Origin of the sequence: Microcoleus sp. Pol12B5, assembly GCF_036701335.1 — a bacterium.
Taxonomy (GTDB): Bacteria; Cyanobacteriota; Cyanobacteriia; order Cyanobacteriales; family Microcoleaceae; genus Microcoleus.
Genome location: NZ_JAUBQQ010000028.1, coordinates 1 through 57671, shown reverse-complemented (window position 1 = coordinate 57671; position 57671 = coordinate 1). Strand labels below are relative to the sequence as shown.

Annotated in this window: 49 protein-coding genes (1 of these 49 running past the window's edge); 32 read left to right on the top strand and 17 right to left on the bottom strand. The window is 46.8% G+C overall.

The window, feature by feature from the left end; genetic code table 11:
* The 3 genes from sufC to QUA24_RS14570 all read left to right on the top strand — a co-directional run.
* A protein-coding gene (gene sufC / locus QUA24_RS14580; RefSeq protein ID WP_333230506.1) for a Fe-S cluster assembly ATPase SufC crosses the window boundary here: on the top strand, window positions 1–16 show its final stretch. The gene continues 776 nt to the left of window position 1, outside the view; the window shows 16 of its 792 coding nt (coding positions 777–792); the start codon falls outside the window, past its left edge; the stop codon is at window positions 14–16.
* The gene (sufD, locus tag QUA24_RS14575; RefSeq protein ID WP_333230505.1) at window positions 13–1356 is read left to right on the top strand and encodes a Fe-S cluster assembly protein SufD; all 1344 of its coding nucleotides are present in this window, start codon (window positions 13–15) and stop codon (window positions 1354–1356) included. The genes sufC and sufD overlap by 4 nt, the downstream gene beginning before the upstream one ends.
* Before the next feature lie 233 nt (window positions 1357–1589).
* Window positions 1590–2852, top strand: coding sequence for a SufS family cysteine desulfurase (locus tag QUA24_RS14570; RefSeq protein WP_333230504.1), 1263 nt, complete (start codon window positions 1590–1592; stop codon window positions 2850–2852).
* A 675-nt stretch (window positions 2853–3527) separates the two neighbouring features.
* On the opposite strand, the gene QUA24_RS14565 is transcribed toward QUA24_RS14570, so the two are convergent.
* Window positions 3528–4352 carry an NAD-dependent epimerase/dehydratase family protein gene (locus QUA24_RS14565; protein ID WP_333230503.1) on the bottom strand — a complete coding sequence of 275 codons (825 nt, stop codon included), beginning with the start codon at window positions 4350–4352 and terminating at the stop codon, window positions 3528–3530.
* A 79-nt stretch (window positions 4353–4431) separates the two neighbouring features.
* Here QUA24_RS14565 and QUA24_RS14560 point away from each other — a divergent pair, with 79 nt between their 5' ends.
* Window positions 4432–5319 carry a YkvA family protein gene (locus QUA24_RS14560; protein ID WP_333230502.1) on the top strand — a complete coding sequence of 296 codons (888 nt, stop codon included), beginning with the start codon at window positions 4432–4434 and terminating at the stop codon, window positions 5317–5319.
* Window positions 5320–5477: 158 nt separating this feature from the next.
* Here QUA24_RS14560 and QUA24_RS14555 read toward each other — a convergent pair whose 3' ends face one another.
* A complete protein-coding gene (locus tag QUA24_RS14555; RefSeq protein WP_333215450.1) occupies window positions 5478–5792 on the bottom strand; it encodes a zinc ribbon domain-containing protein in 315 nt (104 codons plus the stop codon).
* A 361-nt stretch (window positions 5793–6153) separates the two neighbouring features.
* On the opposite strand from QUA24_RS14555, the gene QUA24_RS14550 reads away from it, so the two are divergent.
* Entirely contained in the window at window positions 6154–6735 is a 582-nt protein-coding gene (locus QUA24_RS14550) for a hypothetical protein (RefSeq protein ID WP_333084571.1), read from the top strand.
* A gap of 301 nt (window positions 6736–7036) precedes the next feature.
* The gene (locus tag QUA24_RS14545; protein WP_333230501.1) at window positions 7037–7510 is read left to right on the top strand and encodes a TspO/MBR family protein; all 474 of its coding nucleotides are present in this window, start codon (window positions 7037–7039) and stop codon (window positions 7508–7510) included.
* A gap of 352 nt (window positions 7511–7862) precedes the next feature.
* Here the strand turns inward: QUA24_RS14545 and QUA24_RS14540 are convergent, their stop codons facing one another.
* Together QUA24_RS14540 and hslO are read right to left on the bottom strand one after the other, a co-directional pair.
* Complete coding sequence (locus tag QUA24_RS14540; RefSeq protein WP_333230500.1) at window positions 7863–9926, bottom strand: hypothetical protein; 2064 nt, start codon at window positions 9924–9926, stop codon at window positions 7863–7865.
* Between the two features lie 246 nt (window positions 9927–10172).
* Window positions 10173–11072 carry an Hsp33 family molecular chaperone HslO gene (hslO, locus tag QUA24_RS14535; protein WP_333230499.1) on the bottom strand — a complete coding sequence of 300 codons (900 nt, stop codon included), beginning with the start codon at window positions 11070–11072 and terminating at the stop codon, window positions 10173–10175.
* A 581-nt stretch (window positions 11073–11653) separates the two neighbouring features.
* On the opposite strand from hslO, the gene QUA24_RS14530 reads away from it, so the two are divergent.
* Window positions 11654–12307, top strand: coding sequence for a Crp/Fnr family transcriptional regulator (locus tag QUA24_RS14530; RefSeq protein ID WP_333230498.1), 654 nt, complete (start codon window positions 11654–11656; stop codon window positions 12305–12307).
* An 18-nt stretch (window positions 12308–12325) separates the two neighbouring features.
* Here QUA24_RS14530 and QUA24_RS14525 read toward each other — a convergent pair whose 3' ends face one another.
* The gene (locus tag QUA24_RS14525; protein WP_333230497.1) at window positions 12326–14932 is read right to left on the bottom strand and encodes a CHAT domain-containing protein; all 2607 of its coding nucleotides are present in this window, start codon (window positions 14930–14932) and stop codon (window positions 12326–12328) included.
* A 155-nt stretch (window positions 14933–15087) separates the two neighbouring features.
* On the opposite strand from QUA24_RS14525, the gene QUA24_RS14520 reads away from it, so the two are divergent.
* Complete coding sequence (locus QUA24_RS14520) at window positions 15088–15222, top strand: hypothetical protein (protein ID WP_333230496.1); 135 nt, start codon at window positions 15088–15090, stop codon at window positions 15220–15222.
* Between the two features lie 532 nt (window positions 15223–15754).
* On the opposite strand, the gene QUA24_RS14515 is transcribed toward QUA24_RS14520, so the two are convergent.
* Window positions 15755–16975, bottom strand: coding sequence for an FtsW/RodA/SpoVE family cell cycle protein (locus QUA24_RS14515; RefSeq protein WP_333230495.1), 1221 nt, complete (start codon window positions 16973–16975; stop codon window positions 15755–15757).
* 36 nt (window positions 16976–17011) lie between these two features.
* Here QUA24_RS14515 and QUA24_RS14510 point away from each other — a divergent pair, with 36 nt between their 5' ends.
* Entirely contained in the window at window positions 17012–17434 is a 423-nt protein-coding gene (locus tag QUA24_RS14510) for an EamA family transporter (RefSeq protein ID WP_333230494.1), read from the top strand.
* A gap of 118 nt (window positions 17435–17552) precedes the next feature.
* On the opposite strand, the gene QUA24_RS14505 is transcribed toward QUA24_RS14510, so the two are convergent.
* The 3 genes from QUA24_RS14505 to apcA all read right to left on the bottom strand — a co-directional run bounded on the left by QUA24_RS14505 (window position 17553) and on the right by apcA (window position 19251).
* Complete coding sequence (locus tag QUA24_RS14505) at window positions 17553–17756, bottom strand: phycobilisome linker polypeptide (RefSeq protein WP_006634929.1); 204 nt, start codon at window positions 17754–17756, stop codon at window positions 17553–17555.
* A 347-nt stretch (window positions 17757–18103) separates the two neighbouring features.
* On the bottom strand, window positions 18104–18589 hold the full coding sequence (gene apcB, locus QUA24_RS14500; RefSeq protein ID WP_006634930.1) for an allophycocyanin subunit beta: 486 nt from the start codon (window positions 18587–18589) through the stop codon (window positions 18104–18106).
* Window positions 18590–18765: 176 nt separating this feature from the next.
* Window positions 18766–19251: an allophycocyanin subunit alpha gene (gene apcA / locus QUA24_RS14495; protein ID WP_333036136.1), complete on the bottom strand. Its 486-nt coding sequence runs from the start codon at window positions 19249–19251 to the stop codon at window positions 18766–18768.
* A gap of 965 nt (window positions 19252–20216) precedes the next feature.
* Here apcA and QUA24_RS14490 point away from each other — a divergent pair.
* A complete protein-coding gene (locus QUA24_RS14490; RefSeq protein ID WP_333230493.1) occupies window positions 20217–21419 on the top strand; it encodes a hypothetical protein in 1203 nt (400 codons plus the stop codon).
* Window positions 21420–21545: 126 nt separating this feature from the next.
* Here the strand turns inward: QUA24_RS14490 and QUA24_RS14485 are convergent, their stop codons facing one another.
* On the bottom strand, window positions 21546–22130 hold the full coding sequence (locus tag QUA24_RS14485) for an endonuclease dU (protein ID WP_333230492.1): 585 nt from the start codon (window positions 22128–22130) through the stop codon (window positions 21546–21548).
* 98 nt (window positions 22131–22228) lie between these two features.
* On the opposite strand from QUA24_RS14485, the gene glpK reads away from it, so the two are divergent.
* The 4 genes from glpK (at window position 22229) to QUA24_RS14465 (ending at window position 25434) form a co-directional block, all read left to right on the top strand.
* Complete coding sequence (glpK, locus tag QUA24_RS14480) at window positions 22229–23716, top strand: glycerol kinase GlpK (protein ID WP_333230491.1); 1488 nt, start codon at window positions 22229–22231, stop codon at window positions 23714–23716.
* 74 nt (window positions 23717–23790) lie between these two features.
* A complete protein-coding gene (locus QUA24_RS14475; protein ID WP_333230490.1) occupies window positions 23791–24162 on the top strand; it encodes a c-type cytochrome in 372 nt (123 codons plus the stop codon).
* 231 nt (window positions 24163–24393) lie between these two features.
* Window positions 24394–24894 (top strand): DUF3122 domain-containing protein, encoded by a 501-nt coding sequence (locus QUA24_RS14470; RefSeq protein WP_333230489.1) that lies wholly within the window; start codon window positions 24394–24396, stop codon window positions 24892–24894.
* Window positions 24895–25218: 324 nt separating this feature from the next.
* On the top strand, window positions 25219–25434 hold the full coding sequence (locus tag QUA24_RS14465; protein WP_333230488.1) for a hypothetical protein: 216 nt from the start codon (window positions 25219–25221) through the stop codon (window positions 25432–25434).
* A 169-nt stretch (window positions 25435–25603) separates the two neighbouring features.
* Here the strand turns inward: QUA24_RS14465 and QUA24_RS14460 are convergent, their stop codons facing one another.
* The gene (locus QUA24_RS14460; protein ID WP_333230487.1) at window positions 25604–28546 is read right to left on the bottom strand and encodes a pentapeptide repeat-containing protein; all 2943 of its coding nucleotides are present in this window, start codon (window positions 28544–28546) and stop codon (window positions 25604–25606) included.
* A gap of 297 nt (window positions 28547–28843) precedes the next feature.
* On the opposite strand from QUA24_RS14460, the gene rplU reads away from it, so the two are divergent.
* Together rplU and rpmA are read left to right on the top strand one after the other, a co-directional pair.
* Window positions 28844–29236, top strand: coding sequence for a 50S ribosomal protein L21 (rplU, locus tag QUA24_RS14455; RefSeq protein WP_172190164.1), 393 nt, complete (start codon window positions 28844–28846; stop codon window positions 29234–29236).
* A 27-nt stretch (window positions 29237–29263) separates the two neighbouring features.
* On the top strand, window positions 29264–29551 hold the full coding sequence (gene rpmA, locus QUA24_RS14450) for a 50S ribosomal protein L27 (RefSeq protein ID WP_333230486.1): 288 nt from the start codon (window positions 29264–29266) through the stop codon (window positions 29549–29551).
* A 302-nt stretch (window positions 29552–29853) separates the two neighbouring features.
* On the opposite strand, the gene thiS is transcribed toward rpmA, so the two are convergent.
* Both thiS and QUA24_RS14440 read right to left on the bottom strand, forming a co-directional pair.
* On the bottom strand, window positions 29854–30066 hold the full coding sequence (gene thiS / locus QUA24_RS14445) for a sulfur carrier protein ThiS (RefSeq protein ID WP_190738130.1): 213 nt from the start codon (window positions 30064–30066) through the stop codon (window positions 29854–29856).
* Window positions 30067–30163: 97 nt separating this feature from the next.
* The gene (locus QUA24_RS14440) at window positions 30164–31246 is read right to left on the bottom strand and encodes a thiamine phosphate synthase (protein ID WP_333230485.1); all 1083 of its coding nucleotides are present in this window, start codon (window positions 31244–31246) and stop codon (window positions 30164–30166) included.
* Window positions 31247–31468: 222 nt separating this feature from the next.
* On the opposite strand from QUA24_RS14440, the gene QUA24_RS14435 reads away from it, so the two are divergent.
* Complete coding sequence (locus tag QUA24_RS14435; RefSeq protein WP_333230484.1) at window positions 31469–33346, top strand: DUF1565 domain-containing protein; 1878 nt, start codon at window positions 31469–31471, stop codon at window positions 33344–33346.
* Window positions 33347–34045: 699 nt separating this feature from the next.
* Here the strand turns inward: QUA24_RS14435 and QUA24_RS14430 are convergent.
* Window positions 34046–34723 carry a peptidoglycan-binding protein gene (locus QUA24_RS14430; protein WP_333230483.1) on the bottom strand — a complete coding sequence of 226 codons (678 nt, stop codon included), beginning with the start codon at window positions 34721–34723 and terminating at the stop codon, window positions 34046–34048.
* Between the two features lie 239 nt (window positions 34724–34962).
* Between QUA24_RS14430 and QUA24_RS14425 the strand changes: the two genes are divergently transcribed.
* The 3 genes from QUA24_RS14425 to QUA24_RS14415 all read left to right on the top strand — a co-directional run bounded on the left by QUA24_RS14425 (window position 34963) and on the right by QUA24_RS14415 (window position 41116).
* On the top strand, window positions 34963–36882 hold the full coding sequence (locus QUA24_RS14425) for an SdrD B-like domain-containing protein (protein WP_333230482.1): 1920 nt from the start codon (window positions 34963–34965) through the stop codon (window positions 36880–36882).
* A 542-nt stretch (window positions 36883–37424) separates the two neighbouring features.
* Window positions 37425–39857, top strand: a complete 2433-nt coding sequence (locus QUA24_RS14420; RefSeq protein ID WP_333230481.1) for an SdrD B-like domain-containing protein — start codon at window positions 37425–37427, stop codon at window positions 39855–39857.
* A 398-nt stretch (window positions 39858–40255) separates the two neighbouring features.
* Window positions 40256–41116 (top strand): SDR family oxidoreductase, encoded by an 861-nt coding sequence (locus QUA24_RS14415; RefSeq protein WP_333230480.1) that lies wholly within the window; start codon window positions 40256–40258, stop codon window positions 41114–41116.
* A 240-nt stretch (window positions 41117–41356) separates the two neighbouring features.
* Here the strand turns inward: QUA24_RS14415 and QUA24_RS14410 are convergent, their stop codons facing one another.
* Window positions 41357–42385 carry a hemerythrin domain-containing protein gene (locus QUA24_RS14410; RefSeq protein ID WP_333230479.1) on the bottom strand — a complete coding sequence of 343 codons (1029 nt, stop codon included), beginning with the start codon at window positions 42383–42385 and terminating at the stop codon, window positions 41357–41359.
* A 378-nt stretch (window positions 42386–42763) separates the two neighbouring features.
* Here QUA24_RS14410 and QUA24_RS14405 point away from each other — a divergent pair, with 378 nt between their 5' ends.
* From QUA24_RS14405 to QUA24_RS14395, 3 genes are all read left to right on the top strand, one after another.
* Window positions 42764–44029: a pitrilysin family protein gene (locus QUA24_RS14405; RefSeq protein ID WP_333230478.1), complete on the top strand. Its 1266-nt coding sequence runs from the start codon at window positions 42764–42766 to the stop codon at window positions 44027–44029.
* A gap of 256 nt (window positions 44030–44285) precedes the next feature.
* Window positions 44286–45554 (top strand): pitrilysin family protein, encoded by a 1269-nt coding sequence (locus QUA24_RS14400; RefSeq protein ID WP_333230477.1) that lies wholly within the window; start codon window positions 44286–44288, stop codon window positions 45552–45554.
* Between the two features lie 7 nt (window positions 45555–45561).
* A complete protein-coding gene (locus tag QUA24_RS14395) occupies window positions 45562–45750 on the top strand; it encodes a hypothetical protein (protein WP_333230476.1) in 189 nt (62 codons plus the stop codon).
* Between the two features lie 244 nt (window positions 45751–45994).
* On the opposite strand, the gene QUA24_RS14390 is transcribed toward QUA24_RS14395, so the two are convergent.
* A complete protein-coding gene (locus tag QUA24_RS14390; protein WP_333230475.1) occupies window positions 45995–48298 on the bottom strand; it encodes a patatin-like phospholipase family protein in 2304 nt (767 codons plus the stop codon).
* 625 nt (window positions 48299–48923) lie between these two features.
* Here QUA24_RS14390 and QUA24_RS14385 point away from each other — a divergent pair.
* From QUA24_RS14385 to QUA24_RS14345, 9 genes are all read left to right on the top strand, one after another.
* Window positions 48924–50744 carry an efflux RND transporter periplasmic adaptor subunit gene (locus QUA24_RS14385; RefSeq protein ID WP_333230474.1) on the top strand — a complete coding sequence of 607 codons (1821 nt, stop codon included), beginning with the start codon at window positions 48924–48926 and terminating at the stop codon, window positions 50742–50744.
* 362 nt (window positions 50745–51106) lie between these two features.
* A complete protein-coding gene (locus tag QUA24_RS14380) occupies window positions 51107–52372 on the top strand; it encodes an ABC transporter permease (protein ID WP_333230473.1) in 1266 nt (421 codons plus the stop codon).
* Window positions 52373–52725: 353 nt separating this feature from the next.
* Window positions 52726–53061, top strand: coding sequence for a cation:proton antiporter subunit C (locus tag QUA24_RS14375; protein ID WP_015176833.1), 336 nt, complete (start codon window positions 52726–52728; stop codon window positions 53059–53061).
* On the top strand, window positions 53058–54488 hold the full coding sequence (locus QUA24_RS14370; RefSeq protein ID WP_333230472.1) for a cation:proton antiporter: 1431 nt from the start codon (window positions 53058–53060) through the stop codon (window positions 54486–54488). Before QUA24_RS14375 ends, QUA24_RS14370 begins: the two co-directional genes overlap by 4 nt.
* Window positions 54485–54868: a Na+/H+ antiporter subunit E gene (locus tag QUA24_RS14365; RefSeq protein ID WP_333230471.1), complete on the top strand. Its 384-nt coding sequence runs from the start codon at window positions 54485–54487 to the stop codon at window positions 54866–54868. The genes QUA24_RS14370 and QUA24_RS14365 overlap by 4 nt, the downstream gene beginning before the upstream one ends.
* A gap of 145 nt (window positions 54869–55013) precedes the next feature.
* On the top strand, window positions 55014–55244 hold the full coding sequence (locus tag QUA24_RS14360; protein ID WP_041622563.1) for a hypothetical protein: 231 nt from the start codon (window positions 55014–55016) through the stop codon (window positions 55242–55244).
* A complete protein-coding gene (locus QUA24_RS14355; protein ID WP_333230470.1) occupies window positions 55241–55528 on the top strand; it encodes a monovalent cation/H(+) antiporter subunit G in 288 nt (95 codons plus the stop codon). Before QUA24_RS14360 ends, QUA24_RS14355 begins: the two co-directional genes overlap by 4 nt.
* On the top strand, window positions 55518–56105 hold the full coding sequence (locus QUA24_RS14350) for a DUF4040 domain-containing protein (RefSeq protein ID WP_333230469.1): 588 nt from the start codon (window positions 55518–55520) through the stop codon (window positions 56103–56105). Before QUA24_RS14355 ends, QUA24_RS14350 begins: the two co-directional genes overlap by 11 nt.
* Window positions 56105–56770: a Na(+)/H(+) antiporter subunit B gene (locus QUA24_RS14345; RefSeq protein WP_333230468.1), complete on the top strand. Its 666-nt coding sequence runs from the start codon at window positions 56105–56107 to the stop codon at window positions 56768–56770. The genes QUA24_RS14350 and QUA24_RS14345 overlap by 1 nt, the downstream gene beginning before the upstream one ends.
* A gap of 313 nt (window positions 56771–57083) precedes the next feature.
* Here the strand turns inward: QUA24_RS14345 and QUA24_RS14340 are convergent, their stop codons facing one another.
* Entirely contained in the window at window positions 57084–57644 is a 561-nt protein-coding gene (locus tag QUA24_RS14340) for an IS630 family transposase (protein ID WP_333230467.1), read from the bottom strand.
* Window positions 57645–57671 lie beyond the last annotated feature (27 nt).

Sequence of the window (57671 nt, the reverse complement as noted above, 5' to 3'; positions counted from 1 at the left end):
AGTAGGCGCGCGATGATGAATACGCAAGTTGCTAGTAGGGAAATGTTTTTGACTGATTTGGTGAATCAGTGCGGCAAGTTGGGCGCAACTAATAACGAAAGTTCTGCTTACGGGTTGCAGGATTTGCGGGATGCGGCGACGGAATACGTGCTTTCTTCGAGTTTTCCGACGGTGAGGGATGAAGAATGGCGCTTTACTGATTTGTCGTCGGTGTTGGAAATTCCTTTTCATATACCCCAGAGCAATCAGTCAAAAGTTAAGCTGGCTGATATCATTATGCCAGTGAAAAATCGGGATGATTTACCATTAAGATTGGTATTTGTCAACGGTTTTTATGCGCCGGATTTGTCAACGGTAGAGTCGTTGGTTTTGCCGAATTTGCCGCTCGACTTTTACGCAGGTAATCTATCCAATGTACCCGAAAAATATCAAGGCCGCATCAGCGATGTTTTGAGCAAGCACAGACAGCAAACCGAGGTATTTACCGCGCTGAATACTGCGGGTTTGGCGGATTCTGCGGTGGTGTTCGTACCGGCCAATATGTCGATCGACCTTCCGATTCACTTGCTGTTCCTGACAGCGCCAGGTGCATCTCCCACGATGTCCCAGCCGCACTGCTTGGTCATAGCTGAGCCTGGAAGCAATGTGACGCTGGTTGAGGATTACGCAACTATCGGTAATGTCGCTGCATTTACGAATGCTGTAACGGATGTTGTAGTCGGCGAAAACGCCACTGTGAATCACGTTCGGCTGCAGCGGGAAGGTGGAGAGGTTGTTCATATCGGCAAAAGTGCGATCGAGCAATCTCGTAATAGCCGTTACACTTGCCATGCTATCAGCTTGGGAGGCAAAATATCGCGGCACAATTTAGAAGTTTTTCAGCGCGGCGAAGCCACTGAAACAACTTTAAACGGCTTAAGCGTAGCCTTTGGGGAACAGTTGGCGGACACTCACAGTTTAATCGATTTTAATCACCCTCACGGTACAAGCCGCCAACTTCACAAGTGCATTATCGGCAACAAAGCTCGCGCTGTATTTAACGGCAAAGTTTTCGTTCGCAAAGCCGCACAATTGACAGATGCTGGACAATTGAGCCGAAACTTGTTGCTGTCGCCGAGAGCTCGCGTAGACACTAAACCGCAGTTGGAAATTGTCGCCGACAACGTTAAATGTTCCCACGGTGCAACTGTCAGTCAATTAGAAGATGATGAACTTTTTTACTTGCAAAGTCGCGGTTTGGATTTAGAAAGAAGCCGCTATTTGCTAATCGATGCTTTTGCAGCAGAAATTCTCAATTTGTTGCCAATTGTAGGTGTGGCGAAAATGCTTTCTACCTGTGTGGCTATTCAAGAATAAAAGAATTAGCAACAGACTGGAGGGTGTTTTATTACCTTTGCAATCAAAGCCGGAGATCCCCCTAAATCCCCCTTAAGAAGGGGGACTTTGAGAATACTCTTTTCCCTCCCTGGATAAGAGGGACTTTGAGAATACTTTTTTCCCCGCCTTATTAAGGGGGGTTAGGGGGGGATCTCCGGGTTTCAGAATACGCCTTATAAGCGAGTTCCACAACAATACTAACTTCCAAAAATATGACACTTATTCAAGAAAAAACACTTGCATCAAAAGTTCGCGGCGACTTCCCAATTTTGAATGAAAAAGTAAATGGCAAACCGCTAGTTTATTTAGACAATGCAGCTACTTCTCAAAAACCCCTAGCTGTGCTCAACGCTTGGCGTGATTACTACGGACAATACAATGCAAACGTGCACCGTGGCGCTCACACTCTCAGCGCCAAAGCTACTGATGCTTACGAAGGTGCGAGAGACAAAGTTGCGGCGTTTGTAAATGCCGCGTCGCGGCAAGAAATTGTTTACACTCGCAACGCCACCGAAGCGATTAATTTGGTTGCTTATTCTTGGGGTTTGAGCAATCTGCAAGCCGGAGATGAAATAATCCTGTCGGTAATGGAACACCACAGCAATCTCGTTCCCTGGCAAATGATGGCTCAAAGAACCGGTGCGGTGCTGAAGTTTGTCGAGTTAACGGAAACTAACGAGTTTGATGTGGAACAGTTTAAAACGCTGATTTCCCATAAAACTAAATTGGTGTCAACCGTTCACGTTTCTAATACTTTAGGCTGCATTAGTCCTGTCAAAGAAATCTGCGAAATTGCCCACAGTTTCGGCGCGAAAGTTTTAATTGATGCTTGCCAAAGCGTGCCGCACATGATAGTAGATGTGCAAGCAATAGATTGCGATTGGCTGGTTGCTTCCGGTCACAAAATGTGCGCTCCGACTGGCATCGGTTTTCTGTACGGTAAACTCGACTTGCTGAGAGAAATGCCTCCGTTCTTCGGCGGCGGCGAGATGATTGCTGACGTGTTTCTCGATTATTCCACCTATGCCGATTTGCCGCACAAATTTGAGGCCGGCACGCCTGCAATCGGCGAGGCGATCGCCCTTGGTGCAGCAATCGATTATCTTAGTAACATTGGCATGGATAAGATTCACGCTTACGAAGCAGAATTGACTGCTTATATGTTCCAACAATTGCGGCAAATTCCCGAGATAAAAATTTACGGGCCGCAGCCAGACAGCAACGGCGAAGGTAGGGCAGCTTTGGCAGCATTTACTGCGGGAGAAATTCACTCTCAAGACTTGTCTACCATGTTAGATCAGGAGGGAGTCGCCATTCGTTCCGGGCATCACTGCACGCAAGCTTTGCACCGCTATTTGAACGTTTCATCTACGGCGCGGGCGAGTTTGTATTTTTACAATACTCGCGAGGAGATTGATGTGTTTGTGAAAGCGTTGAAAGAGACGATAGACTTTTTTGCTGGGATTATGGGATAAGTTAATTAGTGATTGAAATGGCTTTTTTTTGAACCGCAGATGTCGGCAGATGAACAGGGATGAACGCAGATGAAGAACAAATCTAAATCGGTCAATATCGCTCTTTCTTCATCCGCGTTCATCAGCGTCTATCCGCCTACATCTGCGGTTCAAAAAAGATTAGCCTAATTAAAATTCCCTAATCTCAGGATGAACAAATTGATAACCAGCCGCCTTAATCTTTGGATTCGACACCCTCGCATTATTGGGGTAAGTTAATTATTGATTGAAATGGCTTTTTTTTGAACCGCAGATGTCGGCAGATGAACAGGGATGGACGCAGATGAAGAACAAATCTAAATCGGTCAATATCGCTCTTTCTTCATCCGCGTTCATCAGCGTCTATCCGCCTACATCTGCGGTTCAAAAAAGATTAGCCTAATTAAAATTCCCTAATCTCAGGATGAACAAATTGATAACCAGCCGCCTTAATCTTTGGATTCGACACCCTCGCATTATTGGGATAAGTTAATTATTGATTGAAAGGGCTTTTTTTTGAACCGCAGATGTCGGCAGATGAACACGAATCAACGCAGATGAATAAAAAATCTAAATCTGTCAATATTGCTCTTTCTTCATCCGCGTTCATCAGCGTCTATCCGCCTACATCTGCGGTTCAAAAAAAGATTAGCCCAATTAAAATTCCCTAATCTCAGGATGAACAAATTGATAACCAGCCGCCTTAATCTTTTGATTCGACACCCTAGCATTATAAGGCCGCACGCTAGGACTTCCATCCCAAGAAACTTGAGGCAGATTGTGAGTTTCAAAAATGCGATCGAGCAATTCGCGACTGGATAGCGACACATCCCCGACTAAATTGTAAATTCCCTGCAATCGATTTTCCAAAGCAAAGGTTAACCCCCCAACAACATCGTCCCGATGCACCCAATTAGTAACATCTTCCCCCCTACCGGGACGAGTGCTACCAGCCCAGCCTCTAAAGATTTTAACTAATTCTCGCCCTGACCCATAAATCCCTCCCAAACGGAGAATGCAGACGTGAAGATTGGGACTAGATGCTGCTAATAAAACCCGTTCTGTTTCGGCGAGAATTTCACCATTTGGATTAGCGGGTGCGACGGGTGATTCTTCATTTACCAATTCACCTTGGCGATCGCCATACACAGAATAAGTACCCGTATAAATAACCTGCTTTACTGTCGATATCTGCTGTAAAACCGATACTAAAGTTGTCGCAGTATCTAAATAACTTTCCCGATAAGTATGAGGATTTGGAGCACCGACGCACAGCATAACAGCATCTTGTTCTTGCAGTACAGAGGCGATCGCATCTTTGTCATTTCCTTTGAGCACGGCTACCCGCTGCGCGACACCCTCCAACTCAACTACTCGCGTCGCCGTGGTAGTTGTCGCCGTCACGGTACAATCAGATTTGCCGCGTAAATGTTTGGCTGTCGCACTACCCACATAGCCGCAGCCGACGATCGCAACTTTCATAAAACATTCTCCATTGTGTCATGTTCTCTCAAATTATTGCCGGTTTCTGAAATTATGGCGCGCTGAGTTTTGTGGTAAAATGCAAAGCGTCGTTATCAATCGGAGTCGCATCGTGTCCGAGAGAGATATTTTTGCCACATCCTCAGAAAGCGAACTTTTAGCTTTTTATGGTTCTTTGTTTGCGATCGCAGCCGCCGATAATTCCGTTGATATTGACGAACTAGATTTGTTGTTTAAAACCATAAATTTAGATAAATTTTCTGACTCTGCAAAGACTCAAATCCAATCCTACACAGCCACTCCCCCATCACTCAGCGACTGTTTGCAAACACTCAGCAAGTCAGAAGAACCGCTGCGTTTGGGAGTCATGTATTTTTTAATTAACATTGCTGGCGCAAATAAGACGCTGCATCCCGCAGAAAGCGAAGCGATCCAATCAGCAAAAAAACTGCTGGCGGTTTCTGACTTGCAAATCCAAGCCATGCAGGAATTCATCGCAGACTTAAAACAAATACGGGAAGCCGCCCCTAATAAAAATCAGGCATCAGCATCCTTCAATTCGGCTGTTTCCCAGCTTAAAACTAAGGGCATTCCTCTCGATTTGATCGACAGAAAAGGAACCACAACAAACCTCAGCAACCTCAAAATTAACTATTCAGATGAAAGTTTTTGGACTCAACTTAAAAACTTTGCTTTAACCGCAGGAAGAGAAGTAGTTGAAAAAGCTTTGATTCTTTACTATACGGCTCAGAACCCAAACGTGCCTGCTTGGGCAAAAGGAGTTGTAGTTGGAGCTTTGACCTATTTTATATCTCCGGTCGATACCATTCCCGATATATTAGTCGGTGTTGGATTTACAGATGATTTGGGAGTGTTACTGGCGGCGATCGCTACTGTTTCAGTATACATTAATGCTGATACTAAAGAACAAGCCAAACAAAAAATGAAAGATTGGTTTGGTCAATAATATTATGTCCAATTGAGCGTTTTTTGGTGTCGGCATCGGACTAATATAATCTGAATAATATAGCTGTTTTTAATAGATCAAATAAAGGACACTGCACTGCCGTGTCCCTACATAATATCTGTAATTAACTCAACTGAAAACTTGATAATTATGGATTCTCAGTCTTTAATCGGCTTACCATCTCGATTGACAATACGGCTTTCACCATCCTTAGCCGTGACATTTTCATAAACCCCTTCATCCCGCTTCACGTACTTGCTAAAACCCGAATTTTTATAATCCGTGTCGGATGTCGGCTTCATCAACCTCGGAGCGCTCAGCAGTCGGCGTACCGGAGCATCTGCGGGAGTCTCCCCGGGTTCGCGCTTAGCCAACTCGCACAGTTGGCCCCAAGTCGAAACTTCCAGGTTCATGCTGTGCCAAACTTCTAACTGCTGGTTATTTTCGGGACACAAATAATCGTATACAGGCATACTAAGAATCTCGTTTGCAACTACTAAAATTACTAATTGCACGGTTATTCAGAATATTATAGCTCAACATTACTAATAATTCAAGCCCAACAATCAAACTTTACTATTTTTAACGGTTGTTGAAACCATAAATCAGCTATATTATTAACCCTGTGTGCTTGCTCCCGGATGCGATCGAGACAAAGCCCAAAAGTACGCTACCCTGAAATCCTTTGACTAGATCGCACGATCGACGGTTAGCAAATGCCCGCAAGACTTACCTCAATGCCGTCACAGGATTGATCATCATTTTCAGACTGTACGCCAATCACAGATTCTAAGTTTCAATTTTATTTATTTACTCACCAGCGAGGATTTACCGATGAGCGATTTCAAAGTTACGCCAGAAGTAGAGCTGAACACAGCTCAAATGTTGGAGCGATATCAACTGCAAGATGAGACAACTCTGCGGCGTTGGGCAAAACTGCACGGCATCAACAGCACTCGTGGTTTCTTCTATCCCAGTGAAGTAGATTTGATGGATCACGCTCACCACCATCTCTACAATTTGGGAATGAGCATTGCGGACTACCAAAGTCTTTTAGACCGACGCCGCAGCCATTCCCAGACACCGGGCGACCAAAATAAAACAGTAGCAAGTCAAGTTGCTGACGAAGCATACGATGCCATAGAAACGCTAACCGATCAGTATGCTGAAGCTATTGATTTAATGGGAGAACGTATAGCAGACCATTTCATCGATGAACTCGATTTATCTGTGATGAGGCACCTTTCTAAAAAAGTGCAAGACCGGCGCACTCTCAACGGTCAAACCAAAAAGCCTAACCGTTTTCTCCAAGTGATTAAAGCCGTGTTGCAACCGAGCAGCGAAAATACGCTTCTGGTTCCGAAAAAAGAGGATGACTCTAGTTTAGAATTAGAACAACATCACCGCCTCGGCTAGTAGCCGATTTTTTTGAAAGACTAAGAGACTTTTTGTTCAATTTACTGGTAAATTTTACTAAAAAGCAGACTCGCTCCCTTCCCTTGTCAAGGGGAGGAAGCAAGAGTCACATTTTTTATATTATGAAACCGAATAGAAAAAAATAAATTGAGGTTTCCCAGAAGTCTAAATTAGTTGTCAACTGATGTTAGGTTTCGCAACTGGGTCCAATCTAATATAACTAGGCACAGATTGCGCGATCGCCAAAATCCGAGATAATATCTGCTGAATCGAACCCGTCAACCTCGCCCAAGGTAACAAAATGATTAAATCCTGGATGGTAATTGGAGGAGTCGCCTTTGTAGTAGCTTTAGCTGCTAACATAATCGCGCCCAGCGACATCCAATGGTTCAACCGCTTACAGCGTCCGAGATGGCTAGTAATTGAAAAAGCAATTCCCCTAATTTGGACAGTAATTTTTATTTGTGCAGCTTGGTCAGCAGTGATTGTTTGGGAAAAAAGACCAGGAACTCAGGAGACTTGGCTGAGAATGGGTTTGTACCTGCTTTTAGAAATAGTAACTATGTCTTACACCTCGGTTATGTGCAAAGTTAGGAGCCTAAAAGTCGGCACAATAATCGGCGGAACTGGCGCTATTTTAAGCGTAATGCTAGCTTTAAGTGTCTTGCAAGTTTCGGAGCCGGCCGCCCTGTTATTGCTACCTTACATACTTTGGAGTCCGATCGGCACTTACACCACTTGGGCAATGATGCACCTGAATCCGGCGGATGTTTAATTGATCTAAAATTACAGGTAATTGGTAATTGATCATTGGGAAAAAGGTAATTGCTAAGATGTACCTCACCCAATAGAAAACTGCTATAGCAAGCCTCGTATCAATTGTGAACTCTTTGTCTTCCTCTTCTTCCTTCGCGCTCTTCGCGTCTTCGGGGTTCGTTAAATAGAGATTCTCTGAGTTTTATCGCGTGGTGGGGGTGGCTTTATTTAATTTCTTGGCAATGTGAGTATGATTTGTAAACCCACCCCTAGAAGTTGATTGAGAATGATGGTTGATTTGAGTTAAAACTCAAATCAACCATCATTCTCAGACTTTAAACCTCCGCCCAATGTCGGGCAAACCAGTTAACCTAACGATTGCCAGAGCTGGTCGGAGGCTCAATTTCCGGCGGTTCAGGAGGGGGAGATTCAGACTCAGGAGGATTCAGCGACTCCTCCCAAACTTTGATTTGCGATCGAGCTTGCTCAAAAGCCCGAGTCCCCGACGGAATTTTCTTCAAAGTCGCGATCGCCCCAGCCAGATCCGACGACGACTGTTCCACACCAAGCGCCAAAATCCGCTGGCTCCACTCATCAATCGCCTCACTCGCCTGCCACCGCAGCGAACTCGACTCCGGAACCTGACTTGCCAGCGCAATAGCCGTTTGCAAAGCGTCAGCAGTCCCGGCTCGGGCCGTCTGACGGGCGTTCTGCAAACCTTGCTCGCCCTGAAATTGAGCCTCCCAAGTCCGAATGTTCGATCGAGCTTCCTCATAAAGCACCCGTCCCGATCGAATCCGGCGCGCCATATCAATTGCCCCCGCCAAATTGCCGCTCGCCGCTAGCTGCTGAGCTCTATCCAAAAACGGCTGGTCAACAAGCCGCTGTCTCCTCTCGATCCAAGCTTGAATTTTGGCTTGAGCTTCCACGTAAAGCGCCCTACCTCTACCGATCCGAGAAGCTTGAGCAACGGCGGCTTCCAGAGCATTCGGATCGCCCGTACTCGCTAAATCGTTCGCTTTTTGCAAATACGGACTGTCTTCCAGCAGCTCGATTTGACGGCTCAAGCGGCTAATTTGACTGCGAGCTTCCGAAGCGCGGGGATTTGATTCCGGGACTGTTTGCAATTGCGCGATCGCAGCCCTCAAATCATTTACCCCACCAGGCGCCGCCAGCCTGCTTGCCAAATCCAAAACTTTCACATCAGCCATTTCTTGTTGCCACCGGCCGACTAAATCTTGAGCTTGTTTGTATAAAGGGCGGCCGGACTTCAACTTTTGAGCAATCTCGATCGCCTTGGAGAAACCCTCAACAGAGCCAGTCAAAGCCTGAGAAGTAGCATTCGCCAACTCATTAAAATCCTGTACTTGTTCCCTTAAATTTGCCGACTCTGGAATCTTGTTAGCGATCGCCATCGCCTCCTGCCAATCCCCTGCTTGCAAGCGTTTTTGGGCGATATCCAGAATTTTCTTGCTAAATTCCGCGATCGCCTTATTGGCAGCTTGATACAAATAACTGTTTTGATCAATTCCCTGAGCCAGCTTAATCCCCGTTACCAGATTGTCGAGACCTCCCTCGGAGGCTGTATTCCGGGCTTTTAGCAACTTATTGCCCTCAGCCCGAGTCGTCTGAATTAGCTTAGTCAATTCCTCGTACTTAGTCGATTCCCAGAAAGTATTTCCCAAATCCAAAAGCAGAGTAGCTTGGCTGAAAGCCAGCGGCCACTCTTCCTGACGCAAGTGGTCTTCAGCCGTGCGGTAAATTTTCTCTGCATCGCCCCATATCGACTGCCACTTTTCAATCTGCTTTTCCATCTTCGGGTAAGCCGGAACGTTTTTAGGAACCTTACGAGCGAGGGCAATCGCCTCATCCAGCTTTCCTTCTTGGAAACTAGCATTTCCCAGCTTGAGAATATCCTCCGACCACCGATCGATTTGAGTGTTAATTCTCGGCCGCAGCGGATGGTTTTGTGGCAAAGCATTCACTAATTCGATCGCCCTGAGCAAATCATCCGCCGTCCGCTTGCTTGCTGCTTCTTGAGCACAAAAAAAGCGATCGTTAGCAGAAGCCGTTGGCCAAAAAATCTTTGAGCAATTGGACTGCGAGGTCAGGTTGAGTAAAGACGCAATTGCCACAAACCCCATACCCACCGATACCATCAAACTCAGCGCCAGCCAAAACTGCCACTTGTTCGACCAGTTCCGCCAAAACGGATTGTGTTCCCCCGGCGGCTGCGAGTTTTCCCCAGACAAATTCGGCGGTAGTTCCAGATGCCCTCCCGGCAGTTTTCCCGAAGTAACCAACTCTCGGAGCTCTTTAAGTCGTTCAGCCCGGTTTTTCCTTGCTGGTAAGCGCACCAGCGACGAAGTATCCTTTGTTGACTCCAAGGATTCTGATGCAGACCAACGGCCTGGTATTTTGCGATCTTGACTCATATCCTCACCACAAACAGCAACCAGCTAGCGTAAGTTATTTAAAAACTGCGAGCGCTGCTATCAACTGCTCTATAAAATGTATTCATCACTTTTACATACTCCCGTCTGCCCTAGACTGCAAGAGCCGATCGCCAAACCGCCAAAATCAAAATTTTGTGATTAGGTAATTGATAATGCGTAATTGGCAATTGGTCAAGGCCATCATCCCTAACTCGCACTCAATAGAGCCAATTACACATTATCGTCTCAAGAACCGGAGTTTGAGCGCAAATCGCCGATCAGTTCCGCAAGTTGGTCGCTATTAGCTTGGTAAACCTCATTGCAGAAATGGCACGTAGCCTCAGCCCCCCCATCTTTTTCAATCATGTCTTGGAGTTCGGCTTCGCCCAACATTTTCAAAGCTCCCAAAACTCGATCGAACGAACAGCCACAGTCAAAGCGCACCATCTGAGTTTCCGGGAAAATTTCCAGGCCCATATCTCCCAGTAACTCTTCGAGAATCTGGTGCAGCGTTTTGCCCGATCGCAGCAGCGGCGTAAAGCCCGACAATTCAGCAACTCTAGATTCTAAAGTTTGCACCAATTTTTCGTCCGTTGCCGCCTTGGGCAGAACCTGCAACAGCACACCCCCAGACGCTTCTACCCCGCCCGCACCCACAAACACCCCCAAAACCAGAGCCGAAGGCGTTTGCTCCGAGGTTGCCAAATAGTGAGTTAGATCGTCGCCAATTTCGCCGGAAACCAATTCTACCGTACTGGAATAAGGGAAGCCGTATCCAACGTCCCGCACCACGTACAAATAACCGTCACCTATTGCCCCGCCGACATCGAGTTTGCCTTTAGCATTGGGCGGCAATTCGACTTCGGGATTATCCACATAACCTCGAACCGTTCCATCAAGTCCCGCATCCACCAGAAGCCCGCCCAGCGGTCCATCTCCTTTGATGCGAATGTTGACTCTCGATTCGGGCCGCTTCATGCTGGAGGCGAGTAACAGCCCCGCCGACATTGTGCGGCCGAGGGCGGCTGTAGCCACGTAGGAGAGCTTGTGCCGCTGTCTTGCTTCTTCGGTGAGGCGGGTGGAAATGACGCCTACAGCGCGAATTCCGCCCTCTGCGGCTGTAGCGCGAATTAATTGATCGGCCATGAAAAACCTTGCTTTTGTCTTTTGATACCTTCTTGAACTATTTTATAAGTTCTTGAAGGTTGTGGCAGCAGAGAGCAGCAGTTGACTCGGCGGGCCTGGGAGTGCGATCGAACTTCCAAACTCGCCTTTGTTTTCTATAAAACCTTGATTAACTGAGGATTTATTAACAAATAGTCTGATGGATTATTCGATATCAATATTTATTTGAAAAGCCCAGAATAACGAGTGCATTTATTGTTACCACGCCAGCTTGTTCTCAGTCTATTTATAACAATTAACAAATAACCACTAATAACTATATTCCTGAACGCACTCGGAAGATATAAACCGGTTTTTTTAACCGATCTAGAGGCTTTTAATCCCGTGTATTTAATCTAAAAAACCCGATTTCTGGCTACCGATGCCTAAGTCCTAAACTAATGACTAATAACTAATAACTAATGACCAATGACCAATGAATAACAACTAATGACTAAAGCTTATCTTGCCGCTAACCAGACGATTACCAAACCTTTACCTTTGCCGGTTAGAGTCAGAGGCGTAGGTCTCAGACAAATGTTTTTTAGCTGGAAATAAGCGATATGCCACCAACATCCAAAGCACTTTTAGCGGAAATCCAGCATAACACAGGAGCGAGCCGAAACTTGCATTTTTATGCCAAGGGGGAAACCATTCCTATGATGTCGCACGGTCTTTGGCGAGTCTGTCAAGGTCTAGCACAACTGAGTACACTTTATCCAACCGGGGAAGAAGGACTTTTGGGTTGGGTTGGGCCTTCGATGTGCTTCGGTTTGTGGTTGACAAACTTGCAGACTTACCGAGCTACGGCGACATCAGATATTTATTTGATGTGGTATTCTATGGTGGAAATCGAAGCTTCTCCTCAATTGGCTCACGAGTTGCTGCCTCAAATGGTACGGCGGCTGCGGCAAATGGAAGCAATTTTAGCGATCGCCGGACAGCGGCGAGTAGATGACCGTTTGTATCAGCTACTGCTATTATTGCAACAGGAATTCGGTCAGCCTGTGGTTGAGGGAACTCGTTTGAATATTCGCTTGACACATCAAGATATTGCTAATGCGATTTGCACGACGCGGGTAACAGTAACTCGAATGCTGGGAAAATTGCAGCAGCAAGGGTTAATTAGTCGAGATGGCGATCGGCATTTAATTCTTAACAAAGATGTTTTTGCGTCCACATCGGATTTGTTTGGCTGCAACCCTCAAGTAGTGTAGCAAGCGCCGAAAAAAATCTTATTCTGCTTCGCCAATCAGGGTAAATGCTGCCCAATCTTGCGGAGTTGGGTGCATCTTCATTGTCATCAGCATCGCTTGCCGCAAAGCTTGAGCTTTATTCGGGTTTCTCTGTAATTGGCGATAGAATTCTGCCATTAATTCCGCTGTCGGCTCATCGGGCACTAACCACAGAGAAACGATTATACTGGAAACACCTGCACTAATTAAAGCACGAGATAACCCAAGCACACCATCACCTGTGAGTTTTCCTCTGCCAGTATTGCAAGCACTTAATACCACTAATTCAGCATTTAATTTTAAATCCAAAATTTCACTCGAAGTCAGTAATCCGTCATCATTTCCTGATGGAGCAAGGGCAATCGCTCCCGGTAAATCTCGCCTCTTTACTTCATTGAGTAATCCGTGAGTTGCCAGATGAATAATTCGGGCTTTTAGCATCTGTTGAACAATCGATGCTTTAGTGGCTTGAGCGCCTGTAATCGGTCTAGTATTTAGAATCTTAGCAATTGTAATTGCTTCCTGTTCACTGCCTGGTAAGGGAGGTAATTGGTGCGGCGGGGTGCCAATTTTGGGCATGGTTGGATTGCCGACGACGAGGTTGTTTTGGAGAGAAAGTTGTCGGACTTTTTGCCGTAATTGATGAGTTAGCTGCAAAATTTGAATACTGGGAGCGGTAAGAATGGTATGTTTTTCAATTAGATACTGACCTGTAGGATCTTGTAAGGCGACAAAGGGAATTAAAAACAGGGATTGATGGGGAATGAAAATGATAGGAGCATTAGGGTCAGTTGGTAAAAGATCAGCAATGGGTTGAATTAATAGTTGATAGCTTTGCTGTAATTTGGGGTAAATTATCCGAGAATTAGCAGTGGTAGAAGCAGGGGGATTAGCTGTTTGTTTATTGGCAATGTCTCCCGCTAATCCAGCCAGCTCCTCGCGAGTGCCGCGAACCATCTCAGCTAAGGCGGTATCTTGCTCGTTTAATCCTCTCCTCCCGGTAGCAGCAGATACTCTTGTCTGTTCGGTGGCTTCGCGTAGATTGATGCCAAAAAATGTGGGACTAATTGAGCGAAAGGTAATTTCCCCAGTCGGCTTTATAACCCAAATATAAACGGCTTCATACACAATTGAATACTCGACAAGGGTAGCGTTTTGCTCTTTAGCGATTTGTTGAATTTGCTGGATATTGGGTGGGTTGATAGTAGTTGTGACAGAGGCAGATGGGGCAAGGCGAGATGCCAATAACTCCACAAAAGCTCGGGCTCTACCCCGTTCGGCAATTTCTAAAGCATCGTTAGTTTTTTTCTGACCAATGAAGAATCTTTGTAAAATGAGGTAGGGGTAAGTTTGAGTTTCAAAGATTGGCACTTTATTGGCATCGTCTAATCCAGCACGGAGAGATTCGGAAATTTTAATACTATCAAGTAGGGTTTTCTCTGCTGCTGGGAAATTGCCAGAGCCGAGGAGATAACCTCCTAGATATGTCAGAGTTCTCCATTCCATGCTGGGGCTTTTAATTTCTCGGGCGATCGCCAACGACTGCTGAGCGTACTCGATGGCTTTGGCGTAGTCGCCCAGGGAACTGTAAGCACGTCCCAGACTTGACAGAGCCATTTCCTCGAAGTCGCGGTCTTTAATTTCTCGGGCGATCGCCAATGACTGCTGAGCGTACTTTATAGCTTTGGCGTAGTCGCCGAGGTTGATGTAAGCAATTCCCAGAATTCCGAGAGCCCGCCCTTCATGGGTGCGGTTTTTAATTTCTCGCGCGATCACCAACGACTGCTGAGCGTACTCGATGGCTTTGGCGTAGTCGCCTAGGGAATTGTAAGCAAGTCCCAGATTTCCCAGAGCTTTCACCTCGATTTGGGGGTCTTTAATTTCGCGCGCGCTCGCCAACGACTGCTGAGTGTACTCGATGGCTTTGGCGTAGTCGCCCAGGCTATCGTAAGCATTTGCCAGACTTTCCAGAGCTTTCACCTCGCTTTGGCGGTCTTTAATTTCTCGCGCGAGCGCCAACCACTGCTGAGTGTACTCGATGGCTTTGGCATAGTCGCCGACGGAAAGGTAAAGAATTCCCAGACTTGCCAGAGCTTTCCCCTCGATTGGGCGGTCTTTAATTTCTCGCGTGATCGCCAACAACTGCTGAGCGTACTCGATGACTTTGGCGTTGTCGCCTAGGAAAAGGTAAGCAGATTCCAGATATGCCAGAGCTAACAGCTCGCTTTGGGGGTCTTTAATTTCTCGCGCGAGCGACAACCACTGCTGATTGTACTCGATGGCTTTGGCGTAGTCGCCTAGAGAAAGGTAAGCAAATCCCAGACATCCCAGAACTCCCCCCTCGCTTTGACGGTCTTTAATTTCTTGATAAATTATTAGTGCCTGTTGCCAAGACTGCAAAGCAGCTTGAAATTGGCTGGGCAGGAACTGCTGAATCCCTTGCTGTACCAGTCGGTCTGCTTCGGCTTTCCGCTGAGCAGGAGTTTGAGCTAAGACTTGAGAATTGATGATTTTAAATTGAGAATTAGGGATAAATCGAAACTCGCCTATAGTCAGCGTCGCTAAGATTGAGATCAGTGCCGACAATCCAATTTTTTGCAGTTTCATAACTTTTGACAGGCCTGTGGTCTGAACATCAGCTTGACACATCAAGATAGTGATAATGCGATTTGCACGACGCGGTTCAGTTGACTGTTGACTGTTGACTGTTAACGGTTAACTGTTGATAGCGACCTCTACCTGGAAGGAAGAGGATTGGAGTAATGAATAGTCTTCTTTTAATTTCTCCGTACAATGGAGAGGCTTTAAACCAATTCTTTCTGGTAACAGTAACGCGAATGCTGGGAAAATTGCAGCAGCAAGGGTTAATCGTTCGAGATAGCGATCTCGGCATTTAATTCTTAACAAAGGTGTTTTTGCATCCACCTCCGATTTGTTTGGTTGCAACCCTCCAGCAGTATAGCAAGCGACAGCCATTTGCATCTACATAATGCTATCTAATATTAAAGCCCAAATCGAATTGCACCAGAATTGTCTGTCTTGATTTTCCTCCCCCTATCTACAGCAATACATTTATAGCCGCAAAAGATATCATTAAGGGGTGCATCTCTTTAGGAAAAAACTCAATGGCGAACTCCAGTCAAGAAACACCGCAACCAGACACAAAAGAATTAACTGACATCACAGCTAAACCTCAAGAACAACAAGAAGAACCGCCAAATAAGGGTGACGGGCGGAAATAGTCGATCGACATTCATCGGTGACGATATAAATCTCGAATTGCCTTAAGAACACCGACTTCTTTTTTTCTCAAAATCTGTGTTCTTCCCTACAATACCGGTTCCTATAAATTGGTATTCTGCCAGTAGTTTTTAAGTAATAAACTAACCCGATTTTTGCCAAAAACCGGGTTAGTTTGCTATTGACAAATTATTCGGTTTGTGCAGTGCCGTTGTTCGATCGCAACTTCGGCTTTTCCGGCTTTCCACGGAGGCCGTTTAAAGAAACCACATCAGCCTCAGAACTCTCCCTCGCCACCCGAATCAGCAACCCCGACAACAACAAACTTGCCAACATCGAAGAACCCCCGTAACTAAAAAACGGCAGGGGCAAACCCGTAGTCGGCAAAACCCCCGTCGCCACCCCAATATTCAGCAGCGACTGTCCCACCATCACCACCATCACCCCAATCGCCACCAACTGACTCTCAATATTTCGAGCCTTCATCGCTACCCTCAAAGCCACAGTAGAGTAGGCCGCTAACATCAGCAATAGCGAGAAACCTCCCACCAAACCAAACTCCTCAGCAAACACAGCAAAAATAAAATCGCTGTACTGAATCGGCAAATAAAATAACTTTTGCTGCGACATCCCCAAACCCACACCCCAAATGCCCCCTGAACCGACAGCCAGGAGACTTTGAATCAACTGATAGCCGTCTTGCATCGGATCAGCCCAAGGATTGAGGAAAGACATAATCCGGCGGCGCTGATATTCCCTCAAACTAATACTTAAAACGGCTAAAAGCATTCCCCCCATAGCCGTTGCGCCCAACTGCAAGTAAGGCAATCCCGCCGCCAAAGCCACCAACCACAAAGTCATCCCGCACAAAGCCGTGGTACTTAAGTTCGGTTGCAACAAAATTCCCAAAAGCATTGCGCCGAAAATTAACAGCCAAGTTAAGCGAACTTTATTCGTCAACCGGGACCAGTTGCCGAAAATGCGGGCACTTTGGAGAACAAAAAACGGCTTGATCAATTCAGAAGGTTGAATAATCGGAACCGGGCCCAGAGATATCCAGCGAGTCGCCCCGTTGATTGTGGTTCCTACCCCCGGAACCAAGGTCAGCCACAGCAATCCCAGCAGCAACAAAACGCCTACCTGAGATGTTTTCAGCAGGTAGCGTAGGGGGGAGTATACCATCAAGTTAAAGCCGGCCAGCCCGATCGCCACTGCGATTAGCTGTCGTTTAAAATAATAAAGGCCGTCTCCAAATTCATAATTTGCAATGGGATAGGAAGCCGAAAACAATGCTGTCAGCCCGACAAACAGCCACAGAAAAGTCAGCCACCTCAGCCACCGGGCCTCAGCGGCCCATTGAGAGGCGCTGGGGTCAAAAAAGGGAATCAAGCGTCGAATGTCATTAGCCATATGATTTTAGAATGATCTCAATAAACTCTAACAAAGATGGCTAAAGTACCAGATTGGTTAATTTACGCATTAATCTGCTCGCTGTTATATGGTTTGTGGGGATTTTTTGGCAATTTAGCAACTAAATATATTGACTACAAAACTGCTTTTGTTTATGAAGCAATTGGCGCTATTTTAACGACTTTATTTATTGTTTTCCACACTAATAATTTTAGTTTTGAGGGAGATATTAGGGGAATTTTGTTTGCCATGTTAGTTGGCGTTTGTGGCACGGTGGCATCATTAGTATTTTTTATAGCCCTTGGCAAAGGTGAAGTTGCCAATGTAGTGAGTGTTACGTCTATCTACCCGCTGATTACTATATTATTATCGACTTTATTCTTAAAAGAGGCTATTACATTACCACAAATGCTTGCTGTTTTGTTAGCGATAATCGCAGTTATACTTTCTGCTTATTGAAATATTTGTCAATGATGAGATTAAAAACGCTGGACATTATTCCTTATGCTATAACTATAACAAACAAAAAAGAGGTCGATCGCGACCTCTTACCCCTCTACTAATCCAGCTTCGGCTCTTAAAGTAAACCTGTATTAGCACCGGGCTTACCGGTAGCCAGTTGCACTTTAATAATTCTGCCGCCCATTTTCATAATTCTTTGCTGTTCCCGGAACCAGTTGTCGTAAGGAACGAGCTTAGTAAAATAGGTATTTTGCAATTCGCGCTGAGTGCGGATGCGAGTTTGACTTGGGACGCAAGCAGTCACCTTAAACATTCTCATGGGAAACTAACTCCTGAGTAGGTTTACAGATTATTAGATGGATTTTTTAAAGATTGAAGGCAGGGAGTTAGGAGTCAAAACTAGCTCGTTAAAACTCGTCGGGCTTTCTCGGCAAGCCTTTGACGGTCTAGCAATCACTCTCAACTTCCCTGACCTCTTTTCAAAGTCAAAGGTAACAAGTCCAAAGTAAAAAGTAAAAAGTTAAAAGTTAAAAGAGGCAAGAAATAAATCTTCTTCCTTCTTCCGACTTCCATCGGACTGAAATCTGTTACATCCGTTACATTCGTTACATCCGTTACAGAATCCGTTGCCGAACTTCCTTCTTCCTTCTTTCTTCTTCCTGAGTCTTAGCTCAAGCCAGAGCAGATGTAGTCGAAATAGACGCCCATTTCTTTACCAGCGTCAGAACCGACCAAACCGGCGGTGACTTCTTTCATTGCTTGGATTGCTTGTACGGTAGAACCGATGGGCACGCCCAAGGAGTTGTAGGTTTCTTTCAAACCGTTGAGCACGCGCTCATCGAGGATGGAAGGGTCGCCAGCTAGCATAGCGTAGGTGGCATAGCGCAGGTAGTAGTCCAAGTCGCGGATGCAAGCTGCATAACGACGAGTGGTGTACATATTGCCGCCGGGACGAGTTACGTCAGAGTACAACAGAGACTTAGCAACTGCTTCTTTGACGATTGTGGCTGCATTAGCGCTGATGGCTGTAGCGGCGCGGACGCGCAGTTCGCCAGAAGCAAAGTAGTTCTTGAGCTTGTCTAGAGCGCTGATGTCCAGGTACTTACCTTGAACGTCAGAGGAATTGATAACGGCGGTAATTGCGTCTTGCATGGTTGTCTTGTTTCCTAGAAAGTGGCTGAGTCAGTCCAATTTTGGAGCTAGAATTTGGAATTTGGGATGTGGGATTTAAGATTTTTAAGTGGCTGGTTATTTGCAAAAGCTTTTAACTTGTTGCCGGCAACCCCCAATTTTTCAATCTAAAATCGAAAACCTAAAATCAAAATTCCTTACTGCATCGCACCGATAACGTAGTCGAAGTAAGAGGAAGCTTCGGAAGCATCTTCTCCAGACAGCAGCGAGCTTGCTGCATTTTTCATAGCGCGAACGCCTTCGGCGACGGCTTCAATCGGGGTGCCGAGAGATTTGTACATTTCGCGGACGCCGACAATACCGATTTCTTCGATCGGAGTAATGTCGCCAGCTACGATTCCGTAGGTAATCAAACGCAGGTAGTAGTCCATGTCGCGCAAGCAAGTTGCGGTCATTTCTTCGCCGTAAGCGTTGCCGCCGGGAGAAACAATATCAGGGCGCTTTTGGAAAAGTTGGTCGCCTGCTTGCTTGACGATGCGTTCGCGGGATTCGCTCAAAATTTGGGCGATGCGGACGCGGCGTTCACCAGAGGTGACGAAGCTTTTGATCCGATCTAATTCACCTGGGCTCAAGTAGCGAGCTTCGGCGTCTGCGTTGACGATTGATTTGGTGACGATACTCATCTTGTGTGTACCCGCTGGATATTTTGCTATATGAACTGCTCTGCGCTGAGCTAGCGAAAGCGGGCGCTTGTGTCCCGTATCTTTCCTGCTCAGGCAGGAGCTTTGACGGGGAAGGCTGGACTTTCCACACTCAGCAACTGTTGAAGTTGTTGGCGGTTGACTGCCTTCGGTGCTTAACGGCGCTTGTTCTTCACGCCGGTGCGGTTGTGAGTGCTCGCACTAAGCCTGTCGCTTACAATACCATAAATGACTGATGCGATCTTTAATTTATGATAAAGATTGCAGCAGGCCACTTAGTGGCGATCGAGTGACTATCGGGCAGTTAGTAAGGATATTGCTTCTCTGACACAACTACCTCTCGCAAGTATTTTGAGGCATTATGTTCACATTCTGAGTGTTACTGTAATAGTTTGTAACATTCCTTTTCATATTGGGGCCCTCGCTTGGGTGTTCTCCGTTAAAATTTCACAGTTAAAAAATTGCTAAAATTATCGGGCAGCAAGGGTTACAGGCGATCGAGCATTGAGCGGGAATTGTGACGGGCGAGGGCGCGAGGTTCAAAGGCTTGGGCCAGAGAGGGAGGGAAGCGGGAGATGGGGGGAGACAGCGGGGAGACAAGGGGAGATGTGCGATCGTCTCACATCTTGCACCATTCTGAATAAGTCTTGGACGGGCGGGATCTCTTCCCCAAGGCGTGTCAACTTAAGGTAAAACCGATAGTCCGTCAGGGGTTGAAACCCCTGGCGGGCTGCCGGGTGAGCGGGAGGACTGGCGGACTAAAAGCTTAAGTTGACACCAATGCTTCCTGCCCAACCCCTACTACTCATAAGAAAACTCAACTCTTTGTGTTTGTGGAACAGGCCGGAAAGCCTGTTCTCGATCGCGATGCCAGATATAAGATCATCGGAAATCCTAAGTTTCGAGCTTGTAGCTAGATTTGACTCTCACTTTAAATCTGGTGCGCCGTGAAAAGAAATCTATCAGCCATTAAAAAAGCTTTACAGTTTGGGATTAGCGGTGCTGTCGGCGGTTTCGTCGGCAATCTCATCACCGAACCTTTCATGCAGCGACTCCCTGGTTCGGAATCTTTTTTTGACAGTGTATTGTCTACAGGTCGCTGGTTTGGATTGGTAGGCGGTGGCATTGCTACGGCTATCATGTTCGGCTATTATTACTATATCAAAGGCAAGCCTCAAATTAAACAGGCTTTAAAAAATGGCGGATTGTTTGGTTTAATAGCAGGAGCGATTTCTGGGGCGATCGCCGAAGGTATTTACAGCGGGATTGGCAACGGAGACAACGAATTATTACGAGTAATTTGCTGGGGAATAGCTGGCAGTTTGTTAGGACTTGGACTGGCACAGCGGATTCCTAATTTGGGAGCGCTTCGCGGCACGGGAGGTGGCGGTGTTGGAGGAGTTTTGGGCGGCTGTTTGTTTATTCTGTTTGCTTACAATCTATCCGGTACAGCAGGCCGTTTAGCTGGCTGTGCTGCGATCGGTTTTTGGATTGGAATTATGCTAGTTGTAGCGGAAACTTTGTTCAACAAAACTTGGCTGGTAATTAGTTACGATACCGGAGCAAATCGCACTCTCACTCTGGGTTCGGAACCAGTGACTTTTGGCAGTGATGAAAATTTGTCTATTATCTGCATTCCTAATGTTTCGCCCTTGGCCATGCGGTTTCAATTAGAAGCAGGTCAAATTGTTTGCGAGAATGTTGATAGCGGGGCGGTGAGTTATTTGCGATCGGGCGACCAAAAGAGAATCGGCAACTGTACAATTACAGTAGGAAACTCTGACTTGCCAGCCCCAACACCAGCAAATATTCCGCCTACATTTATATCAGATCAGCCCGCAGTAAATTCTTTTACTAGCAGCCAATTTTCTCTGAAATTAGGCAGTCGAGTTATTCCTCTGAGTGCGGGAACTCAACTATTCACCTCTGACATACCGAGTTTAACAGCGGCAGCATCTAACGGTCTTGTAGCTATAGTCACTTCTCGATCGAGAAACGAGCTTTCGTTAGGATTGACCAATTTGTGCGATCGCGCTTGGTGGGCTACAGACATTCAAGGCGATATAAAAATGGTAGAACCTGAAAGTACCCTGACTTTGGCGTTGGGAACTCAAATCGAATTCGGTGAAATTGACGGCGAGATTGTGTAAGTAAGCGAGTACAAACTGACATATTGCACCATTGTCAATAAGCCTTTCATGGGCGGGCAGGATGCCCACCCCACAAGAAAATTTACTCTTTGTGGAACGGGCATCTTGCCCGTTCTTAACAAGAATTCAAGCAGAACTGCCACTAACTCCATTAATTACCGCCGCACCAATCAAATGAGCCAAACGCAAAGCTTCAGGAACTTTACCAGTGTCTGTCAAACGCTGAAGCACCCTCGCTATTACTTCTGGTTGTTCGCCGCACACTTGAAAAAAGAAAGGTTCAAAAGCGTGAATTTTCCCGGCACGACGCAACAATTCTAAACGGTATTCTGAATCGGGTAAATGGCGCAGGGCTTTTTCAACAGCAGCTAAATCTGGTTGGCGGCGCATGACAGCAACGCAAGGAATTTGCAGCCGCGATGCTAACTCGGGAAGGTCAATAATATTGAAGCCCCCGAAAGCAATTCCATCTAGCAAAACGAGATGCAATTGCGGCAGAAATTTGCCTCCGAGGAGTAGGCCAGAAATAGCATCCGTAGCATCTAATCCGTCGGGGAAAACTTGTCCCCACACCATTCCTTCAAATCGAGTTCCCCCGCAGACTATGCCTGCGATCGAAACCAGACTGCCGCTTCTACGAGAAAACGGAGCGTCGTCAAAGCCAATAACCTTAATTGTGCGATCGAGCCTCAGCAAATCTGCCAGTTTCAACTTGTCGAGTTCCCTAAACTAAAGTTTTTGATATTAGCTTGTGTTTTACATAGTATCATATACGTTAAATAGCTCATTACTAAAAAGGTTTTAGACAATTGGTAAAAAAATACGTAGCAGCGATCGACCAAGGAACTACCAGCACCCGATTTATCATATTCGATCGCCTGGGACAGATAATTTGCAAGAACCAACAAGAACATCAGCAAATCTATCCGCAGCCAGGATGGGTTGAACACAATCCCGATGAAATTTGGCAGCGCACCCAAAGCGTGATTAAAAATGCCCTCGAAATCGGCAATATTGACCCGAAAGATATTGCTGCACTCGGTATTACCAACCAGCGCGAAACTACAGTTGTTTGGGACAAAAAAACTGGCAAACCTTACGGAAATGCGATTGTTTGGCAAGATACCCGCACTCACCAAATTTGCGAAAAATTAGCTGAAGTCGAGGGCAAAGAGCGATTTCAAAAACGATGCGGTTTGCCGCTTGCAACTTATTTCAGCGGGCCGAAAATTAAGTGGATGCTGGACAATATTGCAGGATTGCGGGAAGCTGCAAATCAAGGGGATGCGATTTTTGGCAATGTCGATACTTTTCTGATTTGGCACCTGACTGGCGGCGCGCACATTACCGATGTTACCAACGCCAGCCGCACGATGCTGATGGATTTGCAAACCCTTGATTGGGATTCCGAAACTTTGGAAATAATGGCAATTCCCCGCCAGATGCTGCCAGAAGTTCGCCCTTCGAGTCAAGTTTTTGGAACTGCAAAAGGATTGCTTGCAGGTGTTCCGATTGCTGCTGCTTTGGGCGATCAGCAAGCCGCCCTCGTCGGGCAAACTTGTTTCAGTCCGGGGGAGGCGAAAAATACTTACGGTACGGGCTGTTTTATGCTGCTGAATACCGGTGAGGCGATCGTCCCTTCAAAGCAAGGATTACTAACAACAGTCGCCTACAAGATGGGGGAATCGCCCGCTGTGTATGCTTTGGAAGGCAGTATTGCGATCGCCGGAGCTTTAGTGCAGTGGCTGCGAGACAATTTGGGCATCATCAACACATCTGCAGAAGTAGAAACATTAGCAAATACAGTCGAAGATAGCGGCGGAGTTTACGTTGTCCCAGCCTTTTCTGGACTCTACGCCCCCTATTGGAAAGACAGCGCGCGGGGAGTAATTGCAGGTTTAACTCGCTACGCGACTAAGGCACACATTGCCCGCGCAGTATTGGAAGCGACAGCGTGGCAAACGCGAGAAATATTGGACGCTATGAATCAGGATTCTGCTGTGCAGCTTTTGTCTTTAAAAGTAGACGGAGGAATGGTGGGAAATCACACGCTGATGCAGTTTCAGAGCGATGTTTTAGGAGTGCCAGTGGTGCGGCCTGTGGTAGCAGAAACTACTGCACTCGGCGCGGCTTATGCGGCGGGTTTGGCGGTAGGTTTTTGGAGTCAGCTAGCCGAATTACGGGACAATTGGGCGGTGGATTTTACTTGGGAACCGAAAATGCCGATCGCACTTCGCGAGCAAAAATATCGCTTTTGGAAAAAAGCAGTTTCCCGCACCTTCGATTGGGAAGAATGAATCGCTGAGTTAACCCCAAAATCCGTATTTAGTGATATCCTTAAATCCAGCACTATTTTTCAACTTGCAAATAAATGATTTCGCTAAAGAACTTAAACAAAATTCTCACCGCCTTTCTATTGATAGTGACACTGGCATTTGTAGAAATCGCCACTAATTCCCAAATGGCGATCGCAGATACAGCTACAAATCCCACAACCGCAGCAGAAGTCTTCAGCGCCAACTGTGCAGGTTGTCACATCAACGGCAGCAACATTATCAGGCGCGGCAAAAACTTGAAACAAAAAGCATTAAAAAAATACGGCATGGATTCCATCGCCAACATTTCCAACTTAGTAACCAACGGCAAAGGTATTATGCCCGCTTACAAAGATCGTTTGTCGGAAAAACAAATTATCGATGTTTCAGCTTACGTGCTATCCCAAGCCGAAACCGATTGGAAATAAAGCCGACTATGTACATTGTAAGACCAGGTTTGGCGCCTAACTTCAGGAAACCAAGCCGAGGTATAATGTAAGGGCAGGTTTAACACGTTACTTGGTCATCAATGAATAATTTTTATACAAAACCTGCCTGCTTCTTGTCTTATAGTGTTCATTCTTTAATAATCTCAATACAAACCTGTTTTCTTTATATTTTTTTTGCTAAAAACTGTAAATTATTGGAGGTATTGAAAGTTGAAAAAACATTATTGGTGGCGTAGAACTTTAACTATTATTAGCTTGTGCTTGTATCTAATCTTAGCAGTTAGCCCGCCCGCTTTCGCCTCGATTCACAAATATCCAGAAACTGCCGAAACAGTAATGTTCCGATCCGTACAAAGCCTGCGTAATACAGACGATAAAGCATGGCAAGTTGTTTTGTACAAGCGAGTAAAGTCGGGAGTAGTAAAGTCTTTAAATCTGAGAGTGGTAGGATTTCCAGGAACAGAATTGCAGCACCCGGTTCCGCTGAAAGTTGCTGCGGGAAAGCGGGAAATTGGCAAGGCTAATGATATTTGGAGCGAGTCGAATTTGCCAATTAATGTCGGAGAATACGATTTTAAATCAATAATTGCACAATTGGAAAGCAATCGACCTTTGCTGTTGAGTTTGCCCGTGAAAAATCAAAAAGAAACAGAATTGCTGGTTCCTCCTTTTGCTGTGAGAGAATGGCGGCTGTTGTCTGACAAAAACTAAACATACCAATTTAAGCGCACTCTACATTTAAAAGCCATACAATTTCCCATGTCACAAATCGCTATGTTTAAATATGCCTTAAGGTGGATTTAACGTATTTGAAGAATAATGGGGTCTGGCAAAAACTAAAGATACCAATTTAATAGCACTCTACATTTAAAATCGCTACGATTTCATCAATGTATCAAAAATAACTTTATTTACATAGACCTTAAGGTAGATTTAACCTATTTTAAGGGTAATTATGAAACAAACTAAAAGCTGAGTTAGTCGAGTGACAAAACTTCAGTGTTTTAACGTAGGTGTATTCAGGGTGAATCTACTATGACTTTAATCAGTAAAATTGTCCGCAAAGCTTTGGCAACAGGTTACTTAACGGTTGAGGCAGAAGAACAGTTGCGACAGCAGTTGCAGATGACCAAGTATGGTTTAGAAGATTTTGACGCTTTTATTAATTTGCAGAAAGAGGTGATGGAAGGTAGGGTGAAACAGCAAGCTTTGGAATTGTTACGATCGCGCAAATGTTCTGTGACTGCTTGAATCCCGTTCGATCGACCTTTTGGATAAAATAAGGTCGATCGACCTTCGTATGTCGATCGGTCTTTCGGGCGCGGACTCTCGGGCCCACCCCACAAGAAAATTCACTTTTTGTGGAACAGGCCGGAAAGCCTGTTCATAAAAATGATACGCCAAGCCTGGAAAAAGGTTTCTACTGCATTCCTAGCTGTTGCCTTAACGCTTCTGGAACATCAACGGCTGTATCCAAACCTCGAACATTGTCCCAGTTTGTGTCTTCATCCCATTTGATATCTCCAATAGTGCGATCGCTGAGCCTTGCGCCGCTGAGGTTTGCGCCGCTGAGGTCTGCGCTGCTGAGGTCTGCGCCAAAGAGGTATGCGCCGCTGAGGTCTGGGTAGCTGAGGTCTGCGTCAAAGAGGTCTGCGCTACTGAGGTGTACGCCGCTGAGGTCTGCGTCAGTTAGGTCTGCGTAGCTGAGGTCTGCGCCCTTGAGGTATGCGCCAGTAAGCTTTGCGCCAGTAAGCTTTGCGGCCGTGAGGTCTGCGCCGCTGAGGTTTGCGCTGCTGAGGTCTGCGCCCATGAGGTCTGCGCCCATGAGGTCTGCGCCCCTGAGGTTTGCGCTGCTGAGGTTTGCGCTGCTGAGGTTTGCGCTGCTGAGGTTTGCGCCCCTGAGGTTTGCGCCCTTGAGGTTTGCGCCCCTGAGGAATATCCCAACTGTTTGGAAAAAGCCAAAATCCCCAATACAACACCTATAACCAATGAGACGCAACAACCGACTTGCATCGTCAAGCCTACCTTCAGCATTAGGTTTCCCACAAGGATAAAACACCATTTTGTCTTTGAATTCAGGTGTCTCCTGACCGTAACGCTGCAACTCCAACAGCAAAATCATCACATTCAAACCAGCATAAATATCTATTTGTCGCTGTCCCAAATCTTGGGTTTTCAATTGAGCTCGCAGTAGGCGCATCTTCTTCTGAGGCAAACTTTCCGGCAGCATATCAATAAATTCCCCATCGCACCACCGCAGATAAAAATCTTCCAGACGCTGGAATAACTCCACAGGGTGGAACTGATTTTCATCCCCTGCAACAGCCGGAGTTTTTAACAACCCCATCAAATATTCAACAATTTCTTCCGTCAGCGCCCCATAACCCAACAAATCATAAATTTCCCAGTCCATCTGAGAGTCTTGAGTATTAAATCCTCTACCTTTCTTTCCCGGTTCCGTCCACTCTTCCAGACTTTCTTTCAACCGTTCCGCACACAGAAATTCACCAAAACTCTTGTGTACAAACTCCACAGAACCTTCTTTACTGCCTTGCTGAAGATAAAAAACCGCCAAAGCATTTCTCAGAGGATTATCAATCCGTCTTTGTGCTTTCTCAAGAAATTTTTTAGCTGAGTCATGTGCTTTCAATCGTTCCTCAATCATCGCTACAGAAGCGCATTCCCCTCCCGACTGCACCACGCACAACCCTGCTTCTGTAAGGATGCGCCGCAAATCCTCTGTTTCCAATTCTGTCAAATCGCGATTGAGCTTATCAGACCGCTGCTCTGTGAGTACCCAATTCACAGTTTTGTTGTAAATCAAAATTTTTGCTTGAGTGCTGTTAGTTCCTTGAAAATTCTCAACTTTCAACGTTTTGTCCCGGTGCATCGCCGCTAACAGATAAAGCAAGAGTGGCTCTCGCGACAGTTCGGATTTTACATTCTCTGGACAACATTCATCTTCTAAAAACAGCTGAAAAGCTGAGGTTTTTTCTGCCCCAAATTGGTCTTCCCACTTGCTCAACCACTGTTGCTGTAGTCCGTCATCCATTACCTGAATTTCGACTCGCTCCAAGTTCTCTGGCATTTGCCTTTCAATAGCTTGCAAAGCTAAAGTTCTGCCAGTAATCAAAACCCGGTGTCCCATTTCCGAATTCTGAGCGCAGTCCCGCTGAAATTGTCCTACTTGCTCGAGAAATTCCTTTAAACCGCCGCTGCTTCTCCCTTCCATCAGCAACTCGTCAAAGCCATCCAAGAAAAACAAATATCGCGTGTTTCTATCTGTCAACCACCCGTCATCGCTAGCAAAACCAGCATTAACTGCTTTTTTTAGCGTTTCTGGGAAACTATTTTGCAATTTGGGAATATATCGCAGTCGAATTAACACGGGCGTCCAAACTGGATGAAAATGTTGTCGCACCCAGTCAGCAAACATCCGACAAAAAACGCTTTTACCGCGTCCGGGCCCTGCTTCGACAAACATCACCCGATTTTGTTTGTTTTCATCCTCAAGCAAATTTTTTGCCCAAGTTTCTAAATCGAAAGCTTCTGCATTATTTATGGGCTTACCATTTGCATCAAGTGGCTTTTCCTTCAGAGGCACGTAGATATCCTTGAATGCAAAATTTTCTGTAAATACGGGTTCTAGGGGTAGAGAGGTAATTTGTTCTTGCAGGTAGTTGTTAATGCTGTAATATTTCTCCTGTTCCTCACGCCATTCGCTGATAGAAGGCTGTCCAAGATGTTTAATTGCTTCGCCGGAAACTGCCCAAGCTTCGATTAAATAGCGGTGAGTATTAGCAGCAACTCTCTTTGTCAAAATTTGAGCTTCATCGGCATTGAGTCCGGCTTGTTGCAGCCGTTCTGATAGCACTAGGTTAAATTCCCTGGCTAACATCGAATCGCGGAAACAAATAACAGTTTCTTTGGCATCTTTATCGCTCAATTCTAAATCCGCCAATTTTTTAAGCAACTGCTTAACTCCATCGGAAACCGGAGTTTGCCCGATGCGATTTAACAAACTTGCGTCTTGTTCAAGAAAATCCTTAAAACTTTCCAGATAAGCCGCCTGACTGACCAGGAAAATGCACTCAGCTAAAGTCGGCTGCTGTTGAGTTTTTTCGATAAAAAACGCCAGCATTTTCGCCGCAATCCCGATAAATGGCAATCCAGTTCCCACAACTTGAGCTAAGGGAGAGTTCAAAACCTCTAGCAGCAAGTTGCTATTGTCCAGCCCTTGTTCTTTGAACATTTTTGCCACTTCTGCGGCTGTTTTCCCAGCTTCTCCGATTGCCTCCGCTGCTTCGGCGGAACACAGTTCTTTGATATCAGTATTTAAGAAATTCCAAATGCGATTTGCCATTTTTACCTGCCCTGTTTCAGAAGAGAGAAGCTGAGAAAATCTACATTTAACTCTGTAAGCATTCCGTAGTTCGTCGCCACAAATCTGTTTTCAAACTAACAAATAGAAAAGATTAACTCTCTTTTACCTTGACAAAAATACAACAATCCGCAATAATAGTAGATTGTCTGTCTAAATCCGGCTCGGATCAGGTTAAGACATTCCAAAAGCTGGAGAGCAGTCACCAGTCAAAAGTCCACAACGACCAATGACCAAAGACTCATCAGCTACCTGTACGGCAATCTCAACAACCATCCCATGACTTACGCAATCATTGAAACCGGCGGCAAACAATTTCGGGTAGAACCAGGCCGCTTCTACGACATCGAACTGCTTCACGTCGAAGCTGAATCCAAAGTCACCATAGACAAAGTATTTCTGATCCAGCACGAAGGCGAGGTTCATATCGGCCAGCCTCTACTAGAAAATGCCACTGTAGAAGGAACGGTTCTCCGGCATTTCCGGGGCCGCAAAGTCCTCGTCTACAAGATGAAGCCGAAAAAGAAAACTCGGAAGAAAAAAGGGCACCGTCAAGAAACAACTCGCTTTATGATTGACTCGATTAGCGTCAACGGTACAGTGTTAGCCGCCAGAGACTTAACTGCAGCAGTTGTTGAAACCCCCCAAACCGCCGAAACTGATTCAGAATAAAACATAGTAAATACAGTTGAGGATATTATGGCCCACAAGAAAGGTACAGGCAGTACACGTAACGGACGCGACTCTAATTCTCAGCGTCTGGGTGTCAAAAAGTACGGCGGTCAAGTTGTCAAAGCAGGCAACATTTTGATCCGCCAACGCGGCACTAAAGTTCACCCCGGTAATAATGTTGGTATCGGCAGAGATGATACTCTGTTTGCCATGATTGACGGTGTGGTGACTTTTGAAAGAAAAGGCAAAACTCGCAAAAAAGTCAGCATTTATCCTGTTGTAGCAGCACCTGTGGCTGAAGCTGTCGCAATTTAATTGCGATATTTTGCGGCGTTCCTTAAGTCTCTTTTGTTTGTCTCAAAGTCTCGATCCCCCCTAGCCCCCCTTAATAAGGGGGGGACAAGATTTTTCTTAAAGTCCCTCTTAATTAATGGGATTTAGGGGGACAAGATTCTTCTCAAAGTCCCCCTTATTAACGGGATTTAGGGAGACAAAATTCTTCTCAAAGTCCCCCTTCTTAAGGGGGATTTAGGGGGATCTAGACTTGACGGCAAGCGACATTTCTAGGTTCGGCCAATTGGTGACAATTTAAGGCTTAATTTGTCACCAATTTGGGGCTAGCCTCCTCCGACAATTGTGACAACTTCTAAGATGTCGCCCTCTTGCATCTGTGTAGTTTCCCAAAATTGTTTGTGCAGAATTTCCCCGTTGTACTCCACAGCCACCAAGCGCGGGTTTAATCCCAATTGTTTTAGTAATTCTGGTAACGGTGTGTCGATCGCACAATTGCGGGTTTCTCCGTTAACTTGCAGCGCAATTTGATTTATCATAAGTAAAATATCAGTTTTTAGGGCGGGTTTGGTAACAAAATTATATTTTATGCACAGATTTCCTGTGCTAAACCCGCCCTACGAATCGCAAATAAACCTAGCTTTTCCCGTGCAAAGCTTTCTGAGCTTTCAGATTCTGCATCCGAATCAACTGCGAGATGAAAAACTGCGTGACTAAAGTAGGCTGTTCTGCTTCCATAATTGCGCGTACTATGGCAACCCTTTGAGCTCCGGCATTCAATATTTCATCGACGTTGTTGATATCAATTCCGCCGATCGCAAACCACGGAATCGGGGACTTATCAGCAGCATACCGCACATAGTCCAAACCTGCCGCCTGTTTATCAGGTTTAGTAGGAGTGTGGTAAACCGGCCCAACTCCAATGTAGTCGGCTCCCTCTTCAATAGCTCGCTGCATTTCCTCGCCATTCGTAGTAGAACGACCGATAATCCGTCCTGGCCCGAGCAACTTGCGCGCTTCCGCCACAGGCAAATCTCCCTGCCCTAAGTGTACGCCGTCGGCATCGGCTGCGATCGCAAAATCCACACGATCGTTCACAATCAGCAAAGCATCGTAGCGGTGACAAAGTTCGCAAAGCTGGCGCGCGTTGGCCAACTTTACCCCGTCGTCTGAGTTTTTGTCGCGGTACTGCACCAAAGTCAGTCCGCCTTGCAAAGCCGCTTCCACGACTCCCAACAAATTGTCTCTCGGCGAAGTTACAAAGTATAACTGCGATCGAAGTAACTGCTGGTAGCGCCGGTAAGCCAGCAAATCGCTTTCGAGAGTATAAACCCGATAGCGCATCTGCTTAAAAGCCGCCCCCATATTCCGATCGTAAATTTTGCCATACTCTTCGAGTACCCGCAAAGCTTCTTCCACCCGACAGAAATTCGCCTCCAGTAGCTGCTGAATGCTCGAACGCTGCTCTTCCTGCGGGTGAGTCAACTCCGTACCCGGATCGGCCGGCGTATCCCTAGCACTGCGAAGTTCTGCGACGTGCCAAGCAGCCAATTCTTGACGCAGTTCCTTGCACTCGCCAGCTAAATCGGCGCTGTTGAGACCAAACCTGCACCATTCTTCAATAATTCTCAACCCTTCGCGCGATCGATCTAAATTTGCATCTAAAATCCGGCAGAGGGCTGGCTGTGCCGGTAAAGTTCTGTTTTGTTTGTCGCTCATTCAGAACCACCCTAATTATAATTAATCCTACGAGTCAAACCGCTACATTGTCCCACGCCGTCAAGATTGTGGCAAAGCAGGCGGCTTAATTTTGGCATAAACCAATGTAAATTCGACAATAATTTTTTAAGTTTTATTGAATTTGATGAAAACAAAGCATAATAGATCAAACTTGATGAGAGTGGAATCGTTAAACTGCATACCACACTTCGGAGGAGAGCCGTGAGGTTAGCAGAACAACACAAAAGATTAACAGAAGAAAACCCCAGCAGGCGGGTGAAATCAAAGTTCGATCGCGAAAACCCGACACCGAATTCGGGAAGCGGAACTCGGATCGCAAATCAGTGGGGTTTATTTATGCTCCTAAATTCTCAATATAGCGAGTGCAAAGAAAAGCGATCGCAAAAATCTTATTTGAGTTCTTGCCTTCTGCTCGTTTTTGCGATGACCGCCCTTTGCAACCATCAACCGTCAGTTATCGCTGCCGGGATACCGGGAGTGCAGCTACTTTCTCAGACGCCACAGAGCGACATCAACATACTGTACGTCAGCTCGATCGGGGGCAGCGACACGGGGGGCAACGGCAGCGATCAAGCTCCGTTTAAAACCCTTACCTACGCCTTAAGCGTGGCACCGCCCAAAACAGCGATTTTGCTAGCGCCCGGTACTTACAGCGAGCAAACCGGCGAAAAATTTCCATTAATGCTCAGGCCCAGCGTGACAGTTCAGGGAAATCCCAACACTCGCGGTCAGAATATTGTCATCAAAGGCGGAGGATACTTTATCAGTCCGACTTCGGCGGGTCAAAATATCGCGATTTTAGGCGCAGATGGGGCAGGACTCAGCGGGGTGACGGTGACGAATACCAACTATCGCGGTTACGCTTTGTGGATCGAATCGAGTTCTCCGACAGTTGTTAACAATACTTTTTCTGGGAGCACTCACGACGGCATTTCGGTAGTCGGTACTTCCAGGCCGACGATTGGCGGGAATGTTTTCTCGAAAAATGGAGCTAACGGCATTACTATTTTTGGCAGTTCCCAGCCGGAAGTTCGAGATAATGTGTTTGAAAACACCGGATTTGGGGTGAATGTAGCGCAGAACGCTTCGCCTCTGCTAATCGGTAATAAAATTACTCGCAATAAAGATGGCGTGGTGGTGCAAGCTAATGCTAGACCTGTGCTGCGTAACAATTATATCGAGAGTAATCGCCGGGACGGAATTGTGGCGATCGCGAGCTCTCTGCCCGATTTGGGAACTGCCGCCGAACCGGGGGGCAATGTCATTCGCAACAACGGTCAGTACGATGTCAACAATGCAGCCAAGGGTCAAATAATCCCAGCTTACGGGAATCAATTATTGAGCAGCCGGACGACGGGCTCGGTTGATGTGGCGGGAACTTTTACACCGCCGCCAATGGGGGGAAGTGCTTTGCAGCTAAGGGCCGATCGACCTCCCAGCATCGGTGGTCCAGACACTTCTCTCCCGGCTTACACTCCCGGCCGGCTAATTCCCAGAGTTGAAAGAGCGCCACTTCCCCCGCCTGCGCCCGTTTCAATGCGATCTGTGCAAAATCGACCCGCACCGCGAAGCGCTGAGTTGCGACAAGAACTTTCTCCGAGGAATGCCGCTGCTTCATCGGTAGCCCAAGGGGCGAGCGCAATTCCTGTGCCCGATCCGAATTATCGATCAATTTCGGAAATTTCGGTACAGCAACCAATGATTCCTCCCAATTTTGATAGTTCGAGTTCGGTTGCTTCCGAGGGTAGATTGCCGGTTCCGGGCCGCAACATTCCGATCGGAAGGGGCGGCTATGTACCTGCACCTTTAGGGGGTAATTCTTTGCCCGATGCCGCGGATAATTCGCCGTCATTCGATCGAGCCAGAGCTTTGGGTTTCCGCTATCGAGTTGTGGTGGATACCAACAGTTGGGGCGATCGACAAAAAATGCAATCCCTCGTTCCCGGTGCTTTTCGCTCTTTTTCCAGCGGACGATCGGTGATGCAAGCCGGTGCTTTTCGGGAACTCGAAAAAGCTGAGGAATTGGTACAAATGCTCAGCGCTAATGGTTTGAATGCTCAAATTGAGGAGATTAAATGAAATGGTCAGTAATCAGTAGTCAGTAGTCAGTAATCATTAGACCTCTTTCAAAAATAACTAGGACGGGCAAGATGCCCGTTCCAAAATTTTATTAAAAGGACTTTTGCAAGAGGTCTATTACTTTGTCAAGTGTTAACTGTCAACTGTCAACTGTCAACTGTCAACTATCAAAAATTTTAGGGCCTAGCATATCGGATGCCAGACCCTAAAAAGTTTGTAAATTCAGTTGATTCAAGTGGGTTTTTAGCTCTGCTGAGTTTCAGCAAACTACAACTAAGGTGGACTTTTTTGCAACTACTCTGCGGACGAGGTAGCTATCAGCGGAGTCTATTCAGACTTCTGTGTTTGACTGTTGTGCGATCGCAACTTTTGATTAATCCAATAGCTTCAAGCTATCTAACCAATACGAATCGCAATATCAACCTTTCTTTGCTAATAAGCTAAACGGTTCAGGCGTTGCCTGCGAACTAGAGGCGATCGGGACAAATACTCTAATTCCAAGTTTTGTATCCAAGTTTTTTGTGCTTCTTGGTTTTGCCCCTCATGTTTTTAAGTTAACACCAACTGCGTGCATAAAAACACTTTGTTTACCAAACTTGACACTTTTTGACGTGCAGAAATACTTCCCAAAGCGATTATTAACAATTTGTACGATCGCCCGATACCCCAACGTGCACACCCGGCACTTTTCGCTTGCTGTCAACGCAGCAGAGCTTCCCAAGTTGCGCGGCCGACAATGCCGTCTGCTGGCAGTTGATATTGTCGCTGAGCCGCCTTGACAGCAGCTTGAGTTTCCGGGCCGAAAACGCCGTCAGCACTCACCCGCAAAAATCCTTTGGCCCGCAGCCGTTCTTGCAAATCTCTGACTGCCGCCCCGCGCATTCGTCTTCTCAAAACAGGAAAATTGGTTGGCTGCGCTTCGGGGCTAATCTCTGAGTTGTCGGGATTTACAGGATCGTTGGCGATCGGGTTTTCGATCGTGCCAGGAGTCGCAGGAAACAGCCGGTTCCAAGTATCTTGACCGACTATGGCGTCGGGAGGCAGACCTGCTGCTTCCTGGAACTGAGATACAGCTCTAGCGGTGCTTTGTGAGAAAATCCCGTCTACAGTGTCAGGGTAAAAGCCCAATAATTTAAGAGCAGCTTGGAGTTCGATCACTTCCGACCCTCGGCTGCCCAATTTGATTGCGGGGCGGACGATCGCACCTGTTTGAGCGATCGGGCTATTGCTGTTACTCTCTTTGGAGGTAGGTAGCTGTGCGACAGCAGGAGTAGGGGCGATCGAGCTCATTGCCAATAAACCGCACAAACTCCAGCCGAAGAGCAAACTCGGAACCTCGCGGGCTTTATTCCAGCTTGCTGTCAAGTTTTGGGACATTGGGAATTCGACCTCTGGAAAACTGGTAGCGATCGTACATCAAATCTGGAAAAAATTTACGCATCGGCCAAACAGGGCATTGGCCAAACAGGGCATTGGCCAAACAGGGCATTTCTGATTCCCCTCTCCTCCCTTTCCTAAAAATAATTTATCCCCTGAAATAGCTGCAATTGGCAAAAAAACTGCTAGATTGCCCTACAGAAAACATTGAACCGCGTTCATTGGGCCCCAGCAACACCATGTCCGAATTCAGAACCGCCAGCCAAATAGACATCGGCAACGTCAACATCGGGAACTTCCAAGTCGGCAGCATCAGCGGCACTAAATACAACGATTTTAACGCCAACGGCCTCCCTGATCCCGGAGAAGTCCCCATTCCCAACTGGCAAATCTACCTCGACCTCAACAACAACGGCCAGCCAGAATTTAACGAACCTTCCACCCTCACAAATCCGCAAGGCAACTACATTTTCGCCAACCTGCCACCGGGCACTTACCAAGTTAGGGAAGTCCAGCAGCCGAACTTTCGCCAAACTACCCCAAATCCCGCACCCATCACGATTACCAGCGGCACAAATGCTGGCAATATCAATTTTGGCAACAACTTTAACGCAGGGACGATCGCAGGCACAAAATTCAACGACATCAACAACAACAGCAGCCGAGATCCTGGGGAACAAGGGCTAGCTAACTGGCAAATTTACCTCGACCTCAACCGCAACAACAGGCTCGACGCCGACGAACCTTTTACTTTTACAAACGGTGAAGGCAATTACGCTTTTGTCAATATTCCCGCAGATACATATTTGGTGAGAGAAGTCCAGCAACCGGGTTTTCTTCAAACCACACCTGACCCCGGCCCGGCTAACGTTACTTCCAACGCCACTGTCAACAACATCAATTTTGGCAATGTCTTTTTTGTCGGCAGCATCAGCGGTGTCAAGTTCAACGACCTCAATGCCAACAGCGTCAGAGATGCGACAGACCCGCCTCTGGCTAACTGGCCAATTTACCTCGACCTCAACGGCAACAGCAGCTTTGATCCGGGCGAACCCAATACCATCACAAACCCCCAAGGCAACTACACTTTTGCCAATGTTTCTCCTGGCCGATATTTGGTGAGGGAAGCCCAGCAACCGGGATGGGTACAGACTACGCCAAATCCAGGCCCGATCGACATCACCGGCAATACCAACGCTGTCGGCGTCAATTTCGGCAACAATTTTCCTACCGGCAGCATCAGCGGCTTCAAGTTCAACGATCTCAACGCTAACGGTATCAACGAACCGACGGAACCGAGAGTTGCCAACTGGCCGATTTACCTTGATTTCAACAACAACGGCAGTTTAGATCCGGGCGAACCTTCGACTTTAACCAACCCCGAAGGTAATTTCTCTTTTATCAATTTGCCTCAAGGAACCTATGTGGTGAGGGAAGTCCCGCAGCCCGGTTTTCAACAAACCACGCCAAATCCGACTCCGATTACCGTGGGCAACGGCACAAATGCCACTAATCTCAGCTTTGGCAACGTGTTGGTAACGGGCACTATCAGCGGTGTGAAATTTAACGATTTTAACGCCAACGGCCGCCTAGATCCTGGGGAACCCCCGATCGCCAATACTCAAATTTACATCGACCTCAACAACAACAGCAGTTTAGATCCGGGCGAAGCGAGTACCTTAAGCGACCTTCAAGGCAATTACAGTTTCCGCAATGTTCCGGTAGGTAGTTATGTTGTCCGCGAAGTTCCGCCGCCCGGTTTCATTCAAACGACTCCGCCTGCGGTGGTTGTTGTCTCGGCAGAGATTGGGGCTAGCAGCATCGATTTCGTGACTGGAGAGGCTGAGGGTAGGTCGGCTAAATCCTGGAAAGGCGACCCGTTAACTGATGCCAACAGCTATATGAGAACCGCACCTGTGGGTAATATGGGGGCGGATAGCTTGCTTTTGAGCCAGGGTCGTGATAGTGATCAAATTAGTAAATTTTTGAGTGATGGATTTTTTGCAAATTTAGGCAATATTCCTAACTTTGGGCAACAGAATGTCGGTCTGGAGCCTAATGCACAAGTTGGTAATTGTGTCAATATCAATGAATTAGATAATGGGGTGATAGCTGACTGGTTTGTGCCGATGGGTGTGAGGAATTTCCCGGTTAAGTAGGGTGAGACAAAGCTCGATCGCCCGGAATCCCAAACCGCACATAAAAATCAGGAAGAGGTTAAAGGGCGATCGCGTGATACCCTATTGTTGGCAACCTCCAAAGCCAAGCCAGAGTTCCGGGAAGCCCAAAGCTGGCTTGTATATGAGGAGCAAGATTCAGAGACAGTATCATACCTGTTTTTAGGAATTATCAGACAATTCCCCAAGTGCGATAGCCCTCGTGGCATGGTCGCTCAAGTCACCGAGGTGCAGTGAGTTTTAACGTTGTTCCAGCTCAAAACAGCAAGTGTCCACGGGCAGAAGAACTCCGGGCGCAAATCTTGAAGATATTGCGCTCAAATTGCCACAGCTATTCAAAACCTGATATAATCTCGTGCGACAAAGCTGGAGTAAGCCTGATGTTAGATGAGGAACCTTCGAGCAACGTAGACGTATGTATGATTGAGTAGCGATCGTCAGTCGCTAGCAGCTAACTGCTGATTGACAAAGTGATACAGTAGCCTGTAGCTTACGTAGATTTAGGTGTGAAGGAAAAGAAAATCATGACAGAAGAAAGAATAGCTAGTCAGGTACTTCCTGTATTACCCCAAATACAGCTACCGCCAACCATCAATTTTGGCAACGCTCCTGCGGGTATCCAGGGTACAAAGTTCAACGACATCAACCGCAACGCCATTCGAGATGCAGGCGAACCGGGACTCCCCAACGTCCAAATCTTTATTGACACCAATAACAACGGCACTGTCGAGCCAGGTGAACCCTCGACGTTGACAAACGCCAGCGGAAACTTCGTATTTCCAGGCTTGCTTCCAGGCACCTATACTGTCAGGGAAATCTCGCCACCCAGTTTCAGCCCGACAACTCCCAACCCAGTCGTCGTTACCCTCGCGGGCATTAATGCCACAGTGTTGTTCGGTAATGCTACAGGTGACGGTCAGATTATTGGCTGCAAATACCTCGACGTAGATAACGACGGCTTTCGAGACGGGAGTGAACCCCCGATGGAAAACGTCAGAATCTATATCGATGCCAACAACAACGGTCAGCTAGATGCAGGGGACACCAGTACCTTAACTGATAGAAACGGCGAGTACCGATTCACCGGTTTGCAGGCAGGGCTATACCGGATTCGGGAAGAGCGAGCCAACGGGCCGGGCACTGAACCTTTAGAAAGAGATTTTCCCCAAAGCACCCCCCCCGGCAGTATCTCCCTGCTTGACATTAACCTTGGCCAGGGCGAAATCTGGGCCTGCGCTCAAGTGGGCAACACTCCTTTGTACGAAATCCCGATCTTCAAATTCCGGGACAACAACGCCAACGGCATACAAGACTCCGGCGAAGTTGCCCTCGAGGGCATCCCGTTCATCCTCGATTTGAACCGGAACGGCAGGACAGACGCGGGCGAACCGCGACTGTTAACTGGCGCTGATGGTAGAGCTACCTTCAGAGATTTGAAGGCTGGCAGCTACTCAGTATTGGAAACCTTTGAAACATTCATACCCAACCAGCCGCCAATTGCAACTACCCAGAACCCGGTAGAAGTCACAGCCCCCGGACCCCAATCGCGACAGCAGGGAACACTGCCTTTCATAGTGGCAGATCCAACAGTTGCAGGCGGCCAGCGGGTCGTTGCGGCGAACTTTCCGCCCCCCTTCCCCCCCGTAAACCCGGAACCCGCAGTCTTCTTCACCCCGATTTTGGTAAATCCAGGTAGCGGTGCTGTCGGGAATACGCGCCCCAACATCACGGTCTTCAAATACAACGATCAGAACGCTAACGGTCGTTACGAACCGGCCAACACTCTACAGGAAGTGGGCATTCCCGGCATCACGGTGTACCTTGATGCCAACGACAACGGCGCCCTCGACACAGGGGAACAGTCGTTAGTAACTGATGCCAACGGGCGCGGTGCTTTCACCAACCTGGAACCGGGCAATTATGTAGTTCGGGAAGTGCCGCAAGCTGGTTTTAGTCCTACTACTCCGGATCGGGTGCAGTTCAACCTCAGCACTCAAGATGCCAACGTTGTCTTTGGCAACACCCCCAACAGCCGCATCACTGGGTGCAAATTCCAAGACTTGAACGGCAACGGCTACCGAGACGGCTTTGAAACGCCGATCGCAGGGGTCACAATCTACCTCGACAGCAACGGTAACGATGCCCTTGATGCTGGAGAAGCAAGTACCGTCAGCGATCAGTTCGGCCGCTGGGAGTTTGGCAATTTGACCCCCGGTATTTACCGAGTCCGGGAAGTTGTGCCCTCCAATTCTTTCCAAACTACTCAACCACTGGACATCGTTCTGGGCGCAAACCAAACGTTTACTTGTGCTTTGGTGGGCAATGGTCAGTTCTTTAACTATCTCGGAGAAAAATTCCGGGACGACAACCGCAACGGCCTTCGAGATGAGGGCGAATTTCCTTTGGAGGGCATCCCGTTCACCTTGGATTTCAACCGGAACGGCCGCTACGATCCTGCTAGCGAGCCTCTGGTGAGGAGTGATGCTAACGGCCAGGTTCTGTTCACCAATTTAGCTCCGGGCAGCTACTCGCTCTTGGAAGTTTTCAACGCTCCGGGCGTTGCCAACCCGTACCCGATTCCGACCGGGCCTAACCCTGTTGCGTTCTCGGTACCGGGGCCAAATACTTTTGTAACGCCGATCGTGCCGGCGCCAGTACCGACGGAACCAGAAAGGGTTATTGACAGCATCGATCGGCTGACCGGCGGCACGGTGACTGCTTCTAGCATCTCCGATGATAATGATCCGCTGAATAAGCCCGTCCCCGGCTCAGTCCCTCAACCAGTCAGCAATTTTGGCAACTTTGTAGTAGATCAGAGTCCAGTTGTTAGCAGCTTTGTTGACATCAACGATTTGCAAAATTCGGCGAATGCTCTGATTGCAACATTTTTACAAGAGAATGGTCTCGATGAATCATTGTTCGTCGTTCCTCCTAGTCCTACGAATTCGCTTCTTTAATCTTAAGTTGGGTCTCTAGTTTGAGACTCAGCAATTAGCAACTAGCTTGTTTAACCTGCACGTCAAATGATATTTTGGCGTGCTTTTTGCTGTTGTGACAATAATTAGAGGCTCGCGGGGCGGGTTTATGAATTTCTCTAATTACCGGAAATATTGTTCGTGAAACCCGCCTCTACAACAAATATATCCCCCTGCTCCTAGGGGCGCGTTTTACAGACAATGTTTGAGGAAAACTCACAATTTATATAAACCAGCCCGCCACAATCATGGGCTCGGCTGACGGGTTTATTTATCTCTTTTATTACTGTCTTTAGTCGTAGAGGACGATCGGCAAAAAGACCGATTCCCCGCCTCAATAAAACCTTTATTTATAGAGGTAGAACTTAGAGGAATATATTATGCCAACTCAACAACAAACCCATCCGGCTCAACATCAAGAACAGCAACCCGGTATTGAATCCCAAATGACTCCGCAACCTCAATCCTTCGCGGAGGGATATCGCGGTAGCGACAAATTGCGGGACAAAGTAGCCTTAATTACTGGCGGAGACAGCGGTATCGGGCGTGCAGTGGCGATGGCCTTTGCCAAGGAAGGCGCTAACGTGGTCATCAGCTATCTTAACGAAGATGATGATGCCAAAAAAACCAAAGAGGCGATCGAACAACAAGGCCGGCGCTGTATTGCGATCGCCGGCGACATCGGCGACGAAAACGTCTGTCAAAACCTTGTAGAACAAACAGTTAAAGAATTCGGACACCTCGACATCCTTGTCAACAACGCCGCCGAACAGCATCCCCAAGAAAGCATCGAAGACATCACCGCCGAACAATTAGAGCGCACCTTCCGCACCAACATTTTCTCAATGTTTTACCTCACAAAAGCCGCTCTCAAACACCTCAAAGATGGAAGTGCAATTATCAACACTACCTCTGTCACCGCCTACAAAGGCAATCAACAATTATTAGATTATTCCTCCACAAAAGGAGCAATTGTTGCCTTTACCCGGTCTTTGTCTCAAAGTTTAGCTGAGAAAGGAATTCGCGTCAACGGAGTCGCCCCCGGCCCGATTTGGACGCCTCTAATTCCTGCAACTTTCCCTGAAGAAAAAGTGGAGAAATTTGGTGCAGACACGGCGTTGGGACGCGCCGGTCAACCCGATGAAGTTGCCCCCAGCTACGTGTTTTTAGCTTCAAAAGATTCGTCTTACATGACGGGTCAAATTTTGCATCCCAACGGCGGATCGGTTATTAACGGGTAGATTTGGCGCGAGTTAATATATAAATAACCGCATTTTGTGGGGGAACTTTCACCCACAATCTCTGACTATAACTCACAATCTAAATAAACCCGCCCCCACAACCACATTACCTAGGGCGGGTTTATTTAGATTGTTTTTTTATAAAAAAACAGTAATCCCGCTACGTGGGTAGCGGGACTGATAGGTTGCAGTTTAACTATTCTCTAGTTTTGCTAGAGTTGTAATTAGGTGACTGCTGAATTAGCTCAGGTTAGCCATTTCTTGCTGGATGGTGCTTTTGGCTGCTTTGAATTCTGTAGCCATTTGTTCCATTTGTGCTTCGCTCAGGTTGCGGCGAATATGAGGGAACATATCGTTTTCTTCTTGTCGAACGTGATCTTTAACCGCTGTTTGGAGCTGTTTGATTTGGGCTTTGAAATCAGAAGAAGTGGGGTTGAGAGCCTTAATTTGGGCAAGCATCTGCTTCATTTCTGCTTGCTCGCTGTACAGTTCTTGAGTATTGCCGTAGTAGCTGCGAACAGCGGGATAAACAACTTGTTCTTCTGCTTCTGCGTGAACGCTGAGGTCTTTGTAAAGTTGACCGAAGAATTCTTGCAGTTTTTGAGGATCGTCGGTGCTTGCGATTTCCATAAATAGGGTATCGGTTTTGCGGTGATCCATTGAGATGATTTCGGTGATGTTCATCTCATCTTTGCTGCGGGTAACTGCACCGCCGATGATGCCGGTCATGGCTGCCATTGCATCTTGCACGCGAGCCCAAACGCCTTGGTCGGGGTCTTTGCCGGTCAGCTCGCGTACGCCTAAAATTTCGAGAACTCCTTTGAGTTGTTCTTGGTGAGCGCGGTTCTCAAAGTTAACTGTGTTGAGCGGGGTAATGGCAGCTTCGATGTCGGCACCGACTACTTGAGCAGCTTTGTGAATTAACAAACCGGCCATTGTTTGTTTGTGTTTGAGCAGTTCGTGCTGAGCGACTTTTTCAAACATGGTGAGTTCAGAACCTTGCATGAGTTTCTGAACTTCTTCAATCATTTTTGTGCTGGTTTCTTTGGGCTCGGTTTGAATGCCGTATTGCACGATCGTAGTTTCTAATACGCCCAAGTTTTTGCGATCGTCTTCGAGCATATCCCGGAAGCGCTGGGCTAGTTCGGAGTCGTTGCAGGAATTGATGAACAATTGCTCGTTGGCTATCAACAGGTTTTGCAGCGCTTTCATGTCTGCTAATTTAGTTGCGATCGCTTGGCGCTTGGTATCTTCTAGGGTAGCTACCATCTGTCGTTTCTCCTCTCAAGGTATTTAGTGTTCTTACATCTCTTAATTTATTGATATATTCTGATAACATCCTCTTTCTCCCGACTGATTCATTAATATCCCGCGCAACCTATTGACTTTTAAACCAAGAAATGATAGTTAATTAAGGCTAAGGTCGTTTTTTAAAAAAGCAAAAATTACCCTTAATAACTGCCAACTGACCACTGACAACTATTAAGTGACAACTACCAACTGACAACTGCCAACTGCCCACTGCCAACTGCCGACTGCCAACTGCCCCCTGACAACTGACTTTTGTATCAATTAATCCCGATCGCAGAGCTGTAAAGCGCTACCATAGTTGCAGCCGAAGTTAACTAAAGTTTAAGAATAACTAGCTTGTCTCAACTGCTCACTGCTTTAGAGTTCCCAGCCAATGTCTGGAAGCTGAATAATGGGTTAACGGTCATTCACCAGCGGATTTCGGCCACACCGGTGGTCGCGCTAGACGTGTGGGTGAGGGCTGGCGCTACGTTGGAGCCGGATTCTTGGTCGGGAATGGCTCATTTTTTAGAACACATGATATTTAAAGGGACGGATTCGATCGCCCCTGGAGAATTTGACCAAGTAATCGAAAATCGCGGCGGTGTCGCCAACGCAGCTACAAGTCACGACTACGCCCATTTTTTCGTCAACGCTGCGGCCGATTATTTAGCAGAAACAGCGCAGCCACTGGCAGAATTGCTGCTGCGGGCTTCGATTCCGGATCAGGAATTCGATCGCGAGCGAGATGTGGTGCTAGAAGAAATCCGCCAAGCTCAAGACAATCCCGATTGGCTGGGTTTCCAAGCCATGATGGAAACAGTTTACCAGCGACATCCCTACAGGCGATCGGTATTGGGCACGGAAGAACTGCTGATGTCGCGAACTCCCCATGAAATGCGCTGTTTTCACCGATCGCACTATCAGCCGGAAAATATGACTGTGGTGGTAGTCGGGGGAATTGATGAACAACAGGCCAGAGATGTTACGGGGAAAGCATTCGAGCAGTTTTCGGATCGGTGGGATTGTCCCAAATTAACCGCAGAGGCGGAACCGCCACTGATAGAAATTCGCCGTCAGGAATTGAGCCTCCCGCGATTGGAACAAGCGCGGCTGATGATGGCCTGGACGGGCCCGGGAGTTGAACACTTGCAAAGTGCTTGCGGCTTGGATTTGCTGTCGGTGTTGCTTGCAGACGGGCGGACTTCGCGTTTAGTCAGGGAATTGCGGGAAGAATTACAATTGGTAGAGGCGATCGACAGCACTTTCTCGCTGCAACGGGAATCGAGTTTATTTACTATCAGTGCAGTCTTGGACGCCAAGGATGTCGAACAGGTGGAATCTCGGATTTGCGATCGACTTTGGCAATTGCAGTCTGAGCCAGTTTCCGAGGTAGAATTGCTCCGCTGTCAGCGTTTGCTGTGCAACGATTTTGCTTTCTCGCTCGAAACGCCGGGACAGCTAGCCGGTCTTTACGGATATTACAATACGATCGCCAGTGCCGAATTAGCGCTTAGCTATCCCACGAGGATTAAAGCATTTGGGCCATTAGACCTCCAGCGCCTAGCTCAACAATATCTCTCTCCTCGGCGCTATACAGCAGTGGTACTCAAACCAATCTAATAATAGTTGACTGTTCACTGTTCACTGTTGACTGTTCACTGTTAACAGCAACTAGGTTGAGTTGAGACATGAAACCCAAGTCTATTAATTGGAAATTTGAGATTTGTCCCTCAATCTAAAATCTCAAATCGCCAATCTCAAATCGGATGATCGGTAACGCTCACGCTCTACCCATCCTACGAATAATCATGACTAACAGCCAACAGTCAACAGTCAACAGTCAACAGTCAACAGTCAACAGTTAACAAATAATTCAATGAAAAATGAAATCCAGCGCACGGTTTTAGACAACGGTATTGTTGTCTTAGCAGCAGAAAATCCAGCAGCAGATATTATTGCAGCTAGGATATTCCTGCGGGCCGGCAGTCGCTACGTGCAGCCGGAACAAGCAGGGTTGTGTCACTTGCTGTCGGCGGTAATGACTAAGGGAACCGATCGGCTGTCTTCGCTGGAAATTGCCGAGTGTGTAGAATCGGTGGGAGCGAGGTTGAGTGCCGACTCTACTACAGACTATTTTTTAGTGAGTTTGAAGACGGTTTCTGCGGATTTTGAGGAGATTTTGGAGTTGGCGGCGCAATTGACGCGATCGCCGAATTTCCCGGAAGCTGAAGTCGAACTCGAACGCCGCATTGCCATATCGGCAATTCGATCGCAACAAGAACAGCCATTTGCGATCGCCTTCGAGCAATTGCGGCACGCGATGTACCAGGAACATCCCTATGCTTTCTCTCCCTTGGGCACGGAAGCTACTATGTCAAAGCTCACCAGAAACGAGCTCGAACAGTTCCACAAAACCTATTTTCGTCCCGATAATGTAGTTATTTCTGTAGCCGGCAGAATATCGACCGAAGATGCGATCGCCCTGATCGATCGAACTTTTGGGGACTGGAAAGCGCCTTTAACACCCCTGCCAACTTTAACCGTCCCCCCCTTATCACCATCCCCTCAATCGGTCGTTACAGCGCAATATACGCAGCAATCAGTGATTATGCTGGGCTACCTCGCACCCTCTGTCAAAAATCCCGACTACGCAGCGATTAAGTTGCTGAATACTTATTTGGGTAACGGTTTGTCGAGCCGATTGTTTGTGGAATTGCGGGAAAAGCGGGGCTTGGCTTACGACGTTTCCGCGCTCTACGCGACGCGCTTGGACACGGCTCAGTTTGTCGTGTACATGGGTACGGCGCCGGAAAATACGACGACTGCTTTTGAAGGATTGCGCGCAGAAGTCGATCGACTCGCCAACATCGAACTAAGCGAGGAAGAATTGCAAGCTTGCAAGAATAAAATGCTCGGTCAATATGCTTTAGGAAAACAAACTAATTCGCAAATTGCCCAAGTTTTAGGCTGGTACGAAATTTTGGGATTGGGAATTAAATTTGACCAGCAATTTCAAGAAGAAATTGCACAGGTGACAGCTTCACAAGCGCGGGATGCTGCTAAGAAATATTTTGTAGAACCGTATGTTTCTTTGGTGGGCCCGGAGGCGGCGATTACAGAGTTGGGTGTAGTGGCTGTTTGTTGAGGAGGAAATGGGCGATCGAACTTTTCAAAAGTTCGATCGATGCGATCGCAGATTAAAAGACTTTTCGCTTAACAATTATTGGTGGTTTGCGATCGCTTTTAATTTTTCCAAACTTAACAACAAAGCCAACTATTCTTGCTGGCATTATCTAGAACTGAAACCGACCACCTCAATGAACTTTTCGCTGCGGGTATAACGTTCAGGTTGAGCGGTTGCAAATAGCACTCCTAGCACCACCAGCGACTTTCAACAATCTCCTCCAACCGAATTGTTAGGTTGCGCCGTTAGCTTAACGATTTCACGATCCCGCCTTTGCTAAATAGACAGTAGGTGTAGATCGGTAGACATTACCTTAATCTAACTCAAATCGTTGCCAATCAATGCGATCGCACAAAGGTTAGGATTGTCATCCCTGCTCACCTGAACGTTTGCAATGGCTTCTAGGAATTTTTTGGTATCACAGGGTCTTGCTTTGGGGTCATTCTCAAATCGTCGCCAATCGATGTGATCACACAAAGGTTATGATTGTCATCCATAACCACCCGACCTTTTGCAATGGCTTGTCGGAATTTTTTGATATCACAGGGTCTTGCTTTGGGGTCAGGTGTCTGCTGATCGATAAATACCCTTGAGTGTTTAGAGATGAGCCAACCCAGAGGCAACTTAACTCCATCACCTGACTTTTTCAGGAACAAGGTTCTGAATTTATATTTGAGTGGATCGTCAATCCCATCATTGACCGTGAACGTAGACAACTCAACAGCACTGCGGCTGCGGGACTTGCGCGCACTAAACAAGGCACGAACTGGCGATAAAACCTCGTTCAGTCCTTCACTCTTGAGTTGAGTTGTAGGCTCGTTAAATTGCCCATCAATTAATGATAGGTAGACAATTTCAAAGGTTGTTCCGTAACCCTTAAGTCGCTGTAAGCTCCGCCCAATGTCCAAAGCGGTAGGAATACCAGAATTATCAAAATAACCGCCATCAGCCAAATGCAATTTACTTTTGTCCTTACTGCGTTGGTACCACCCTACAGGGGTGAAGTAGGGAAAACGAGCACTGAGGCCAGCCGCTGTACTCAGTTTCAAATCTAGATCGGGTTCATCAATGGCAATATTTTCTTTGTTGGGCAAGTTAATCTGAAAGGGGCTGATCACCAGGCGATCGCCAGTTTCGACAACAGTTGTGTTGAGAACCAGTGCAGGGGCGATGCCCTGGGGCTGCCAGTGTTGGTAAAAAGACTGCCGCAAGGGATTATCTTGATTTGGAAGAGACAGCTTATCCCAAGCTTTTTCAAACGCAACTTCCAGACCTCTTCCCCGATCCCAATCGTATATTGGGAAAAAGATAAATCGTTGAATCAGGTCAGGGAATAGCCCCATCGTTAGGAGGGGCGTAAGCAAGTCACTGCTAAACAGTTTGCTAGCCGTTTGGCTAAGGGATTTACCACTAATTCCACCAAATTTCACCAAACTTGAAAAGGCAGAAGCCCCCAAGCTACCGCCAGAAACACTACTGATTGCAAATATATGCTGAGGAAAACTTGGAAAATATTCTGTTAGCTTTGTGAAGGCTGTTGCTGCATGATAAGCGGCATAGATACCCCCACCTTGAGCCGCAGCGATATAGACAGGATAGGGTTTATTTGAGAATTGATCGAGATCGGGGCGATTAGCTAACCATTGCTGAAAACTAGATTCTAAAGCTGGAAGGACTGACTTTTCGGGTTTGCTAAATTGTCGAAAGCGATGATTGTCATTAAAATTAAAATTGCTAGAAACAACAATCAACACGATGAGAATCGTAATCCCAGGTATTTTGGTTTGCAGACCCCAGTCGTAAATTGTTGAAAAAACAACCACCAGAATCGTCAATGATATTGCCACCACACTAATTGATCCCAGCAGATCGGGAAGAAATGTTGGAGGCATTATCAACCCTAATGCTAGGGATGCCAGCAGAGAAATTGAACAAGTCCTAACAACTGTAATTCGTGATTTTATCGTGGGTTGCCAAGAAAACAGCGCCACATTAAAAAATACGAGCAACAGAAAAACAGCAACTAAACCAAAAGACAAATGTGAATCTTTTGCTGCAACGATCATAGGCAAAGATAAAACAATAAAAACAAAGCAGGAAATATTAACAAATACATTTTCAAATTTTTTACCAAATAGACCTTCACCCTTTTGGCTAGAGGCAAAGGAACCTAGGTACTTTGAGTTTTTTAAAAGTTCAACACGTTTAATTATTAAATAAGATAAAATTCCTAATAAAACTATATTGCTAAACATCCACACTAGCAAAAAAATCTTGGGAGTAGGATCTGATAAGTTCTGCAATGTTTTTTGGGTAGCCCAAGTGCCATAAGCAAGGCTACCCAGTGGTATAGTACCTAGCAAACGAGGTGCATTTTTGTATAAGCAATCAAATTTTGGCTTGTAGAAGTCAGGAAGACGAGCTTCATAGCATTTCTCAAGTAAACGTGCTGCGAACCACACACCAAGTGAAAGAAAAACAACCAATACTGTAGAAAAAACTGCCTGAGCTACATTATTATCGAAAGCAATTACACGATAGACCTCAATGGTTTGATCGATCTGGGTATAAAAATACCAAGATACCACTGCAATTGTCAGAGGTACTCTTAAATATATCAAAAACTGCACGATGGGTTTAAGCTGGTTTTCAAACCAATTAGAAATTATTTTAATTAATTTATTTCTGTTATCACTTTCAAGCATATATCACTAACTAATGGCTTTAAGGGAACATCTCTATCTTGACATAAGTGCAACCTAATGGCTAAATTGAACGGAAAACGATCGCCTCTGACTCAAACCTCAAATATTGCGATTTTGTCAGATCCAATGATTCGTTCTGCATCGATCGCTTAACAATTATTTAGGCTTTACGCTCACCGATAACTTCAACTTAACTAAAATCATAGGTGTTTGTCCGCTCCAATGATTTGTTATACCTCGATCGCATCAATAGTCCGGACTGTTTTTAGTTATTAGGCTGAAACCCTCGATTTTTCGTTGGCAGCGAACTTGCCTGGGAGCCTTGAAACCCTTATTCTACGGCTGGGAATCACAAACTGTCCGAAGTATTGTTAACAATTATTTATGCTTCGCGATCGCCAGCCAAAAATGCTCACTCATCCCAAAATTTGTGGTGTGATACGCTCGCGGGTGCCCAAGGTGGACTCAATTTTAGGGTGAGGTTCTCTAGAGTAATGTTTTAGTCGTCCAGGACTGTTAGTAACTTGGCGCCACCACAAACGCAAAAACTCGCTCAGACTTCAATTGAACCTTTTCTGTTCCCGATCGGTCTAAATTCAAGACAGACCCATCAGGTCTAATTTATATGTACTTAGTAAAGCACTTTCAGATAAAAAAAGAGCTGACTCCCTGGCTTAGCGGACTCCTGGCCACATCCCTGCTTGCAGGAGTCGGCTACACAGCTTACAGCCAGTTAACAGTCAAATCGAGTCGCGAAACCAGGCGCAAGGAAAAAACTGTTGCTGTCGAAAGGGTGAACCTGCCGATTACAATTTCGGCAAACGGCACAATAGTGCCCGAACGTTCCGTTAACGTCAGCCCCAAAACTTCAGGAATGCTCAAAAGTTTGCTTGTCAAGGAAGGAGATAAAGTTGAACAAGGGCAGATTCTCGCCTACATGGACGACTCCAACCTCCAAGGGCAACTTACCCAAACTCGCGGACAACTCGCAGCCGCGGAAGCAAACCTGCAAAAATTGCTCAACGGCACTCGATCGCAGGACATTGCTGTGGCTAAGGCAGTGTTGGCAGAACAACAGGCAAGTCTGGAAAAATTGCTCAACGGCAATCGAACCCAAGACATTGCTGTAGCTGAGGCACAAGTGGCTGAGCAACAGGCAACGTTGCAAAAATTGCTCAACGGCAATCGAAGCCAGGATATTGCCGTAGCCGAGGCAGCGTTAGCAGAACAACAGGCAAATTTACAAAAATTGCTCAGGGGCAATCGGCCTGAAGACATCGCCCAAGCCATCGCCAAATTCAGAGATGCCGAATACGCGAAAAACCAAGCAGAGGAAGACTTTCAGAGAAATCAGGAACTCTATAATGCCGGAGCCATTGCTTTGCAAGTTGTCAACAACTCCCGGACCGCGCGCGATCGAGCTCAAACGCAAGTCAGGCAAGCCGAACAAGCTGTAGCTTTGCTGCAAGCGGGTACTCGCCCCGAAGAAATCGCTTCGGCGCGGGCTGCAGTCGAGCAAAAACGGCAAGCTTTGACCCTGGCACGATCGGGCGCACGCCCGGAAGACATCGCAGCAGGGCGGGCTGCTGTGGAGCAAAAACGGCAAGCTTTGGCCCTGGCGCGATCCGGCGCACGCTCGGAAGACATCGCTGCGGGGCAGGCTGCTGTGGAGCAAAAACAGCAAGCTTTGGCGCTGCTAGAAGCGGGTTCTCGCCCGGAAGACATCGCCCAAGCCCGCGCCCAAGTTCTCGCCGCTAGAGGCAGCTTGCAAAGCGTTCAAGCGCTGATCGACGACACTGTGCTGCGGGCTCCTTTCACCGGCACTGTCACCCGCAAGTACGCCGATCCGGGCGCTTTTGTGACTCCCACTACGGCAGGTAGTGCGGTTTCTTCGGCAACTTCTTCTTCAATTTTGTCCTTAGCTTCAAAAAATCAATTAGTCGCAAACGTAGCAGAAACTAATATTTCTCAGATTCAGATGGGCCAGGCTGCGTCTATCCAAGCCGATGCTTTTGCGGGAAAGACTTTTGCAGGTAAAATCACTCAAATTTCGCCTCAGTCGATCGTCCAGCAAAATGTGACAAGTTTTGAGGTTAAAGCGGCAATTATTAATGATGATAAACAAATGCTGCGATCGGGCATGAATGTGAATGTGGAATTTAAGGCTGGTGAACTCAAAAATGTTTTGGTAGTTCCGACTGCGGCAATTGTCCGTCAACAAAGGGAAACGGGGGTTTTTGTTCCCGGTGGAGAAGATGGTAAACCTGCTTTTATGCCGATTAAGACTGGTATGACGGTGGATGATAAGACTGAAGTGCGATCTGGTTTGAAAGGAGATGAAAAAGTGCTGCTTAGTTTACCCCCCGGATTGCGGCCTAGATCCCAAAATCCATCGTCGGGCGGGATTCCGGGTTTGCAACCTGGTGGGGGAACGCGCTTGCGTTAGTAGTTATTTCGCGCAGTCGGGGCTAGTTGGTTCGTCGCAGAGTCCGCCAGGGATTGAAATCCCTGTCTCATAGCGAAAGTCCTCTGAAAGAGGACTGAAGAGTTAGTTGATATACATCAGTTTCAGACGAATTTTCAGTCGGTTTCAACCGACTTTAGCTATGAGACGGGGGTTTCAACTCCCGGCGGATCGTGCCACAAATCATATCATTTCCGGCTACATCAGTTTCAGACGAATTTTCAGTCGGTTTCAACCGACTTTAGCTATGAGACGGGGGTTTCAACCCCCGGCGGATCGTGCCTGGTATTAGTGCTTGACAATTACCTATTACCTATTACCTATTACCTATTACTTATTACCAAATGAAATTACAGACTCGCCCCCGCACCAACAAAATCTCTAATGTTCAAATTGCGTTCATGGCGACAGAGGCGCTGTGGAATAATAAGTTGCGTACCAGTTTAACTATGCTGGGCGTAATTATTGGGATATCTTCGGTAATTGCTATTACTTCGGTGGGACAGGGTGTACAAAAATCAACTGAAGAACAGTTAAAGGCTTTGGGTACAAATGTGCTGTTGGTGTTATCCGGTGCTTCGCGATCGGGCGGTGTCAGTCAGGGAAGCGGTTCTGCTACTACCCTGACTTGGGATGACGCTAGGGTGATCGGCAAACAAGCTCCCGCAGTTAAGGCAATTTCGGCTTATTTGCAGCGCCAAGTGCAAGTCGTTTACGGCGGACAAAATTCATTTACTGCTATTTTGGGAACGGATTTAAACTATCCAGATGTAAAGAACATTCAACCCCAAGAAGGACGGTTTTTTAACGAGGATGAATTGAATGCTGCTGAGCCAGTAGTTGTCCTCGGTTCTAAGGTGCGGGACGAACTTTTTGGAGCCGGAGTTAATGCGCTGTCCTCCGATATTCGCATTCAGGGAAACCGCTACAAGGTCATTGGAGTGATGGAAAGCAAGGGGTCTGTAGGGGGGACTGATCAGGACGATAGAGTGTATATTCCCCTCAAAAATATGTCTTCGCGGATTGTGGGGAGAAATTCTTTAGCGGGGATTGCGATATCGGGTTTTTGGTTGGAAACTGCCGGCGAAGCGGATTTAGCGGATGCTCAATTTCAAGTGGAAAATATCATGCGCTTGCGCCACAATATTTATCCGCCACAACCGGATGATTTTCGAGTTGTCAATCAAGCTGAAATAGTCAATACTTTTAGCAATGTGATCGGTTTATTTACGGTTATGGTGGGAGCGATCGCCGGAATTTCTTTGGTGGTTGGCGGCATCGGTATTGCTAATATTATGTTGGTGTCTGTTGTGGAACGCACTAAGGAAATCGGGATTCGCAAAGCGGTAGGTGCTACTAATGCAGCAATTCTAATTCAATTTATGGCGGAATCTATTTTAGTTTCCACGGTGGGGGGAACGGCGGGTATTGGGTTGGGAGTTGCGATCGCCTTTGGGGCTTCGACAGCGTTCAAATTTCCGTTTGTGGTTTCTGTATGGTCTATCGCAGCGGGTTTTGGCCTGTCTTTTACCGTCGGGTTGTTAGCTGGAGTATTGCCGGCTCGGAATGCGGCTCGGTTAGATCCGATCGCAGCTTTGCGGAATGATTGAAGTTAGTGAAGTTCGCCCCAGTTAAATTGAACACTCCTGGACGAACGAGTGGTCAGAAACCGGGGAAAGATGGACGATCGGACTTCCTTGTGGGCCACAGATTCGCTAACGGGACTTAGACAAAAATCCGGTCAAAAATTGCTGCAAACCCAGACAGGTAAACGGTTTGAGCTTGAATTGGGATAGTCCAGCACTGACAAGGGTTTCAGCTCTGACGGGGCATAAAACTCTTTCCCTTACCTAGACAGCTTTTCAGGTCTTTTAGGGACTAGAAAATGTCTAAGTCCCATTAGAAATAATATACGCTAATTCAAATATAATAACAAAAACCCCTTATCCAACACGCAATTTCCATGTTAGAAGCATTGGTATTGGCAACAGTATTTTGCGGATTTTTTGGTATCATCTTTAAAAAGAACCTGATCATGAAAATCGTCTGTATGGATGTCATGAGTACAGGGGTTATAGCCTATTACGTGGTGGTGGCATCGCGAGAAGGCTGGCTGACACCCATTATTTCAAAGGGGAAAAATGTCGCTTACGCCGATCCGGTTCCCCAGGCGGTGATATTAACGGCGATCGTGATCGGCTTTTCGATTCAGGCTTTAATGCTGGTGAGTGTGATGAAGCTGGCACGAGATAATCCGACATTAGAAAGTAACGAAATCGAGATGAATAATACCCCATGAATACCCTGACGCTAGCCTGGATTGCACTCCCGTTTTTTGTCGGGTTTAGTATTTATTTGATTCCGAAGTTTGACAAGTATCTAGCAATATTCGGAGCGATCGCGTCCGCTGCCTATGCGTTCCAGCTTTTTGTTATGCCGTCAGCGGTGACGCTGGAGTTACTGGATAATTTCAGTGTCACGTTGTTAGTTGATCGCTTGAGCGGCTTTTTCATCTTAACCAATGCCTTAGTCACAGCAGCGGTGATTATCTACTGTTGGCCCACAGATAAGACTGCATTTTTTTATGCACAGATTCTGATGGTGCATGGCAGCCTGAATGCGGCCTTTGTCTCTAGTGACTTTATCAGTTTATATGTGGCGTTAGAGGTCAGCGGCATTGCGGCTTTTCTCTTGATTGCGTATCCTCGCACCGATCGCTCGATTTGGGTGGCTTTGCGCTATCTATTTATTAGCAACACGGCAATGCTGTTTTATCTAGTCGGTGCCGTGCTGGTTTATAAGGCAAGTAATTCGTTTAGTTTTGCCGGCTTGGGTGCAGCGCCCCCAGAGGCGATCGCTCTGATCTTTATGGGACTCTTGGTTAAGGGAGGTGTGTTTGTATCGGGGTTATGGCTACCGTTAACTCACTCGGAAGCAGAAACGCCTGTGTCGGCTTTGCTGTCAGGGATTGTGGTCAAAGCGGGGGTATATCCCCTCGTGCGCTGTGCGCTGATGGTGGAGGAGGTGGCACCCATCGTCCAAATCTTTGGCGTCGGGACGGCGCTGCTGGGCGTGTTCTATGCCGTTTTAGAAAAAGATAGCAAACGGATGTTGGCTTTTCACACGGTTTCGCAGTTGGGCTTTATCCTCGCTGCACCGTCCGTCGGTGGGTTTTATGCGCTGGCCCACGGTTTGGTCAAATCGTCGCTGTTTCTGATTGCAGGATCGTTACCGAGTCGTAATCTGAAAGAATTGAAACAGAAGCCGATCAATACCAATATCTGGATTGCCTTAGTCATAGCTAGCTTATCAATCTCTGGCTTTCCCATGTTGGTTGGCTTTGGGGCAAAGACGTTAACGGTGAAGAATTTGGGCTCCTGGCAAGCGATCGCGATGAATGTCGCAGCAGTCGGAACAGCAATCTCTTTTGCTAAATTCATCTTTCTACCCCGTGGCGGACAAACAGCAGCCAAACCCGGTTTTTGGCCTGCGGTGTTGCTGTTGCTAGCTGGGCTGATTGGAGCCAATGCTTTTGATCTTCAGGCTTATACGCTGGAAAGTATGCTTAAGGCAATCGCCATCATCGGCGTTGGTTGGTTAGCCTATTTTCTAATTTTTCAACGCACAGTAATCAAACTGCCACGTATGCTTGAACAATTCGATCATTTGGTCGGCTTTATGAGCTTGATTTCGCTCCTACTATTCTGGATGGCATTACCAACATGATTGGACAGCTAATATTAAGACTGACGATCTGGTTTCTACTTACTGCCGATTTTAGTTTGGCAAATATTGCGATCGGCTTCATCATTGCTTTCCTGTTGCCGCGCAGCTACGCACCCCCGGAACCTTTGAGGGAATGGTTGGGAGTGTTGGGTAAAATCTTCATGGCGATTCCGATAGCTTATTTAGAAGCATTTGAACTCATCCTCCGTCCCCATAGGCACGAAGATGTGATCATGGAAAAAGTGCCAAACCATCGATCGCCCTTGCTGATCTTCCTAGATGTCTTCCTGATCACTTTTACTCCCAAGACGATTGTTGTGAAATATCACGAAGAGGGTTTTTACGAAGTACACCGAGTGCGACGGACATCAAACACCTAGTTCAAGTTTGTTTCTGAATGATTTAACCGCTTTTGGCGCCGAGTCAGAGAAGAGAAGAGAGAAATGAATAATTCCGATTTAGGTAAGTAAGAAAAATCAGGAGTGCACACAATTGAACAACTTAAACAACTTGATTTTAATTGCCATGATTTTGGCTCTGCTCATACCCATGTACGAGGTATGGAAAGATCATGATATCTGGCAGACAATGTTGGCGTTTGCCAGTATTTCGACCAAGGCGGCAATCATCGCTCTCGTCATATCCGTCTGGCGCGATGATTGGATGATCGGTGTGGTGGCGGCGATTATCCTCAGCGTGGGTAATGCTGGATTGATGTTGTTGGCACATATAATCAAACGTATCAGTGAAGCATGATCGTAATAGATGTATTGAGCTATACCTGCATCGGTATAGGGATTTTTTTCTGGTTTTGGGGTACTTCTTTCCTACTTGGGAAGCGATCGGTTTTATATAAACTGCACAGTCTTTCGGTATCAGATACGCTGGGTTCGATCGCGATCGTCGTCGGATTGCTGCTGCAAATACCCAGTAAATGGCCCCTGCTGATTCTGGCGATCATTTGCTTAGCAACCTGGAACACAATGCTGGGATATGTGTTGGCTTATTGTTCCAAAACAGGGAGTAACTATGAACGATAATAGCTACATTTATGTCCTCGTCGCTCTGCTACCCTTAGCTGCTGGTATGGTGGTATTTCAGGTCAATCCATACCACGCATTGCTACTGCGGGGGGTATTGGGAGCGATCGCCGCCTTGGTGTATACAATTTTAGGCGCGGGGGATGTGGGCTTGACCGAAGCCTTGATGGGTACTCTACTCGCGATTACACTTTATGCAGTGACGGTGCGTTCATCCCTCGTGCTGCGTCTGGGTGTCATCGAAGACGGGACAGAGGGCGATGCTATACCAAACGACAAAATCGCAGGTCATTTTAAGCAACTGATAGATGACATCCGCACAGTTTTTCAGAAACGCCATATGCGCCTGGAACTGGTTCCCTATGCGAGTGCACAGGCATTGCAGCGGGCGCTGATGGAAAAAGAAGTTCATGCAGCTTGTTCCCCAGAAGACCAACTAGAACACAGCGGCGAAGCGCAACTTTATAACACCGCAATCAGAGTTCGGCGTGTCTACGACATCATGCAAACCGAACTTTCATCACCAGGGACAACCCTAACCTATGTAAATACACCAGACGTAGAGGACAAACATTGATGAAGTGGGTTTACTTTTTATCAGGGATAGCGCTGTTTGTCAAAATGCTGCTAATCGCCAATCCAACAATGGACTTATCGCAGCAAAGTTCGATCGTCGAATTGGTTGTTCAAGATAGTGGAGTATCCAATGCGGTTTCCGGTATCATTTTACGAAATCGGCTGTACGACACGATCTTTGAAGTTGTGGTATTTACGATCGCCATCTTGGGTGCAAGTTTCATGCTAGCCAATGAAAAGCCGTCCTGCGCCATATATCAGTTTACCGATCAACCATCGATTATTTTGGCGCGATTAGGAGCGACGATTGCCGCCTTGGTGGGTATCGAACTAGCAATTCGCGGGCATTTAAGTCCAGGCGGTGGTTTTGCTGCGGGTGTAGCGGGGGGAACTGCGATCGGCTTGGTGGCGATTACCTCATCACCGCAGTGGATGCAAGAAATCTACCAGCGCTGGCACGCCGCGACTTTGGAGAAAGTTTCGGTACTTGTTTTCATTGTATTGTCCGTTATCACTCTGTCAGGATATGAGTTACCGCACGGAGAGTTAGGCAAACTTTTCAGCGGTGGCATTCTCCCCTTGCTCAATATCCTGGTTGCAGTCAAAGTCGCATTAGGATCGTGGGCGGTGCTGTTGGTGTTTATTCGCTATCGCGGATTGCTATGACAAATGTTCCTCGCTCAAATCCATTGACATCCAAATTATTCATCTCTCTCATTCTCTGACTCTGTGTCCTCTGTGTTCTCTGCGGTTTAATAATTCAGCAACAACCGTAAACGATATTTTACGTTTATAAGGCTGACGCACGAGTAGTCAGAAACCGGGTTTTTTTGCTGAAAAGACGCGTTACACCCGCAGAATTTGCCAAAAACCCGGTTTCTTTGCTTTTGATAAGTAATTCCTGTGTACTCATCTGCGTTTATCTGCGTGCATCAGCGGTTAAAAATTCCCAATCTACCAGATAGCAGCTTATACCAATTTAATATGAAGCTGCATAGAATAAAGCTTCAAGAATAAAATTGTAAGATGACAACGAACTGATTTGCTCAGTAGTGATGTTTTCAAGAACTTGTTGCAAGCGCTCTCGTAGTTGCCCAAGAGTTGTAAAAACCTCTCCAACAAGTTGCTGTTTGATATATTCCCAGACCCGTTCAATTGGATTAAGTTCTGGACTATGTGAGGGCTGACAGACAGGAATTAAATTTTCTGGCCATGACAGTTCATTAGTGATATGAGCACCCGCTCGGTCCATTTGAATCAGGGCAATATCTTCACCTAATTGTAGAGAAAGAGCGTCAATAAATTGCTGGAAATCTTCTCCATTAAGATGGGCATATTCTTGGCAAAAATGCCAGCCACTCATGGGTTCGACTACCCCATACAACCAAAAATTTTCACGCTTCCACAGTATGGGAGCAACTGGTTTTACCCCCCGGGCTGTAATTACTTTTCCCGTCAACGTTTTGAGTCCCAAACGGGTTTCATCTTGACACAAATATCGTAGCCGTTTACCCTTACCAAAAAATTTTTGAAACGTCAAGACTGCTGGGACGATGTTTTTTTAAAA

Coding starts and splice junctions, on each gene's coding strand:
- sufD (WP_333230505.1), top strand. CDS start 13: ATGATGAATACGCAAGTTGCTAGTAGGGAAATGTTTTTGACTGATTTG.
- QUA24_RS14570 (WP_333230504.1), top strand. CDS start 1,590: ATGACACTTATTCAAGAAAAAACACTTGCATCAAAAGTTCGCGGCGAC.
- QUA24_RS14565 (WP_333230503.1), bottom strand. CDS start 4,352: ATGAAAGTTGCGATCGTCGGCTGCGGCTATGTGGGTAGTGCGACAGCC.
- QUA24_RS14560 (WP_333230502.1), top strand. CDS start 4,432: ATGCAAAGCGTCGTTATCAATCGGAGTCGCATCGTGTCCGAGAGAGAT.
- QUA24_RS14555 (WP_333215450.1), bottom strand. CDS start 5,792: ATGCCTGTATACGATTATTTGTGTCCCGAAAATAACCAGCAGTTAGAA.
- QUA24_RS14550 (WP_333084571.1), top strand. CDS start 6,154: ATGAGCGATTTCAAAGTTACGCCAGAAGTAGAGCTGAACACAGCTCAA.
- QUA24_RS14545 (WP_333230501.1), top strand. CDS start 7,037: ATGATTAAATCCTGGATGGTAATTGGAGGAGTCGCCTTTGTAGTAGCT.
- QUA24_RS14540 (WP_333230500.1), bottom strand. CDS start 9,926: ATGAGTCAAGATCGCAAAATACCAGGCCGTTGGTCTGCATCAGAATCC.
- hslO (WP_333230499.1), bottom strand. CDS start 11,072: ATGGCCGATCAATTAATTCGCGCTACAGCCGCAGAGGGCGGAATTCGC.
- QUA24_RS14530 (WP_333230498.1), top strand. CDS start 11,654: ATGCCACCAACATCCAAAGCACTTTTAGCGGAAATCCAGCATAACACA.
- QUA24_RS14525 (WP_333230497.1), bottom strand. CDS start 14,932: ATGAAACTGCAAAAAATTGGATTGTCGGCACTGATCTCAATCTTAGCG.
- QUA24_RS14520 (WP_333230496.1), top strand. CDS start 15,088: ATGAATAGTCTTCTTTTAATTTCTCCGTACAATGGAGAGGCTTTAAAC.
- QUA24_RS14515 (WP_333230495.1), bottom strand. CDS start 16,975: ATGGCTAATGACATTCGACGCTTGATTCCCTTTTTTGACCCCAGCGCC.
- QUA24_RS14510 (WP_333230494.1), top strand. CDS start 17,012: ATGGCTAAAGTACCAGATTGGTTAATTTACGCATTAATCTGCTCGCTG.
- QUA24_RS14505 (WP_006634929.1), bottom strand. CDS start 17,756: ATGAGAATGTTTAAGGTGACTGCTTGCGTCCCAAGTCAAACTCGCATC.
- apcB (WP_006634930.1), bottom strand. CDS start 18,589: ATGCAAGACGCAATTACCGCCGTTATCAATTCCTCTGACGTTCAAGGT.
- apcA (WP_333036136.1), bottom strand. CDS start 19,251: ATGAGTATCGTCACCAAATCAATCGTCAACGCAGACGCCGAAGCTCGC.
- QUA24_RS14475 (WP_333230490.1), top strand. CDS start 23,791: ATGATTTCGCTAAAGAACTTAAACAAAATTCTCACCGCCTTTCTATTG.
- QUA24_RS14465 (WP_333230488.1), top strand. CDS start 25,219: ATGACTTTAATCAGTAAAATTGTCCGCAAAGCTTTGGCAACAGGTTAC.
- QUA24_RS14460 (WP_333230487.1), bottom strand. CDS start 28,546: ATGGCAAATCGCATTTGGAATTTCTTAAATACTGATATCAAAGAACTG.
- rplU (WP_172190164.1), top strand. CDS start 28,844: ATGACTTACGCAATCATTGAAACCGGCGGCAAACAATTTCGGGTAGAA.
- rpmA (WP_333230486.1), top strand. CDS start 29,264: ATGGCCCACAAGAAAGGTACAGGCAGTACACGTAACGGACGCGACTCT.
- thiS (WP_190738130.1), bottom strand. CDS start 30,066: ATGATAAATCAAATTGCGCTGCAAGTTAACGGAGAAACCCGCAATTGT.
- QUA24_RS14440 (WP_333230485.1), bottom strand. CDS start 31,246: ATGAGCGACAAACAAAACAGAACTTTACCGGCACAGCCAGCCCTCTGC.
- QUA24_RS14430 (WP_333230483.1), bottom strand. CDS start 34,723: ATGTCCCAAAACTTGACAGCAAGCTGGAATAAAGCCCGCGAGGTTCCG.
- QUA24_RS14425 (WP_333230482.1), top strand. CDS start 34,963: ATGTCCGAATTCAGAACCGCCAGCCAAATAGACATCGGCAACGTCAAC.
- QUA24_RS14420 (WP_333230481.1), top strand. CDS start 37,425: ATGACAGAAGAAAGAATAGCTAGTCAGGTACTTCCTGTATTACCCCAA.
- QUA24_RS14415 (WP_333230480.1), top strand. CDS start 40,256: ATGCCAACTCAACAACAAACCCATCCGGCTCAACATCAAGAACAGCAA.
- QUA24_RS14410 (WP_333230479.1), bottom strand. CDS start 42,385: ATGGTAGCTACCCTAGAAGATACCAAGCGCCAAGCGATCGCAACTAAA.
- QUA24_RS14400 (WP_333230477.1), top strand. CDS start 44,286: ATGAAAAATGAAATCCAGCGCACGGTTTTAGACAACGGTATTGTTGTC.
- QUA24_RS14395 (WP_333230476.1), top strand. CDS start 45,562: ATGGGCGATCGAACTTTTCAAAAGTTCGATCGATGCGATCGCAGATTA.
- QUA24_RS14390 (WP_333230475.1), bottom strand. CDS start 48,298: ATGCTTGAAAGTGATAACAGAAATAAATTAATTAAAATAATTTCTAAT.
- QUA24_RS14385 (WP_333230474.1), top strand. CDS start 48,924: ATGTACTTAGTAAAGCACTTTCAGATAAAAAAAGAGCTGACTCCCTGG.
- QUA24_RS14380 (WP_333230473.1), top strand. CDS start 51,107: ATGAAATTACAGACTCGCCCCCGCACCAACAAAATCTCTAATGTTCAA.
- QUA24_RS14375 (WP_015176833.1), top strand. CDS start 52,726: ATGTTAGAAGCATTGGTATTGGCAACAGTATTTTGCGGATTTTTTGGT.
- QUA24_RS14370 (WP_333230472.1), top strand. CDS start 53,058: ATGAATACCCTGACGCTAGCCTGGATTGCACTCCCGTTTTTTGTCGGG.
- QUA24_RS14365 (WP_333230471.1), top strand. CDS start 54,485: ATGATTGGACAGCTAATATTAAGACTGACGATCTGGTTTCTACTTACT.
- QUA24_RS14360 (WP_041622563.1), top strand. CDS start 55,014: ATGATTTTGGCTCTGCTCATACCCATGTACGAGGTATGGAAAGATCAT.
- QUA24_RS14355 (WP_333230470.1), top strand. CDS start 55,241: ATGATCGTAATAGATGTATTGAGCTATACCTGCATCGGTATAGGGATT.
- QUA24_RS14350 (WP_333230469.1), top strand. CDS start 55,518: ATGAACGATAATAGCTACATTTATGTCCTCGTCGCTCTGCTACCCTTA.
- QUA24_RS14345 (WP_333230468.1), top strand. CDS start 56,105: ATGAAGTGGGTTTACTTTTTATCAGGGATAGCGCTGTTTGTCAAAATG.